Origin of the sequence: Sporocytophaga myxococcoides, from assembly GCF_000775915.1 — a bacterium.
Lineage (GTDB): Bacteria > Bacteroidota > Bacteroidia > Cytophagales > Cytophagaceae > Sporocytophaga > Sporocytophaga myxococcoides_A.
This window is the reverse complement of sequence record NZ_BBLT01000014.1, coordinates 57,672-99,915: the sequence shown is the minus strand read 5'-3', so window position 1 is coordinate 99,915 and position 42,244 is coordinate 57,672. Positions and strand designations below refer to the sequence as shown.

35 protein-coding genes (1 of these 35 running past the window's edge) are annotated in these 42,244 nt (G+C 34.8%); 20 read left to right on the top strand and 15 right to left on the bottom strand.

Annotated elements, in window-relative coordinates; all coding sequences use genetic code 11:
- Positions 1–164: 164 nt before the first annotated feature.
- The 6 genes from MYP_RS23550 to porU (MYP_RS23525) all read right to left on the bottom strand — a co-directional run bounded on the left by MYP_RS23550 (position 165) and on the right by porU (MYP_RS23525) (position 12,249).
- Complete coding sequence (locus MYP_RS23550) at positions 165–1,436, bottom strand: M16 family metallopeptidase (RefSeq protein WP_045469415.1); 1,272 nt, start codon at positions 1,434–1,436, stop codon at positions 165–167.
- A gap of 6 nt (positions 1,437–1,442) precedes the next feature.
- Entirely contained in the window at positions 1,443–2,648 is a 1,206-nt protein-coding gene (gene porV, locus MYP_RS23545; protein ID WP_156140805.1) for a type IX secretion system outer membrane channel protein PorV, read from the bottom strand.
- Between the two features lie 43 nt (positions 2,649–2,691).
- Complete coding sequence (gene porU, locus MYP_RS23540) at positions 2,692–6,582, bottom strand: type IX secretion system sortase PorU (RefSeq protein WP_052430465.1); 3,891 nt, start codon at positions 6,580–6,582, stop codon at positions 2,692–2,694.
- 243 nt (positions 6,583–6,825) lie between these two features.
- Complete coding sequence (gene pssA, locus MYP_RS23535; RefSeq protein WP_045469412.1) at positions 6,826–7,533, bottom strand: CDP-diacylglycerol--serine O-phosphatidyltransferase; 708 nt, start codon at positions 7,531–7,533, stop codon at positions 6,826–6,828.
- A complete protein-coding gene (locus tag MYP_RS23530) occupies positions 7,530–8,177 on the bottom strand; it encodes an MBL fold metallo-hydrolase (protein WP_045469409.1) in 648 nt (215 codons plus the stop codon). The genes pssA and MYP_RS23530 overlap by 4 nt, the downstream gene beginning before the upstream one ends.
- Before the next feature lie 178 nt (positions 8,178–8,355).
- Positions 8,356–12,249, bottom strand: coding sequence for a type IX secretion system sortase PorU (gene porU / locus MYP_RS23525; protein WP_052430464.1), 3,894 nt, complete (start codon positions 12,247–12,249; stop codon positions 8,356–8,358).
- A gap of 299 nt (positions 12,250–12,548) precedes the next feature.
- Here porU (MYP_RS23525) and MYP_RS23520 point away from each other — a divergent pair, with 299 nt between their 5' ends.
- The 3 genes from MYP_RS23520 to MYP_RS23510 all read left to right on the top strand — a co-directional run bounded on the left by MYP_RS23520 (position 12,549) and on the right by MYP_RS23510 (position 17,382).
- Complete coding sequence (locus MYP_RS23520) at positions 12,549–13,604, top strand: NAD(P)/FAD-dependent oxidoreductase (protein WP_045469407.1); 1,056 nt, start codon at positions 12,549–12,551, stop codon at positions 13,602–13,604.
- Between the two features lie 13 nt (positions 13,605–13,617).
- A complete protein-coding gene (locus MYP_RS23515) occupies positions 13,618–16,746 on the top strand; it encodes a PD40 domain-containing protein (protein ID WP_045469404.1) in 3,129 nt (1,042 codons plus the stop codon).
- 363 nt (positions 16,747–17,109) lie between these two features.
- On the top strand, positions 17,110–17,382 hold the full coding sequence (locus MYP_RS23510) for an HU family DNA-binding protein (RefSeq protein WP_045469401.1): 273 nt from the start codon (positions 17,110–17,112) through the stop codon (positions 17,380–17,382).
- An 87-nt stretch (positions 17,383–17,469) separates the two neighbouring features.
- Here MYP_RS23510 and metK read toward each other — a convergent pair whose 3' ends face one another.
- Positions 17,470–18,747 (bottom strand): methionine adenosyltransferase, encoded by a 1,278-nt coding sequence (metK, locus tag MYP_RS23505; protein WP_045469398.1) that lies wholly within the window; start codon positions 18,745–18,747, stop codon positions 17,470–17,472.
- Between the two features lie 85 nt (positions 18,748–18,832).
- On the bottom strand, positions 18,833–19,561 hold the full coding sequence (locus MYP_RS23500; protein ID WP_045469394.1) for an SAM-dependent methyltransferase: 729 nt from the start codon (positions 19,559–19,561) through the stop codon (positions 18,833–18,835).
- 38 nt (positions 19,562–19,599) lie between these two features.
- Here MYP_RS23500 and MYP_RS23495 point away from each other — a divergent pair, with 38 nt between their 5' ends.
- Positions 19,600–19,827 carry a DUF2905 family protein gene (locus MYP_RS23495; RefSeq protein ID WP_045469391.1) on the top strand — a complete coding sequence of 76 codons (228 nt, stop codon included), beginning with the start codon at positions 19,600–19,602 and terminating at the stop codon, positions 19,825–19,827.
- Here MYP_RS23495 and MYP_RS23490 read toward each other — a convergent pair.
- Together MYP_RS23490 and MYP_RS23485 are read right to left on the bottom strand one after the other, a co-directional pair.
- Positions 19,819–20,583, bottom strand: a complete 765-nt coding sequence (locus tag MYP_RS23490; RefSeq protein WP_045469388.1) for an alpha/beta fold hydrolase — start codon at positions 20,581–20,583, stop codon at positions 19,819–19,821. The genes MYP_RS23495 and MYP_RS23490 overlap by 9 nt on opposite strands.
- Before the next feature lie 3 nt (positions 20,584–20,586).
- A complete protein-coding gene (locus MYP_RS23485) occupies positions 20,587–21,300 on the bottom strand; it encodes a pyridoxine 5'-phosphate synthase (protein ID WP_045469386.1) in 714 nt (237 codons plus the stop codon).
- A gap of 77 nt (positions 21,301–21,377) precedes the next feature.
- Here MYP_RS23485 and MYP_RS23480 point away from each other — a divergent pair, with 77 nt between their 5' ends.
- The 13 genes from MYP_RS23480 to MYP_RS23420 all read left to right on the top strand — a co-directional run bounded on the left by MYP_RS23480 (position 21,378) and on the right by MYP_RS23420 (position 32,672).
- Positions 21,378–21,830 (top strand): GatB/YqeY domain-containing protein, encoded by a 453-nt coding sequence (locus MYP_RS23480; RefSeq protein WP_045469383.1) that lies wholly within the window; start codon positions 21,378–21,380, stop codon positions 21,828–21,830.
- Positions 21,831–21,839: 9 nt separating this feature from the next.
- Positions 21,840–22,370 carry a CvpA family protein gene (locus MYP_RS23475; protein ID WP_045469379.1) on the top strand — a complete coding sequence of 177 codons (531 nt, stop codon included), beginning with the start codon at positions 21,840–21,842 and terminating at the stop codon, positions 22,368–22,370.
- A complete protein-coding gene (locus MYP_RS23470) occupies positions 22,367–22,939 on the top strand; it encodes an anthranilate synthase component II (protein WP_045469376.1) in 573 nt (190 codons plus the stop codon). Before MYP_RS23475 ends, MYP_RS23470 begins: the two co-directional genes overlap by 4 nt.
- Positions 22,940–22,991: 52 nt before the next feature.
- Positions 22,992–23,750: an alpha/beta fold hydrolase gene (locus tag MYP_RS23465; RefSeq protein WP_045469373.1), complete on the top strand. Its 759-nt coding sequence runs from the start codon at positions 22,992–22,994 to the stop codon at positions 23,748–23,750.
- A complete protein-coding gene (locus MYP_RS23460) occupies positions 23,747–24,412 on the top strand; it encodes a CBS domain-containing protein (RefSeq protein ID WP_045469369.1) in 666 nt (221 codons plus the stop codon). The genes MYP_RS23465 and MYP_RS23460 overlap by 4 nt, the downstream gene beginning before the upstream one ends.
- A gap of 1 nt (position 24,413) precedes the next feature.
- Positions 24,414–25,289, top strand: a complete 876-nt coding sequence (locus MYP_RS23455; protein ID WP_045469366.1) for an NAD kinase — start codon at positions 24,414–24,416, stop codon at positions 25,287–25,289.
- A 110-nt stretch (positions 25,290–25,399) separates the two neighbouring features.
- The gene (locus tag MYP_RS23450; protein WP_045469363.1) at positions 25,400–26,344 is read left to right on the top strand and encodes a DUF6089 family protein; all 945 of its coding nucleotides are present in this window, start codon (positions 25,400–25,402) and stop codon (positions 26,342–26,344) included.
- Positions 26,345–26,356: 12 nt separating this feature from the next.
- Positions 26,357–27,070 carry a DUF6089 family protein gene (locus tag MYP_RS23445; RefSeq protein ID WP_052430463.1) on the top strand — a complete coding sequence of 238 codons (714 nt, stop codon included), beginning with the start codon at positions 26,357–26,359 and terminating at the stop codon, positions 27,068–27,070.
- A gap of 64 nt (positions 27,071–27,134) precedes the next feature.
- Positions 27,135–27,884 (top strand): isoprenyl transferase, encoded by a 750-nt coding sequence (locus MYP_RS23440; protein WP_045469361.1) that lies wholly within the window; start codon positions 27,135–27,137, stop codon positions 27,882–27,884.
- Positions 27,884–30,412: an outer membrane protein assembly factor BamA gene (gene bamA, locus MYP_RS23435; RefSeq protein ID WP_045469358.1), complete on the top strand. Its 2,529-nt coding sequence runs from the start codon at positions 27,884–27,886 to the stop codon at positions 30,410–30,412. Before MYP_RS23440 ends, bamA begins: the two co-directional genes overlap by 1 nt.
- Before the next feature lie 4 nt (positions 30,413–30,416).
- A complete protein-coding gene (locus MYP_RS23430; protein WP_045469354.1) occupies positions 30,417–30,950 on the top strand; it encodes an OmpH family outer membrane protein in 534 nt (177 codons plus the stop codon).
- A 32-nt stretch (positions 30,951–30,982) separates the two neighbouring features.
- Entirely contained in the window at positions 30,983–31,654 is a 672-nt protein-coding gene (locus MYP_RS23425) for an OmpH family outer membrane protein (protein WP_045469351.1), read from the top strand.
- A gap of 103 nt (positions 31,655–31,757) precedes the next feature.
- Positions 31,758–32,672 carry a S66 peptidase family protein gene (locus MYP_RS23420; protein ID WP_045469348.1) on the top strand — a complete coding sequence of 305 codons (915 nt, stop codon included), beginning with the start codon at positions 31,758–31,760 and terminating at the stop codon, positions 32,670–32,672.
- Here the strand turns inward: MYP_RS23420 and MYP_RS23415 are convergent.
- The 3 genes from MYP_RS23415 to MYP_RS23405 are packed head-to-tail and all read right to left on the bottom strand — an operon-like array spanning position 32,660 to position 36,248.
- Positions 32,660–33,646: a M28 family peptidase gene (locus tag MYP_RS23415; protein ID WP_045469345.1), complete on the bottom strand. Its 987-nt coding sequence runs from the start codon at positions 33,644–33,646 to the stop codon at positions 32,660–32,662. The two genes, MYP_RS23420 and MYP_RS23415, sit on opposite strands and share 13 nt — an antisense overlap.
- Positions 33,636–35,123 (bottom strand): cysteine--tRNA ligase, encoded by a 1,488-nt coding sequence (cysS, locus tag MYP_RS23410; RefSeq protein ID WP_045469342.1) that lies wholly within the window; start codon positions 35,121–35,123, stop codon positions 33,636–33,638. Before cysS ends, MYP_RS23415 begins: the two co-directional genes overlap by 11 nt.
- Before the next feature lie 42 nt (positions 35,124–35,165).
- Positions 35,166–36,248, bottom strand: coding sequence for an endonuclease/exonuclease/phosphatase family protein (locus MYP_RS23405; protein WP_052430462.1), 1,083 nt, complete (start codon positions 36,246–36,248; stop codon positions 35,166–35,168).
- 146 nt (positions 36,249–36,394) lie between these two features.
- Between MYP_RS23405 and rimP the strand changes: the two genes are divergently transcribed.
- The 3 genes from rimP to infB are packed head-to-tail and all read left to right on the top strand — an operon-like array spanning position 36,395 to position 41,201.
- Positions 36,395–36,868 (top strand): ribosome maturation factor RimP, encoded by a 474-nt coding sequence (gene rimP, locus MYP_RS23400; RefSeq protein ID WP_045469338.1) that lies wholly within the window; start codon positions 36,395–36,397, stop codon positions 36,866–36,868.
- 4 nt (positions 36,869–36,872) lie between these two features.
- Positions 36,873–38,126 carry a transcription termination factor NusA gene (gene nusA / locus MYP_RS23395; protein WP_045469335.1) on the top strand — a complete coding sequence of 418 codons (1,254 nt, stop codon included), beginning with the start codon at positions 36,873–36,875 and terminating at the stop codon, positions 38,124–38,126.
- A 39-nt stretch (positions 38,127–38,165) separates the two neighbouring features.
- Positions 38,166–41,201, top strand: a complete 3,036-nt coding sequence (gene infB, locus MYP_RS23390) for a translation initiation factor IF-2 (protein WP_045469332.1) — start codon at positions 38,166–38,168, stop codon at positions 41,199–41,201.
- Positions 41,202–41,287: 86 nt separating this feature from the next.
- On the opposite strand, the gene hpf is transcribed toward infB, so the two are convergent.
- Positions 41,288–41,587 carry a ribosome hibernation-promoting factor, HPF/YfiA family gene (hpf, locus tag MYP_RS23385; protein WP_045469329.1) on the bottom strand — a complete coding sequence of 100 codons (300 nt, stop codon included), beginning with the start codon at positions 41,585–41,587 and terminating at the stop codon, positions 41,288–41,290.
- 24 nt (positions 41,588–41,611) lie between these two features.
- Positions 41,612–42,244: the 3' portion of a tyrosine-type recombinase/integrase gene (locus MYP_RS23380; RefSeq protein WP_045469326.1), read on the bottom strand. 246 nt of this gene lie beyond the right edge of the window; 633 of the gene's 879 nt are visible here — the last part of the coding sequence; its start codon lies beyond the right edge, outside the window; it ends in the stop codon at positions 41,612–41,614.

Below are 42,244 nucleotides of genomic sequence, written 5' to 3'. Positions count from 1 at the left end.
ATTTGTTTTGATTATATTAAATTAGATTAAATTAAATTAAATACGGTTATTCCTATCCGCAGTATGGTAAATATTATGTTTTGAAATCCAGGCTGGATAAATTTTTTCTAAAGAACCTTAGTAAAGAGATAATTTTTGTTTGAAGTTTTTTGTCTTTCGTAAGACTATTTATTTCCAACTACTACTTCATAGAAATTTTCAATTTGGAAGTATTTCAAGGCTGTAGCTTGTATTTCTTCAGCAGTAATATTTGTGAGGGTGTTAAAGTATGTCTCATAAAAATTCACAGGTAAATTATTAAATAATAAAGTTTTAAATTTGTCTACCTGTGAGTAAGTAGTATTTATTGAATTAATAAAGCTTCCTTTTAGATAATTTTTAACAAGGTTCAATTCCTCTAAATTAACTTTATCTAATTTGAGTAAATTAATCTCTTTGTAAATTTCTTCCAGAGTTGCTTTAGTATTTTCTTTATTTACATCAGTACCGATAACCAAATATCCATTATTTTTCATTACTGCAAAGTTGGCGTGTATCCCGTAAGTATAACCTTTGTCTTCTCGTATATTTTTCATAAGACGAGAGCCGAAGTATCCTCCTAATATTTCAATTAGAACAGATGTTTTAAAATAATCCTCATGTTTGATTGTAAAAAGTTGGCAACCTAACCTTATTGAAGATTGAATTGAACTTTCTTTCACAATGATTTCGGTATTTGGATTTCCCCAGCTGGCGATAGAATCGAATATTTGATTTTTAATATTTAATTGATGTTTTCCAAAATGCTCGTTAATTAGGTTGAAGTAATTTGTATTACCTCCTCCTGTGATAAGGATTGTAGCATTTCCTAATGAATAATATTTATTATGGAATTGAATTAGGTCGTCTCTGGATATAGCATTGATGCCAGCTTCGCTCATGCAACTTCCATATGGATGTTGCCCGAATAATAGTTTCCGGAATCTTGCTGAAGCTAAGAATGCTGTCTTTTCCTGATTTACACGGAGCGATTGGGTGCTAATAAGTTTTAAAGTCTCCAGTTCTTGTTCAGGGAATGTAGGCTCAATAATTATTTGAGATATAATAGGTAATAATTTATCGAGATGGCGGGCCAAACAATATACCGTAAGAGCAGATCTGTCAAATCCACTGTTTAATTCCATGAATGCTCCATAGAATGCAATTTTTTCTTGGATCTCTTTTGCGGAAAAATCTTTAGTTCCTTCCGACAGCATTTTTGCTGTAAAGTGGGCCACACTTTCTTTCGCTTCGTAAAGGCTTCCTGCTTTAAATATTATTTCTAGTCTAAGAACGTCCTGAGCTCCTGAAATTAATTGATAAAATGGAATACTATTATTAAGGGTGTTTTGCTTAGGTAATAAAATTTTATGAAATGCTAATTGGTTTAAATCAGGTTCCTGAGTTCTTATCAACATCTTTCATTATTCTGTTATAGTATCTATATCTTTTTGGCTCTTTCTTTCGAAATTGAAATGAAGTGTAAACCTTAACGTTTCAGCAAGGGGATTGTTAGACCTTACAGGTACAAGATATGCGAAGTCTAAGCCAAAAACTTGGTATCTTATCCCAAATCCTAATGTAAAATACTTTCTGTTTCCTTTATGAGGGTTTTCATAAAAATATCCGCCTCTAACTGCAAATAAGTCATTATACCAGTATTCTACTCCTCCAGATAAAATGATTTCCTGCATTTCTTCTTTAAATCCTCCGGGCGCATCAGAAAATGAACCAAGTACTCCACTTAATAGATTTCTTTCAGGGTCTTTTCCTTTTACGATATTATTTAAACTATCCCTTTGAGGTGGGGTTGGAACTAACAACTTATTGGCATCTAAAGCGAAGACCAGCTTATTATATGGGTCCAATTCAGTTGTTACTGCAGTACCAACTCTCAAACTTGTCGGGATGAAATCTTTTTGGCTACTATTGGTATATGATATTTTTGCTCCAAGGTTTGATAACATTGCACCTAGAGCAATGTTTGTATTTGTTCCTGCTATTATATAATCATTGTTAAAATAGACCCCAATGTCTCCTGCAGCTGTATTTCCTGGTTTAGCTGCGGTCGTTGTACCCGAATTGTTGATTGATATGCTACCTGAAAGGTTAGAATGAATGTATTTAAGACCTACTGCGACTCCTAATGTCTTACTTAATTTTCTTGAATAACATCCTGTGAATGAAAACTCTTTTGGCCGAAAATCCCCCATGTTATTACCGTTTATATCTGTAAAGGTAATATTCCCCAGATTGAAGTAATTCATTGAAATTCCGATAGCTTCTTCTTTTCTTAGCTTTTTATAGCCAGACAAGTAAGAAAGTGACATGTCATTTACAAGTTTTCTTAGCCATGGAGTATAACTAATGGCAAATCCCATATCTTTTTCGGCAAAGGCTAGTTTAGCTGGGTTCCAAAAGATTGAATTGGCATCTGGTGATATTGCAGCTCCAACATCTCCCATGGCTCCGGATCTGGCATCTGGTGATATGGTTAAGAAAGGCGTTGCTGTTGTAATAGGGTTTCGCTCAACATCTTGCCCTCCTAAGGTCAATCCAGAACCTTGGCCCAAGGTAATTTGGTTGGTAAGTACTACAATGCTTAAACTAAAAAATAATCTTTTTATCATTGCTGTGAATTTGAATTTCAAAATTAAAATTTTAAATCAATTATTAGTTAAGAACTACTAGCTTTTGGTATTTAAATTTGTGGTTACCATCTCGGAGAGATTTAACATTTAATTTATATACATATACTCCTTTTCCAAGTTTATCCCCGAATTCATCACGGCCATCCCAATGGATTCCTGATACATGACTAGGACTCGTGAGTAATCTATTGGAAATGGTTTTGACAAGTTTTCCTGAAACTGTATAAATTTGTATCATAACGTCAATATCTTCACCAGCTCTGTTGTGGTCGAAATGAAATTCTGTATTGGTAGAGAATGGATTTGGATAATTCAGAATGTGGTCGAGGGTTATTGATTCATTGTTTACTACTACAAATTCAAGGTAAGCTTCAGCGGAGTTATTATAAGTATCCCAAGCTCTAATTTTTATAGAGTGATTGCCAGGCTTCAAATCTTTTAGAGGGTAATTTACAGTACCATTTTTATAGTCATCTAAATTGGAGCTGTAAAATTCATTTAAGTATATTATCTCATTAGAATTGTCTATGGTCATTGAAATTTCATGACCAATACCTGCTGAGGCAAGATTAATTCCATTTTCATCAAATAGTTTAATAATTAATTTTGGATTAGAACCTGTCGTTCCCCCGAAAATAAAAGATTCATCATTTAAAAAAGATTTAATGACGGGAGGAGTATTATCTTCTGCTGCATTTTTATTAGTTCCCCCGATTACAAGGTCAAAAGATGCTCCTTTGGCATCTTGGAGAGCAGGAAAATTGCTGGCATAAAAGCTAGCTTTACCATTGCTATATTGATAAGAAATATCTTTTGGGATAACAAATTCTAATGAAAATTTACCATTTTTTATTGATGCAGGACCATCATAAATAAGACTGTTTTGTAACCTAATGCTTGTAACTGGGTTTTCTAAAGTCGTAATTGTATTCTTTTTATCGTAAAGTGTTAGATTTAAAACACCATTATAATCTCCTATGAGACTCCCACTTGATCTCACTTCCCCTTCTAGCTTAACTTTATCAAGTGCTTTAATTGTATCGCTTACAACACCTGTAACATCCTCGCCATTTACTTTTGTAAGAACAATTTCTTCTATTGGGTAATTTAGTGTCAATGCTGGATCGCCCAATAATGCATAATTCCTATTGTTAATACCAGAATTACTCTTGTTTTTAGTTGGCTGCATAATTTCTCCAAGACGCTGGTATCTGTTCCCCTTCTTTTGAAATAAAGCATTATAAAAGGCAACATTAATAGCCTCATTGGTATTTGAATAAACTGGTCTTGTAGATGCAAGAGAACCTATTGCCCCTCCATTTGCACTTAATACTGCTGTTTCTATTCCTGAAACAACAGCAGGATAATCATATCGTCCAAATTGACACGTTGCAGCTACTATAAATGGAAGTTGGTCAATGTTTTTCCACTTGGAAATAATAGTAGTATTTAGAATATTTTCCTGAGCCAACTGCAATTCTCCCCCGTGTCCAGTATAGTTCAATATAAATATTCCTTTATCAATGTCATTTTGAATTACTTCTGCTGCGGCAGGGCAGGTAGTACCTGAAGGAGTATATACCATTGGATAGGCTGCAAGGTATACTTTATTAATATTATAATAAGGGTAATCTTGTTCAAGTTTCGTAGATAATTTTTCAGCCGAAATTAAATGAAGGTTACTGTTAGGTTGATTGTCAGCAACTAGAGTAATTCTGTTCCTCCATTTTCCTAATGACCGATTGCTCTTATAGGTTTTAATTTTGTCAACTATTGTATATGCTTCAGCAGCTGTTTTCACCGGAAGCCGCCCTATACCTATGTCTAGGGTTGCATCTCCACTAAGTTTTTCAACCCACTCCCCTTCATAAGAGTCCATAAAACCATAATAATCATCGGACGAGTATGAAAAAATTGGATGTAAGGATTCCCTTGATTCATAAGTGGGAACAAAATTGGTGTTATTGGTTAACCTGTCTTTATAATCCACAGAGCAATCTCCAAATAAAGTAACATAGTGTAAGCTGTCACCAGGGGTACTTCTGTCATAAACCATTTTTATAAAATCTCTGATTGCTGTAATATCCTGAGCTCCTGACGAAAACTCATTATAAATCTTTTTTACAGTTACAACATAACAATCCTGATTATCATAAGATTTATGGAATTGAGCCAGTTGATTCGCAGCATCTTCAAATTCATCAGTGGTAATAATTAGATTATCTGGAATATTTGGACCAATAATTCCGTGGAGATTTTGATTTGTAACTTTACCTACATAACCGGGCCCACTAAGATTATTTAAATTAAAAACAACAAATTCCTTTAGTGTGCTGGTATTAGTCGAAAAAAACAATGTGTCCGAAGCATAAGTATAATTTTGTTTTTTTACATACAAAGGATCGGTAATATCCCATAAAATTTCTGTCCCTCGTGTACCTGAAATTTTAAATTCGGAAATGTTATAATTAAGGCTTCGTATGGATCTGAAGGTTGTCTGATTATTATATAGTCTTAAATGCTTTTGGACAAAGATTTCAAAATAGTCATGGTAGCCTCTAGCTTCACTTCGGCCAGATTTATTATAAACATACTTTATTGAAATGTTAGAGCTATTATTAATTGCAGAGCTATTGATTTTGAACAATTCAGTTTTCTCCTCACCTACATATGGGTACTCAGAACTAGGATTTTCAAATCTAAATGGATCATTAAATACATGAGAGCCAATAGCCACATTATTTAGAGATATATTGAATGAACTTGCTGCTGAAGACCTTCCTATACATGAAGATCTGAACAATATATCACTATTAGGAATAATTCCAGTTGCATCGTATGGGTATGTATATTGAAGGTTGTAATTAAAGATATCGCCAATCCAAAGCCTGCCACTTGGTTTTATGGGTTCCACCATTACCTGTGCTTCATCTTTTTCGAAAAAGTATCTATCATCAAATTGAGTAAAGGTTTGTTCTGCACCTGTTTCTGATGCCTGTTCAGGAATCCGAAGGCCATTATCCGAACCTATAGTAAGAAAGTAATAAGCAAAGTCGGAATAAATATTAAAAGCGTGTTTGAAGCTTTGATTTATAGAATCATATGTCCAGCTATGTGGACCTAACCCATAAAAGAGAATGAAATCACCCTGGTCAAATTTACCATCATCTTCACCTGAAACATAAATAGCATTTTCAACCAGGTCATCGTATCTTGGAGCATTGTTTTTTTGAGGCAGCATTCCTCCTCCATTACCAAATATTTTGATTTGCTTAGGATTTATGGAAGATGGGTTTAGCCCTAGATTTGAGAGGAAATTGTAATCTATTTTAAAAATTCCGGAATTTGAAATACTTAATTTATACCAGTCTCCTGATGATAGGACAGAATTGGTACTTGAAGCAGTTCTCGTAATGGATGCTCCTGATCTCTTTGAAATTTTGGTTGAAGCAGGAGCAATTTCAGATGTCCGAGCTGTTTTATAGGTATATGAAAATTTATGAATTTTTTGAAATGAACCACCAGAAGCTTTAATTGGAACGATAAAAATTTCGCTTAGCGGTTTCCCTTTATGGTATCGTATAAAAATTTTTGTTTCAAACGCTGTAGCAGGAGCATTTTTTATAAGATCGGCATCTGTACTGCTCATAATTTCTGTTGAATCCGGCTGAATTGAAATTTCCTCTACCCTTTCATTATATAGGCGTAATACAAATGAGGGTAAATAATCCTGAGGTTCTACATGAAAAGCTTCTTCAAAATTAGGAACTAATCTTGTTTTGGCTTGGTTATCCAAAACAGAAACCGGAGGTGTCCACTTTAACTTAATGGAGTTTTTAGTTTCAGAATTTTGAGCTTTGGCACTGATTGTGTATATCAGTAATAGAAATAATAGCTTTGTTTCTAATTTCATAGATAAAAAAACAACCGTTTATATCTTGCCTGGTTTGCAGGCGAGATATAAACGGCATTTTGAATTATTTATTATGCTTGTATAATTTTAAAACTATATCCTTCCATAATCAGGTTGGTTATTAGCTTTTTAAGGTTTATATTTTCTTTTATAAGCGTCTTGTCAAATTCAAGAGCATAAACATTAGAATTCAGTCATTCATACCAGCATTCATCGACCCTGGCGATAAACTTCAATTTTATGTTATTTGGTTTTCTTAAATACTGAATTATTGATTATGGACAAAATTACATATAAAATTACTATTAATGGTATGGCTGCTACTTTTATTGAAAGTAAAAGTATGGAGCTGATTATTAGGAAAATATAAGTAATTTGATTGTCTTTCCAATTAAATGTTTTAAACTTTAAAGCAAATAGTGGAATTTCTGAAACCAGAAGGATGGACATTATCACACTCAGCAAAATTAGGAAAAGGGGATTGAAGATGATAAAATTCAGATTTAAATCTGAATTAAATTCTGTAATTAAAGGGAGTGATCCAATGAGAAGGGCATTTGCAGGTGTCGGCACTCCAATAAAGGAACCGGTTTGACGTGGATCATTATTAAATTTAGCTAAGCGAAGTGCAGAAAAAACTGGAACAATTAATGGAATGTATTTTATGCCCAAAGGAAGATTGTCATTAGTCGATAATAAATTAAATAGTATTACACCAGGCAATAATCCAAAAGTGATTACATCTGCAAGGGAATCGAGATCTTTTCCAATTGGGGAAGAGGCTTTAACTAAACGGGCAATAAACCCATCAAAAAAATCAAAAATTGCTCCTGCTATGATTAAAAGCGCAGCATTTACAAGATTGCCTTTAAATGCTTCGGTAATCCCAATACATCCCGATAACAGGTTTAAACAGGTAACAAAATTAGGGATGTGTTTTTTTATGATCATTTTATTGTTGCGCAGTATGGATTGTAACGTTTTTCTTCTCCAATGGTGGTGGAAGGGCCGTGTCCAGGAAATATTACTGTATTATCCGGAAGGACAAATAGTTTTGTTTGAATACTGTGGATCAATGTTTCAAAGTTTCCACCGGGAAGATCTGTTCTTCCTATGCTTCTATTAAATAGAACATCTCCAGCAATACAGAAAGCTTGTTCTTTACTGTATAATGCTATATGACCAGGAGCATGACCTGGTACAAATAGAACCTCGAGTTTTGAATTTCCAAATTTTACTTTATCTCCTTCATTCAAATAGTACTCTGGCTCTGTGCCATGATACCCTGCAAATCCATAATTGAATGCATAACTTTTTACTGCTCTTAATAGATTCAATTCTATCGGATGAATGCCTAACTCTACTTTGTAATGATCTTTTACAAAGCTATTGCCTAAAACATGATCTACGTGGCAATGAGTGTTGATCAAAGATTTTACCTTTAAATCTTTTGATTCAATAAAAGCAGTAAGGTCTTTCTGCTCATCTTTTTCATAACAGCCTGGATCTATAATTATAGCTTCTCGGGTTTCGTCGAAAAGAATATAAGTGTTTTCCTGAAAGGGATTAAATACAAATGAATGAACCTGAATCATTATAAAGTTTTACTTGCAAATTTGATTTGTAAATTACCAATATTCATTGGATTTGTATTCAAAATTTCAATCTTTTTTGGAAGAACATAAATCCACCCATTTTACAAAATGTGTTATGTGTATTCAAATAAAATATTGATAAATCTTTTAAAAATCAATTTATATATGATATCTAACCTTAATTGAGAATAAAGAGCTTTTGAAACTTTGATTTATGATTTCCGTCAGAAAGTGATTTAACCGAAACTTTATATACATATACTCCTTTACCAATTTTATCACCAAAGTCGTCAAGGCCATCCCAAAATATATTTGAAATATGGGCAGGTGAAATATAAAATCTTTCAGAAATGGTTTTAATTAATTTACCAGAGACAGTATAAATCTGAATTTTTACATCAATATCATCTCCAGCTCTGTTGTGATCAAAATGAAATTCAGTATGAGTAGTAAAGGGGTTTGGATAATTCAAAACATTGGAGATATCAACATCTTCTTTGTTTACAACAACAAATTCCAAATAGGTATCGGAAGAGTTATTATAAGTATCCCAGGCTTTTATTTTTAATGAATGATTTCCCGGTGTAAGATTTTTTAAATTAAAAGTAACAGTTCCATTCTTGTAATTATCCAGTTTAGTGGTATAAAATTCATTTAATATGATGCGCTCGTTTGAATTATCGAGGATTAATGAAATCTCATGACCAATGCCTGAAGAAGCCAGATTTATTCCACTTTCGTCAAATAAATTAACAATGAGTTTTGGATTTGAATTAGTAATTCCCCCAAAGACAAATGACTCATCGTTCAGATAAGCTTTGATGATTGGTGGAGTGATGTCATCGGTTGCATTATTATCAGATCCTCCGATAATGATATTGGTTGAAGAACCAGCACCGTCTCGTACACTAGGGAAATTGCTGGCATAAAGACTGATTTTACCATTGTCGTATTGATATGAAATATCTTTTGGAATAATAAACTCAACTGCAAATCTCCCATTCCTTATAGATGCATTCCCGTCATAAATGAGTTTGTTTTGAACGCTGTATGTTGTGATCGGCCTATTAATAGTATTGATAGAGGTTTCTTTGTCAAAGAGAGTTAGCCGCAGGATCCCATTATAATCTGAAATAATATTTCCACCCGATCTTATTTCCCCTTCAATCTTCGCCTTTTGCAAAGCTTTAAGTGTATCAGATGTTCCACCGGTGTATTGTCCGTTTATTTGTGTTACAAGAATTTCCTCTCGTGGATAGTTTAAAGTAAGACAAGGATCTCCGATTAAAGTATAGCTCCTGTTATAAATGCCACGTGTACTATTGTTTTTTGTAAAAAGAATAATTTCTCCAAGAGTTAAAAATTGAGTCCCCATTTTTAGAAAAGCTGTTTTATAAAAAGCTTCATTGAGAGCTTGATTGTAAAGGTTATATACTGGCCTGGTAGGTGCTAAAGACCCTATAGAACCACCCTCTCGGTTTCTCAAAGCAACCTCCACTCCCGATTGGATTTCAGGGAAATCATACCTCCCGAATTGACAAGTAGCAGCTACTAGGAAGGGTAATTGAAATTGATTTTTAAGATTAGCAAGGGAAGTGGTATTAAGAATATTTTCCTGAGAGAGTTGTACCTCATTGCCATGTCCTATATAGTTTAATATTAAGGTACCTTTTTCAAATTCATTTTGTATCGCTTCATTAGCCAAAGGGCAGATGGCGCCTGATGGTGTATATATTAAAGGATATGAAGGAAGGTAAATTTTATTGAGATTATAGTCTTTGCCTCTCTGGGTAATGATGTCAGCAAGTGTTTCTGCTGCCGATAGAAAGGAATTGGTATCAGAGTCTTTGGGAGCTAAATTACCTGCAATCAAAGTAATGTTATTCCGCCACTTCCCCAGCGATTGATTTGATTTGTATTTTTTAATTTTTTCGACAACTTCATATGCTTCAGATTCTGTTCTTACAGGGAGTCTGCCTATTCCTATTTCCATTTTGTCATTGACATTAAGATTTTCTTCCCAGTTTCCTTCATTATCATCCAGTAAACCATAAAAATCATCGGATGAATAAGATAATAAGGAATGCAGTGATTCACGGGATTGGTATACAGGGATAAGGTTTGTATTGTTAGGAATTCTGTTTTTATAATCCACTGAGCAGTCTCCGAAGAGGGTCACAAATTGCAAGCTGTCTCCAGGTCTGCTTCTGTCATATACCATTTTAATAAAATCTCTGATCGCAGAAATATCCTGAGCTCCGGATGAAAATTCATTATATATTTTTTTTACTGTAACCACATAGGAATCCAGATTGTCAAAGTTCTTATGAAATTGTGCCAATTCATTTGCAGGCTTTAAAAATTCATCTGTAGTGATTATTAAATTGTCCGGTATACCTGATTGTGTGATGCCGTGTAGGTTCTGATTCTCAACTCTACTCTCGAAGGCTGGAGCGCTTACATTATCAGGTTTGAATATAATATATTCTTTTAATATGGATGAATTGGCTGAGAACGATGATTGTCCTGATTTAAAATCATAGTTTTGATTTTTAACAAATAGAGGATCTGTAATCTCCCAGATAAGTTCTGAATTGTTAGTACCTGCAATACTATATTCTGATATTGAATTGTTCAGGCTTTGTAATGATCTGAAGGATGTTTGATTTCCATAAAGCTGAAGCTTTTTTTTGATAAAGACTTCGAAAAAATCCAGGTAACCTCTTGCTTCTGATTTGCCATTTTTGTTGAAAGAATATTTAATAGAAAAGTTATTCCCAGCTATTGCTGAACTATTGATTTGCCATGTATCAATTTTGTATTCTCCTATATATGTATCGTCTGATGCAGGTATTTCAAAGTATCTGGGAATTTTAAACTCATGTGAGCCAATTAAAATATTGTTTATTGATACATTAAATGACGAGGCTGTCGTAGACCGACCGACACAAGCCGATCTTATAATTATATTGCTGTTTTGAATAATACCCGTAGCATCATAGTTATAAGTATTTTGCAAATTATAATTAAATATATCTCCTATCCATAATCTTCCACTAGGGACCCATGGTGTAGTCATTACCTGTGCTTCATCTTTTTCAAAGAAATACCTCTCATCAAATTGGTCGATAGTTGCAGTAGCATTACTGAGTGAACTTTGATCACTTATCCGGAGACCATTGTCAGGCCCGATGGTGAGGAAATAATAGGAGAGATCAGAATACAGGTTGTAAGAATGATTAAATGATCTTTCTATTTCATTGTATTTCCATACATGTGGACCTACTCCGTAAAATAATATATAATCTTGGGGATCAAATTTCCCATCATCTTCCCCAAATACAAAAATAGAATTCTCAACAAGATCATCATATCTGGGTATGGAATTGCTTTGAGGAAGCATACCTCCTCCATTACCATATATCTTCAGTTCTCTTGGATTAATGCCGGATGGATTGATACCTATTTTTAAAAGGAGGTTGTAATCAATTTTAAAAACTCCAGAATAGGGAATACTAAATTTAAACCATTCTCCATTAGCAAGCACGGAGGTAGATGTGCTAGTAGAAGAGAGATAGGAGTTGTTGGCTTTCCTGATAATCTTTCTTGAATCGGTCCCAACAGATTTATTTCTACGGGTCTTATAGCTATATGAAAATGCTCTTAGCTTTAAGTATGAATCTGCAGTAGTCAGGATAGGAACAACGAAAATATCACTTACTGGTTTGCCTTTGAAATAACTTATGGAAATAAAAGGAGCAAATCCTTCTTTAGCCGCTTCTCTTATGAGCTTCGCTGTCTCAGCATCTACTATTTCTGTAGAGTCAGCAAAAATTTCTATTTCTTCTACTACTTCATCATAGATTCGGATGTGATAGGAGGGAAGAAAACCATGAATTTCGAGATGATTTGCGGAAAGAAAGTCAGGAACTTTTATATCATGATCTTTAGTCTGCAATGTAATGGGGTTTCCCCATTGTATACTTATTCCTGAATTTGAGTTAACATTTTGAGCAAAAACCTTGAAAGAATCTACTAGTAAAAGGATTAAAAGTAGTTGAATGAATTTCATTATTTTAAAAATTGAGTGAACAATAAAAACATCTGGAAAAGTCAGACGATCTTGTAAACGGACTTATCTGAAACTTATTATTTTTTTAAAAAATAGATGTTAAATCTAAAGGAAGCTATAGAAGAGAGTTTGTAAGTACTATGAGTGAGAGAATACTAAATGTAGCATAAAACCGTTAGAATCTGGGTTTCAGATTTATTCACAGATTTGATTTTGGATAAAAAATGTCTGATATTTTTCACCGATAAAATTGAGATTGCAAATGTCAATTTTCCTGATAAATGTATTTAAATTACCGAATGATTTATGATTATATTATAGTAGGACAAGGCATTGCTGGCTCCGTTTTGGGATATACATTAATAAAAAAAGGTCTTAAAACTCTCATTATCGACGGAGGGGAAAATAACTCATCAAAAGTAGCGGCAGGAATTTTTAATCCGATTACGGGTAAGAGGATGGTTAAGACCTGGAAAGCAGAGCAATTGTTCCCGTTTTTGAATGAATTTTACCCTGAAATGGAGAAAGATCTCGAAGCAAAGTTTTTTTATCCATTGCCTATTTTCAGGCCATTTGGCTCTATTGAAGAACAAAATCATTGGGTAAGTAATTCTGATGAAGCATATAATAAATTTTCAAGGGTGGTTACCTCATCAGATGATTTTCCTATTAATAAAAACAAACATTTTGGCGGTCTAAGTCTTTTTAAAGGAGGTTATGTAGATACAGTAACATTGCTTTCAGCAGCACTCAGATATTTTGATAAAAGGGAAAGCATTATCAGTGAAAAGTTCAGTTGCTCTGACCTGGTATTTGAAAATGAAGGTATAAGGTGGGGAAATTACAAGGCAAGAAAAGTTATTTTCGCTGAAGGTTATCTGAATCAATTTAACCCCTATTTTAATTGGATCCCATATATCCCTGTGAAAGGGGAGGTTTTAACTTTAAAAACTCACTTCCCTTTGAAACAGATTATAAGCAAAGGAGTATTTGTAGTTCCGTTGTATAATGGAAATTTAAAGGCTGGGTCTACATATGATTGGAAAGACTTGACAGATGAGGTTACCCAAAAGGCCAGAGAGGAAATTGAAAATAAATTGAAAGATCTTGTAAGTTTTGATTTTGAATATGTAAGACAGGAAGCAGGAATTCGGCCATCTACGAGTGACCGAAGACCAATATTAGGATTACATCCCCAATACCCACAACTGGCAATATTTAACGGTTTAGGTACAAAGGGAATAAGTTTGGCACCATATTTTGCAGAGCAATTATTTTCTTTTTTAGAAGAAAATAAATCTCTGGATAATGAAGTTAATATATCTAGGTTTGAATCATTCTTTCACCGCCATTGATGGCTAATATATTATGCGTTTTATTTATATCTGGTTCCTCTCATTGTTTTTTGTATCAAATGCTTATTCTCAGGCTTACATAGATCAGTTTGGCAAAAACAGAATCCAATATAAAAGTTTTAAATGGAGGGTTTTTACAACTCATAACTTTGAAATCTTCTATAACGAGGGAGATATGGAGCTTGCTCAGAGTGCTGGAAGGTATGCTGAGGAAGAATTGGAAAGAGTTATTGAGCTTATTGGTTTTACTCCATATGACAGAATTAGGATGATTGTTTATGCTTCTCCTCAGAAGAGTGAGCAAAGTAATATTGGATTGGGAGAGGATCTTGTGGTTGTTGGTGGTAATACAAGCTTTGTGAAATCTAGAATTGAAGTATCTTACAAAGGAAGCCAGGTAGATTTTAAAAAGGAAATTACATATGGCATTACAAAAATACTTCTGAATGTAATGATGTATGGAGGAAGCCTTAAAGATGTAGTACAGAGTTCATATTTGCTAAGCTTGCCGGAGTGGTATATTAGAGGACTTGCAGCTTACGTTGCTTATGGTAATTCTCCATATATGAATTCTCATGTGAGAGGTGCACTTGAGAAAAAAAAATATAAAGTGCCAGCGGCCCTGACTGGAAGAGAAGCTGAACTTGCCGGTCACGGTATCTGGAATTATATTGTTGAAAAATACGGTCTTTATACTGTACCTAATCTTCTAAACCTTACTCGTATTGTAAGAAACGAAGAGGCCGCCATTGAGAGTACGCTTGGAATTCCTTATTCAATTTTTTTAGCCGAATTCAGAAATTTTTACTTGGGTATAAATAACAATCTGAAAAAAGAGTACAAAGAACCTCAGGATGATAAATATTTAAGATTAAATTCCTCTAAAAAGAATGCTTTAAGTGCAGTAAAGGTTAATTCTAAGGGGAATAGAATGGCGTTTGTGAAGTTTCAGGATGGAAAATATAAGTTATTTGCGGTTGAGATAACAGACAAAGGGAAACAGGAATCAAGTACTATAAGAAAGGGGGGGACCAGAAGTGCGCAACGCGATTTTGATGTACATAATCCCACATTTACCTGGAAGTCAGATGATGAACTTGCTTTTATCTATACCAAAAGCGACAAAACGTATTTGGAAATTCACAACCTGAAAACCAGAGATAAGGTAAAAAAGAAGATTACTTATTTCAAACATGTTTTTGATTTTGCTTTTTCAGAGGATGGAACAGCGATAATATTCAGTGCAGATAAAGATGGGCAAACAGATTTGTTTTTAATGGATAATGCCCGTGGAGGAATGAAGCAAATAACTAATGACATCTTTGATGACCTGTCTCCTTCATTCTATGGGACAACTAAAGAAATAATATTTGCCTCGAACAGAAGTTCCGATACACTGATACTGCCTAAAAAGGAAATTTATAAGCCCTTAGAGCAATATTCGTTATTTAAGTACAATGGGAGTAATAAATTAGTAAGACTTACTAATGATATCAATGTAATGCAGCCAGTATTTGTAAAATCTTCAAATTCAGTTTTGTTTATCTCAGACAATGATAAGATTGATAATTTATACGGCCTGAACTTAACCGATAAAAAGTTATCCAGAAAATCAGCTTTTTTATATAATATTAAATCATTCCATATATCAAGTGCTAACAATAATCTGGTTACTATAAACAGGGTTGGAGGAAAAGAAAGAGCTTACTTTTTTCCTCATTATAACCTTGATTCAGTTTTTACAAGACTAGAGCCTTCTACAAGAATTGATGAGAAAACTGACGATAACATTACAAGATCTGAGAAGCAGGAGTTTGAATACAATTCGAAAGAAAAAGTTAAAGAAATAAATTTAGATGATTTCAGATTTGAGTCCGAACTGAAAGATACTATTAATAAAGGAAGGGTTGCGGAAATTCCATTAAGGCCAGAACTTGCCGATACTAATAAAAATCAATTGCAGAAAAGAACATCTTTTCTTGGGCCATATCCATATAGAAACTTTTTTGGCATTGATAATGTCATTTCAACAATACTAATTGATCCATTAAGAGGACTGGGCATATTACTTGAAGGCCAAATGTCAGATGTTCTTGGCAATCATAGAATAAACGTTGGAGCTTTTGGGGTTGCTGATTTAAAAACTAATAATATATTCGGAGAATATATTTATCTGAAGAAGAGAATTGACCTCAAAGTCAGGTATGATAGAAAAAATTTGTTTGCCTCAAATGAGTCGACGTCTTCTCAGATTTATACTTTGAATAAATTAACATTTACTGAATCATATCCTTTCTCTGTCTATTCCAGATTAAGTGTAAGTCCGTTTGCGGCTTTTACGAGAAGAGCTGTTACTGAAACGACTTCTAAGGATATTACCCAAGGATATCAGGGACTTAATCTCAGCTTTGTTTTTGATAACACCATAAAGCTAGGTTTGAATATGATTGAGGGAACAAGGTTTATTCTTAGTGCAGAGCAGTATGTAGCTAATGGGACTTCTTCGAACAATTTTGGTAAAATTAACCTTGATCTGAGAAGGTATCAGAGAATTTATAAAGAAATTGTTCTGGCAGCGCGTGTTGCTGGTGGATCATTCACTGGTAATGCAAAGAAAAACTTTTTACTTGGTGGAATGGACAACTGGTTGTTTAATTCAACTGACAATTCATCACCTAACAGTCCTTTAGCTATATCTCAGTTTAAAAATAACTCTGATTTACTTTTCATTGAATATGCAATGCCAATGAGAGGTTTTATTTATAATTCACAGTTTGGTTCACGTTATGTGCTGATGAATGCTGAGTTAAGAATACCATTCAGAGCTATATACAGACAGCCAATATCTTCTTCATTTTTAAGAAATTTTCAGTTAGTAGCATTTACAGATGCTGGATCAGCCTGGACAGGTGATACACCTTTTAGTAAAAATAATAGCATTAACACTACAATTGCCGGAGGAAACGGAAACCCTTTTACGGCTCAGGTTAGAAACTATGTGAATCCATTCCTGGTGGGCTATGGACTTGGAGCCAGAACTTTATTATTGGGATACTATGTAAAAGTAGATGTAGCTTGGGGAATTAAAAATAATGTAGTTCAGTCTCCACTATTGTATTTTACTTTTGGATATGATTTTTAATATCCGGATATATGATTTTATAGCATTTATACTGTTCATTTAATAATACTACTTTTTCGCCATAAAGCACTACTAATGAGTGCTTTATGGCGATTTTTGTTTGTTCGGAGTAATTCTACTTAAGGCTTTTTAAATTCTCCCTGGATTCCTTTGTGGATAAGGAATTCAAGTTTTCCACAACCTGTAACCCTGTTTCGACGTATGTTTTCATTTTTATATTACCTGTATACCCTATGAATACTGCACATTAAATGAAAAAAGTTATCAACATTTTGATATATTTTTGTGTAAAACTATTGTACAATACTGGAATTCATATAATTTTGAGATAAGATTTTAAACACAAGTTAAATTTTTAAAAAAATGAACAAAGCAGAATTAATCGACGCAATCGCAGCTGAGTCAAAACTTACTAAAGCTGATTCAAAAAGAGCACTAGATGCATTCCTAAATGCAGCTTCTAAAACTCTAAAAAAAGGAGATAAAGTTATCATCATTGGATTTGGTACTTTCTCTGTAGCTAAAAGAGCAGCAAGAACTGGTAGAAACCCACAAACTGGTAAAACTATTCAGATCAAAGCTAAGAAAGTTGTAAAATTCAAAGCAGGTGCTGATCTAGCTAAAAAAGTAAAATAAATAATTAAAAAAGCTTAAGGTAAAAAATACAGGCTTTATTAATTTGAATTTAAATAAGAAGGGCTCCAATTAGGAGCCCTTCTTATTTTACTTGATTTTGAATTCTTTCTTTACAGCTTCTACATGATCAAGTTTTTCCCACGTAAAGAATTCAACTTTTTTATTAACGATTTTCTTTATCTCTGTTTTCTTCTTGCCATCATCTTTCACCTCCACATAAGAAAGCTCGACTTCTTTTGTAAATGGCTCTCTTCCCATATGTCCGTATGCTGCAGTTTCAGAGAAGATAGGGTTTTTAAGGCCTAATCTTTCAACGATTGCTTTTGGTCTCATATCAAAAACATTTAATACTTTAGAAGCAATCTGTGCATCGGTCATGTTTACTTTTGCAGTTCCGTATGTATTTACAGTTAAAGAAACCGGTTTTGAAACTCCTATTGCATAAGCCACCTGAACAAGAATTTCCTCAGCAACTCCTGCAGCAACAAGATTTTTAGCAATGTGCCTTGCTGCATACGCAGCACTTCTATCAACTTTAGAAGGATCTTTTCCTGAGAATGCTCCACCACCATGTGCACCCTTACCTCCGTAAGTATCAACAATAATTTTTCTTCCTGTCAATCCTGAATCTCCGTGAGGGCCGCCAATTACGAATTTACCGGTTGGGTTTATGTGGAAGATTGTTTTACTGTCTATAAGTTTTTTCGGAATTACAGAAGGTATTACTTCATTAATCATGTCATTTTTGATCAATTTTAACATATCAGCATCTTTACCGAAATCATCGTGCTGAGTAGAAATGACTATGGTATGAACTCTTTTGGGCTTCCCATTATCACCATACTCAATGGTTACCTGAGATTTTGCATCAGGACGCAGGTAAGTCATTTTCTTACCTTTTTTTCTGATCTCCGCAAGTTTTTTTACCAGTCTGTGGGAAAAAGCCAAAGCCATAGGCATATATTCCGGTGTTTCTGTCGTAGCATAGCCAAACATCATTCCCTGATCACCCGCTCCCTGATCTTTGTCAAGACCTTCGCCTTCATTAACACCTTGCGCTATATCTGGAGATTGCTGGTGAAGCGCTGTAAGTATACCGCAAGAGTCTGCTTCAAACATGTACTCTGCTTTGGTATACCCAATTTTCTTAATAGTATCTCTTATAATATTCTGAGTGTCAATAGTAGCCTTTGTAGTAACTTCACCGGCAACTACAACTAATCCTGTAGTAACCATCGTTTCACAAGCAACTCTTGAATGTGGGTCCTGCGCGAGGATTGCGTCAAGGATTGCGTCTGAAATCTGATCAGCAACCTTATCAGGGTGACCTTCCGACACAGATTCTGAGGTAAATAGGTATGACATTATTTTTTAGGTTTAAAGGTATCTTTTTAAGAATAACTAATAATCAAAGTTAAATTAAAATCCATTAACACAAAAAACTTAAAGTTCAGTTTCTTCCGAAAAACAGAAATACGGCAGGTCTTTTATTAAGATCTGGCAAGTTTCCTTTCCACTCTCCAAGATTTTTTGTCTTGATGTATTGCTGAGGCCCAGTAATGTCACATGCTATACAAAGTTGTGTTTCCGGATTTCCATGGGCAATTACATCTTCTAAAAATTTATTATTTCGGTAAGGTGTTTCTATGACTATTTGTGTTGCTCTTTTCTCCCAGGCTTCGCGTTCAAGAGCTTTAAAAGACCTAATTTTTTGCTCTTTATCAATTGGAAGATACCCTTTAAAACAAAAGTACTGGCCATTAAATCCTGATGCCATCAATGCCATAAATATTGAAGATGGACCAGGAAGTGGAACTATGTTCCATTTTTTTTTATGCGCAATTGAGACTGCCAAGGCACCTGGATCAGCTATTCCCGGGCAACCAGCTTCAGATAATACGCCGATATTTTTCCCTGAAGGTATGGTATCAAATAATTTCACCGCCTCTTCTTTAGTGGTATCTTTATCAAGTTGATAAAAAATAAGATCTTCTATTTTTCGCCCTGTTTTGAGTTCACTTATATATCTTCTTGCTGTTTTGATGTTTTCCGCAAAATAATAATCAGTTTCTTTAATAACCTCCAATATTGCCGGAGCCATCATCTGAAGAGCAGTACCTTCTGCCAGTATCGAGGGAATCAGATATAATTTTGAAATTTCAGATTTGGGAATCGACATTGTATTTATATTTGTTAATCAATTAAACTGGTGAAATAATGAGTGACTTTCAAGGATTAGGGAAAGGGTTGATTATTGGTGGTTTTATATTTATCGTAATTGGATTGATTTTATTGTTTTCTGATAAAATACCACTACTTGGCAAACTCCCGGGAGATATTGCTATTAAAGGAAAAAACTGGTCATTCTATTTTCCTCTGGCAACAAGCATTTTACTTAGTATCCTTATTTCGTTAGTCCTGTTTGTTATTCGAAAACTATTCTGAATCAAACTCAAGAATGAGGTTGATAAATTCTATAGGTTTTTCAGCATGAATCCAATGACTTGCCCCCTCAATTGTTTTTATAGTAGAATTGGGGAAAATTCTTTTAATAATTGGCTCATCGGTTTCTTTTATATAATCACTCTTGCCTCCTCTGACAAAGAGAGTCGGCGTGTTAATCACTTCTGAATCATTAATTCCTGCACCTACAAATTCAATCTGTTTAGTGATTACGCTTAGATTTATTTTCCATTTGAAATGTCCATCTTCATCCCTGCCAAGATTTTTTAAAAGAAATTGTCTTGTAGACAAATCTTTTATGTGTGCTGCTAACTGATTATCAGCATCTGTCCTACTTTCAATTGTTTCAAGATTGACGCTGTTCAATCCAGCTAATATGGTCTGGTGATGAGGTGCATAATATCTCGGTGCAATATCAGAAACAACTAGTTTTCTTACCAATTCAGGATATTTCTGAGCTATTTTCATACTAGCCTTTCCTCCCATGGAATGGCCTACTATAAATGCATCCTGAAGAGCATGATCTTCTATAAATTCTTTGATGTCATCGGCAATTACATCATAATTCATTATGTCACTCCAGGGAGAGTTTCCGTGATTTCGTTCATCTATAACATATACATGATATTTTTTTGCCAATTCTTTAGCTACGGAAAATAAATTGTCAGAAGATCCAAAGAGCCCATGCAATAGAATCAAAGGCTTTCCGGTACCTAAATCTTTATAATATAATTTCATTCTTTAGTTTAATTCTTTAAGGTACATTTGAATTGTATTCTCCAGGCCAAAATAAAGGGCATCGCAAATGAGTGCGTGCCCTATTGAAACTTCATCAAGGTTAGGGATATTATCTTTTAAATATTTTAAATTTTTAAGGTCAAGATCATGTCCGGCATTGAGCCCTAGCCCAAGAGAAGCAGCTTTTTTAGCTGCGATAATATATTCAGAAATAGCCTGATCCTTATTCATTAAAAAGTTTTTAGCATAAGGTTCGGTGTAAAGTTCCACTCTGTCTGCCCCAGCTTCTGCAGCCCCTTCAACCATTTGTTCTACCGGATCTACAAAGAGACTTACTCTTATGCCCTCTTCTTTAAAATCACGGATTACATCTCTTAAAAAGTCTTTATATTTTAACGTATTCCAGCCTGCATTGCTTGTTATAGCCCCCGGAGGATCAGGTACAAGCGTTACCTGATGGGGCTTTATTTCTTTTACAAGATCAATGAATTTTCCTTCAGGATTGCCTTCAATATTAAATTCTGTTTTAATCACTGCCTTTAAAGCATAAACATCTGCATATTTGATATGTCTTTCGTCTGGTCGTGGGTGAACTGTTATTCCTTGAGCCCCAAATCTTTCACAATCCAAAGCCACTTGAATCAAATCGGGGTTATTACCTCCTCTGGAATTTCTCAATGTGGCTATTTTATTTACATTAACACTTAATCGGGTCATTGTTTTTTCTTTTTCTGAAAAATAATTTGACTATTTTTGATGACAAATAAATCCAATATTCTATTAAATTTCAAAACATGAGTTTAAAAGAAAAAATCGATGCTGATATAAAATCAGCAATGCTAGCAAAAAACAAAGATGAATTGCGTGCATTAAGAAGTATAAAATCTCTTATTTTACTTGCAGAAACTGATAAAGGGGCTCAGGGAGAGGTTTCTGCGGATGCTGAAATTAAGCTTTTGACAAAGGCAGCCAAACAAAGAAAAGAATCAGCAGAAGTTTATGCTGGACAAGGAAGGGCAGATTTAGAGAAAATTGAGCTTGATGAATTAGCTGTAATTGAAAAATATTTGCCTAAACAGCTTTCTGAAGATGAAATAGCAGCAAAACTTAAAGAAATAATTGCAGAAGTTGGCGCTAAAGGCCCTGGAGATATGGGAAAAGTTATGGGTGCTGCAACTAAGGCTTTTGCAGGAACAGCAGATAATAAGGTTGTTTCAGCATTAGTCAAATCATTGTTGAGTCAATAGGGAATAAAAGTGGAAATCTTTGATATAGTAGTTATTCTGATTCTTGCACTTGGAGGATATGCAGGATATAAAAAAGGACTGTTATTGGAAGTAGTTACTTTCCTCGCATTTATAATTGCGGTGTTATCTGCATTTAAACTTCTCAAAGAAGGAATGAATTGGTTGCAGCCGTATATGAAAGATTTCCCTCAAATGCTTCCTTATGTTACATTCACGTTAATCTTTTTGTTGGTTTTTATCGGAATATACTTTTTGGGAAAATTCTTAAAATCAATATTAGATTATACTCTGCTTGGGGTATTTGATAGTGCAGCAGGGGCATTTGTTGGTGTATTAAAAACCGCTTTCATAATTAGTCTGTTCATTTGGTTGACAAGCGCAGCCAAGCTAGAGTTTATTTCTAAATATGGACAAAAATCATTTGCTTATCCTGTGCTAGCTTCTTTTGCCCCGAATACCATCCATTTTGTAAGCTATATTATACCTTTTCAGGATATTTTTCCAGCTTTGAAAAAGATACTTGAAAACCAAAAGGCTTGATAGTACTAATTGATAATTTAGATTCGTATACATATAATCTTCTTCATCTTTTTCAAAAGCAGGGTGTAGCTTGTAGATGCTTGCGGATAGATGAAATTGAAAATCTTGAAATCCTGAATTCTTTTTCGGGAATTGTCTTGTCTCCCGGTCCTGGAAATCCCAAAGATCAACAACTGCTTCTTTCTGTCATTGAAAAATACTGGATGCACAAGCCAATATTAGGAATATGCCTTGGGCATCAGGCAATCGGATATTTTTTTGGTGCACAAATAATGAAAATGGATAAGCCTATGCATGGTAAGATTTCATTAATAAAAGTGAAGCATAAGGATAAAATGTTTGAAAATATTGATGATGAGTTTAATGTAGTTCGATATCATTCTTTAATTCTGGGGAAATTGCCACCTATGCTTAAAGTTTTGGCGGAATCAAAAAATGAAGAAATTATGGCAATTGGTCATAAAAATTACCCGATTTATGGGTTACAGTTTCATCCGGAGGCAGTTTTATCTGAAAATGGTGAAAAAATTATTCAAAACTGGCTTAGTTTATCCTTTTCGATAAAGTAATATTTCAAACTTTGTTTTAATTTGCACGTTAATAAAATTACATCTTCACATCATGACTTTTACAGTTAAGCAAGAAAAAGAATTCAAATATATTGATGAAGGTAAAGGCGAAGTTCTTTTACTGCTACATGGGCTTTTTGGAGCGCTAAGCAATTGGGAGGGAGTAGTTAAAGAGTTTACATCTAACTACAGAGTCATAATTCCTTTAATGCCTATTTATGAAATGCCTGTTAGGTCAGCAAGTGTAGAAGGTTTGGTTACTTTTATAGAAAAGTTTGTCAACTTCAAACAGTTAAGCGATCTAACCTTGTTGGGAAACTCACTAGGTGGGCACGTAGGTCTTGATTATACATTAAAAAATTCATCCAAAGTCAAAAGGTTGGTTTTGACTGGAAGCTCTGGGTTATTTGAAAATGGAATGGGTGGGTCATATCCCAAAAGAGGTAGTTATGAGTATGTTAAAGAAAGGGTGGAATATACCTTTTATAATCCCTCAACTGCTACTGAAGAGCTTATTAAAGAAGTGTTTGACATAACAAAGAGTATTCCAAAATGCATGAATATTGTGGCTTTGGCAAAATCTGCCCAAAGGCACAACATGGCGAAAGACGTTCCGAATATTAAAATTCCAACACTGTTAATTTGGGGGCTAAATGATACAATAACACCACCATTCGTTGCTCATGAGTTTAACAGGTTAATAAAGAACTCAGAATTACGGTTTATCGACAAATGCGGACATGCTCCAATGATGGAAAATCCTGAAAAGTTTAATGCTTTTGTTCACAAATTCCTGGAGTCTACCGTATGATTGCCGAAGAACTTATAAACCAGATGATTCCGCCATTGAAAGTCTCTGATTCAGCAGAGAAAGCAAAGAAATGGATGGAAGAATTCAGGTTAACCCAATTGCCTGTTGTAGAGAATAATAATTTTTTAGGATTTCTTGAAGAGCAAGCATTGTATGAAAAGGACGACTTTTCCGGACCGATTTCAAATATCAGGTTAGTTAATAAAGAATTAGTAGTAAAACCCTCTTCTCATTTTTATGATGTTATAAAGTTGGCATCTAAAAACAAATTGCAGATTGTGCCAGTAGTCAGTGATGATTCAAAATTTGTAGGAGTTATTTCTGTAAATGAGACTTCATTTGCTATGGCTCAAATGTTTGCAACTCAGGGTCCAGGGGGGATTATTGTACTTTCTATGCAGGATAAAGATTATTCTTTGTCCCAGATCAGTAGATTAGTAGAAGCAAATGATGCGAAGATATTAAGTTCATTTGTTTCAAATGATGAACTGGATCCGAATAAAATAAAACTAACGCTCAAATTAAATAGAACAGACCTTACAAGAATTATTGCGACTTTTGAAAGGTATGATTATAAAATAATTGCTAATTTTCAGGAAAATGAACTGACAAGTCACGATAAGGAAAGACTTGATTTACTGTTTAAGTATCTGAATATTTAGAATGAAAATAGCAATTCACGGAAGAACTTTTAATAATGACGCTATTCCTTTTATCCAGGAAATGTTTGATAATCTTAAATCAAAGGGGGCTGAAATCCTGGTTTTTAAAAACTTTTCAGTGTTTCTTGATAAAGTAGGGATTAAATATAATAGTGCCAGTATTTATAGTTACCATGAAGAGTTAGAAAATACCGATTTTTTATTTAGTATTGGTGGAGATGGTACCTTTTTGGAATCCGTTTCATTTGCAGGACCTCAACAAATTCCTCTTCTTGGAGTTAATACTGGTCGTTTGGGATTTTTAGCAACAACTCCTCGCGAAAAGATTTTACAGGCAATAGACTCAATTTACAAGCATACCTATAAATTCGAAGAAAGAACCTTGATTCATCTGGATTCTGATATCGATCTATTTAACGGGGTTAATTTTGCTTTGAATGAGTTTGCTATATTGAAGAGAGATATTTCATCCATGATAGTAGTTCATACTTATATTAATGGAGAATATTTAAATTCTTATTGGGCAGATGGACTAATTATTTCTACCCCAACGGGTTCTACCGGTTATTCTCTTAGTTGTGGAGGACCTTTAGTAATGCCAAGTACAAACAATTTTATCATTTCTCCAGTTAGTCCACATAATCTTAACGTAAGACCAATGATTGTTCCGGATAGCAGTATACTTTCGTTTGAAATAGAAGCAAGGAACAAGAATTTTCTTATTTCGCTTGATTCCAGATCCAAATCGGTACCTGTTAAAACCAAATTAACCGTTAGAAGAGAAAAGTTTAAAGCTAAAATTGTTGAACTTGAAGGTTATAACTATTTTCAGACACTTAGAAATAAGCTAAACTGGGGCTTGGATTTAAGGAATTAATTTTTTTCTTTTATTGAGAAAAATTTGACTTTAATTGCTACCTTAGCGTAATAATCAAATTAGTTTTGTTTCTTGCAAGAATTTTAATGAGTTTTAAACTCTTATAGGATATGAGAAAGTTGTTACAATTAGGACTTTTATTATTTTTAATTTCCTTTTTCGGGGAATCGTCATTTGCTCAAGAGTTCAATAAGAAAAACCGTTATTATAGCGTTGGTGTAACACTTAACGCAATGAACTATGTTGGAGAGTTGGACCCGGGTCCTAGTTTTGTCAGGCCAGGTATAAAGCTAACAAGACCTAATCTTGGAATTGAAGGACTTGCAAGGTTATATCCAAGAGTTTCGTTGAGAGGAGCAATTTCTTATGGAAGGATAAAAGGAAGCGATAGTAAAAGCGCTAACTACACTGATAAGAACCTTTTCAGAAGAGCAAGAAATCTTTCAATGCGCAATGATATTCTAGAAGTCAAAGTAGATGCCGTTATTGACCTGATTGGACATAGAGGAAAATATGTAAGACGTGCTGATTTTACTCCTTATGGTTTTATTGGGCTTGCTTATTTTCATCATAATCCTAAAGCTCAGAGTCCTGATGAGTTTGGAGGAAAATATGTTGCATTGAATAAATTACAAACTGAAGGGAAGTCATATTCATTAAATCAAATCGCAATACCATTTGGTTTAGGTGTACGATATAAATTGTCCAAACAGCTCGATCTAGCCTTCGAAATAGGTTGGAGGTATACATTTACGGATTATCTTGATGATGTGAGTAGTTATTATGTTGACAAAGGAGATCCTGAGACGAGTCTAGCTGCAGCTATGGCAAACAGAACACTTGAGGGGGGAGTTGCAAGAGATCCTCAGTTATTTGCAAAACTTGGGGCCGAAGAAAGATTGCAATATGATACAAATGGTAAATTGATTGGAATCAGGGGAGTATCAAATCCTGGAGATCAAAGAGGGGACAAAAATAAAGACTGGTACATCGTGACAGGATTTCATCTGACCTACATTATTCCTCCAAGAGTTGTTTGTCCTAAATTTAGATAAAAACATAAAACATTGAATAATAAAAAACTTCGAATAGCAGGAAGGCTCCTTTCTGCTATTTTTATCTTTATAGGAGTTTCAATTGCTACTGTTAATGCCCAGGTGCATGAGATTGGATTAGGTGCAGGAGGTTTTAACTATACAGGAGAACTTGCAAGGAAATTCAACCCTTTATTTTATCGTCCTGGAGGTGAGATTTTTTACAGGCTCAATTTTAGCCCTGTAGTTGCATTAAGAGGGGCGTTTAGCTTTGGAGGGATATATGGATCTGAATTAAAATCGAAAGACCCCGTGGCTAAATACAGAGCAAGTGAATTTAAAAATAGCATTACAGAAGCTTCGGTCACTCTTGAGTATAATTTTTTTAATTTCAGGGCTCCAAAGGATTCTAGAAAAGCTCAAAATTCATCAAGAATTACCCCATATTTTACAGGTGGGATTGCATTCTTTAATACCCAAGAAGACCTAGGGATGGGGAATAAATTTTTAAATATTGCAATTCCTGTTGGACTAGGCTTTAAATTTCAATTGACAGAGCATTGGAACCTGGGAGGAGAGTTTGTTGCAAGAAAAACATTTACTGATTACCTTGATGGGATAAGGGAGGGAAATGTCAATTATCGCAGAACTGGTGATATTTTAAGAACCGATTGGTATTATTATACTGGATTAACTGTAAGCTATACATTTTATAGTGTGAAATGTCCTGCTATTTATCATAAATAAGTATTTCATTTTTCAAAAGTCGAATCATTTTGTACCTTTGCCTTTCTCATTGGGCCAAAGGTAGATGAACTTAATTGAACAAATTGATAAGACTAAAATTCCAGCTCATATTGCTATTATTATGGATGGGAATGGCCGTTGGGCCAAGAAAAAAGGAGCAATAAGCAGAATTTTCGGCCATAAGAGTGCTATCACTTCTGTAAGAGAAGCAACTGAAGCCTGCGCAAAAATTGGAGTTAAGTATCTCACGCTTTATGCATTTTCCACGGAAAACTGGAACAGACCTAAGGAGGAAGTGGATGCCCTTATGCAACTTTTGGTTTCTACTGTCAAGGGAGAAGTAAAGCAATTAAATCAAAATAACGTTCGCCTGTCTACTATTGGGAATTTTAAAGATCTGCCTTCTTCTTGTCAAAAAGAACTTTCAGATGCAATTAATGCTACTAAAAGCAATACAGGGCTTACTCTTACGTTAGCTCTGAGTTATAGTGGCCGATGGGATATCTTGGAAGCAACAAGAAGGCTTTTGGAAAAGGTAGAAAAAAACGAATTAAAGTCGAAAGACCTCACATTGGACATGATTTCTGATTATGTTTCGACAGCAGGAATTCCAGATCCAGAGTTAGTAATCAGAACCAGCGGAGAGTTTAGAGTGAGTAATTTTCTATTATGGCAAATTGCGTATTCGGAATTTTATATAACAGATATTTTATGGCCTGACTTCAGAGAGGGCGATTTATATAATGCAGTGCTTTCTTTTCAAAAGAGAGAAAGAAGATTTGGAATGATCAGCGAACAACTGAAACAAGTTTAATGAAAAGATTTTTTTTAATTGCACTAATAAGTATCCTATTACCTATTTCGGTTCTGTTAGCTCAACCAATAAAGAGGGAGTACATAAATCCAAGCTATTCTAACCCCGAGCAGTATATAATCGGAGGTATAACCGTTAGCGGGATTCAGTTTTTGGATCCACAGGCAGTTATTGCTATTACTGGTTTGAAAGTAGGAGATCCAATTACAATTCCTGGGGAAGATATTACCAATGCCATAAAAAAACTTTGGGATCAAGGTTTGATTGGTGATGTAGAGGTGTCAGTTCAAAATTTGGAAGGAAGAAAAATATTTCTTGATTTCAACCTAAAAGAGAGAGCTAGGCTTTCTCGTTTTGTATTTAAAGGAGTTAAGAAGAACGACGAAAAGGATCTTAGTGATAAAATTGGCATTGCAAAAGGCAAAATTGTAAATGATGCAATGATAAAAAATGCCCAGAAGAAAGTTAAAGATTTTTATCTGGACAAGGGATTCCTTAATGCGGAGGTCACAATTACACAGGTTAAAGATACAGTAGTTGCTAATAGTATCATTCTAAAAATTAATGTAGATAAAAAACGCAAAGTTAGAATTCGCAATATTATAATTGAAGGGAATGAGTCTTTTAAGGATAAGAAGTTAAAGAGGAAAATGAAGAAGACCAAGGAAAAGCGCTGGTACAAACTTTTCACAACTTCCAAACTTCTTAAAAAGGAATATGAGCAGGATAAAGCAAATGTTATAGATTATTATAATTCTCAAGGATATAGAGATGCTGAAATAACATTTGATACTATATATAAACTTAATCATAAATCTGTCAACATAAAGATGGATATTGATGAAGGAAAAAAATACTATTTCGGAAATATCACTTGGACAGGAAATTTTATTTATGATGACAAAACCCTTAGTAGAATTTTAGCCATTAATAAAGGTGATGTATACAATCTTGCTAATCTTCAGAAGAGGTTAAATTATAATCCTAGTGGGGCGGATATCAGTTCCTTATATCTTGATGATGGATATTTATTCTTCAGTGTAGACCCAGTTGAGGTACTTATTAATGGCGACTCTATCGACATAGAGATGCGTATTTATGAAGGGCCACAGGCGACTATAAAAAATGTAACTGTGTCGGGAAATACAAAAACGCATGATCATGTTGTTTTGCGCGAGATAAGAACATATCCTGGCCAAAAATTCAGTAGGGCTGATCTTATCAGGTCTCAAAGAGAAATTGGCCAATTAGGATATTTTAATGCTGAGACCATAGGTGTAAACCCAATTCCAAATCCACAGGAAGGTACTGTTGATATTCATTACACTGTAGAAGAGAAACCTAGTGATCAGATTGAGCTTTCCGGAGGTTGGGGTGGTTATTTTGGTTTTGTAGGTACTCTGGGGCTTGTATTTAACAATTTCTCTGCAAGAAATTTATCAAAACCCAAAACCTGGAGTCCTCTGCCTGCAGGAGATGGACAAAGACTAGCCTTACGTCTGCAAGCAAATGGTAGAGCATATCAGACTTACTCACTGTCATTCACTGAACCATGGCTGGGAGGAAGAAGACCACAATCATTTTCTATAAGTTTATCGAGATCTGCTCAAAACTTATATAACAATACTACCGGAAAATATAACGCTGGTCACCTTTATGTTACGGCTGCTACAGTGAGTTTAGGTCGTGAATTGAAATGGCCTGATGATTACTTTTCATTAAGTAATTCTCTTTCCTTTGTTAGGTATGATTTAGATAATTATTCTTCGCTTTATGGAATTGGAATAACTGGTTTTAAAACTGGCTATGCCAATAACTTCTCGTTTATTACTTCCATTTCAAGGAATAGTGTAAATGATTTTCAGTTCCCTACAGGAGGATCAAATCTAAACTTGACCATAACTGCAACTCCTCCATATTCATTATTTAATGGCATAAATTACGAGAATCCAAATTTATCTAAACAGGATAGGTTCAGATATATCGAGTTTCATAAATGGATGTTAGATCAGTCTTGGTTTGTGCCGTTGATCCCCCCTAGAAAACCGGGAGGACGTAGCCTTGTATTAAATCTCAGGGCTCACTTAGGATTTATAGGATCTTATAAAAAATCTACAGGAATTGGACCTTTTGAGCGGTTTATTATGGGTGGATCTGGTATTACTGGATATAATTTCTTGTTAGGGTCAGACATTATAGGATTAAGAGGCTATCAGGACAATATTATTAAGCCTGTTCCGGAGGGTGGAACGATATTTGACAAGTTAGTTGCAGAAATAAGATATCCTGTCAATCTCAGTCCAGCTCTGTCCGTGTTTGTATTAGGCTTCTTTGAAGGCGGAAATAACTGGAACAATTTCCAGGACTTTAATCCGTTTAAAGTGTATAGATCTGCTGGTGTTGGTACAAGAATTTTTATGCCAGCATTTGGTATGATTGGTCTTGATTGGGGATATGGATTTGATGCATTTCCAGGATATAATAAAGGAAGTAAAGTGACTTTTACAATCGGACAACAAATCCGTTAAAAACATGAGAACTTTAGGAGTACTATTTTTACTTTGCCTGATTTCATTCAGCATTAATGCTCAGAAGTTTGGCTATATTGATAGTGACTATATTCTGAAAAAACTACCAGAATATTCCAAAGCTGAAAAGGAACTAAACATGCTTTCTTCAAAGTGGCAAGCAGATATCGAGAAGATGAAAAAGGAGTATGAAAAAATGCAGACAGATTTTAAAGCCGAAGAAATTTTGCTCACTGAGGAAATGAAAAAGGAACGTCTGGATACTTTAGCTGGAAGAGAAAAGGCTATCAAAGAATATCAAAAAAAGATTTTTGGTTTTGAAGGAATGATATTCCTGAAAAGGCAGGAATTAATGAAACCCGTACAAGACAAAGTATTTGAGGCCGTTGAAAAGGTAGCTAAATCAAAAAGCCTTCAGATAATATTTGATAAATCCGGTGATCTGGTAATGGTATACACCAATCCTATTCATGACTATACTGATTATGTACTTGAAGAATTAGGTTTAGGTGATCCTAATGACACGGCGGAAAAATAACCTTAAATTAAATTTTCTATTATATTTACGACATGAAAACAAAACTATTCGTTACTGCATTTTTGCTTCTATTTGCTGGAAATTTTTTAGCCAGCGCACAGTCAAATTTAAAATTGGGTTATACTAACCTTGATTATATATTAGGATTATTGCCTGAAGCAAAGAAGATTGAATCAGAGTTGAAAGATTATGAAAAACAACTTCAGGCTCAATTGCAAAGCAAATATACTGAATACGAAAAAAAACTTCAGGATTATCAGAAAGGTGTTCAAGCAAATTTATTTACTGACCTTATAAAGGAAGACAAAGAAAAGGAGTTGATGAATATGCAGAATTCCATCAAGCAGTTTGAAGAAAATGCACAAAATAGTCTTCAAAAGAAGCAGGTATCCCTGCTAGAACCTGTGCTTGAAAAAATTCAAAAGGCAATTGATCAGGTAGCTGAGGAAAACAATTATTCATATATTTTCAGCACTCATGCTGATTATGGAGGTTCTGCTATTATTCTTTATGCAAAAAGCAAAGAAGATAATATCTCCGACCTGGTGCTTAAGAAACTAGGGGTAACACCTCCAGCTGCAGGTGCAACAGATAATACTGGCATTGGAACAGGGACTGGGACAGGAGCAGGCAGCGGCACTACACAGCCTAAACCTACTGAGTCTAAACCTGCAGGGTCTGGTGCTCCAGTAAAAAAGAAGTAACTATTTTAAATCAATAATATAAAAGCCTCCATGTGAGGCTTTTTTTATTTAAGCTCTCATTTTTGGTTTAAAACAATTAAAGATTTATTCCTATTATAATTTTATGAAAAAACCTGACTTTCTTAAAGTTGGTGACATTGTTGGGATAGTAGCCACTGCCAAGAATTTTCTTCCTGAGGAACTCAATGCTGGTATTGAAATAATCAAAAGTTGGGGATTTGAAGTCAGGGTTGGTAAAAATTGTAATAACCATTACAATCAATTCGCAGGAACAGACGAAGAAAGGTTTTCAGATTTACAAGACTTTTTAGATGATCAGGAAGTAAAAGCAATTATTTGTGCAAGAGGAGGATATGGTACTTCAAGGATTATTGACAATATAAGTTTTAGCGTATTTGAAACCCACCCCAAGTGGATAGCGGGATTTAGTGACGTCACTGTTTTATTATCCCATCTGAATTCTTTGGGTTTTCAGTCTATTCATTCAAGTATGCCAGTGGTTTTTGGAAAAAATCTAAACCGTCCCTCTATTAATAGTCTAAGGGATACTTTATTAGGAAAGCTTGGTCCTTTTCACTGTCCATATCATGAGTTAAACCGGATGGGTTATGCAGAAGGGGAAATTGTCGGCGGTAATTTATCTATACTTGTTTCCCTTATAGGAACCAAATCTGATATTTCTACACAGGACAAGATTTTGTTTATTGAAGATGTAGGAGAAAACCTTTACAGAATTGATAGAATGATGGTACAGCTCAAAAGAGCCGGAAAATTAGATAAGTTAAAAGGTCTCATAGTAGGGCATTTTAACGATATGTCAGATAACATAGTACCTTTCGGTAAATCAGCTTTTGAAATAATCGAGGACGCAGTTAAGGAATATGAATACCCTGTCGGTTTTAATTTTCCGGCAGGGCATGAAGCAGATAACAGAGCTTTTATCCTTGGAGCGAAATACAATCTTATAGTAGAATCAAAGGAGACTGTATTGACTTACAATGTTAATTATTCTTCATAAACTGTCTGAAGAACTGTCTGGCCTACGGCTTTTAAAGTATTTCTATCAATAACACTCATATTATCATTATGGGTATGCCAGTATGATCCAAAATAATTTCCATCCGAATTGTCAAATTCTATAATATCTATCATTGGTATTTTGGCTATTTGATTGACATAAAGATGATCATCGGTTATCTGAGCAGTCTCCTGGTAAATAAAGTGTTTTCCAAATCCAAGTCTGTTTGCAATGTCCCATACTTTTTTTACTACGGAAGGTGCATAGACCATTGAAGTGCCTTCCATTCCAAATTTAGCATCTTTGCCTCCAACCATATCAAGTAATATACCGAAGTATGCTGTATAGTTACCTTTGTTCTTTGACCAATACTGAGAGCCCAGGCACCATGAATCATGTTGCTGAGGCCCCTGATGGAACTCAGGCTGCCCATAATCCTCACCATCAAACAAAATGATATCAACTCCCACGTTTGGCTTTTTATTTTCATTCAGCAATCTGGCAATTTCTATAAGAATTCCAACGCCACTAGCACCGTCATTTGCTCCAAGTATTGGACTCTTTTGGTTTATAGAATCCTGATCTGCAAATGGTCTCGAATCCCAATGGGAAGCCAATAAAATTCTTTTGGTTGCTTTTAGATTAAATGAGGCTTTGATATTTTTAAGATTTAACATTTTCCCGTCAAAAGCCTTGGCCTGGAATTCCTGCACTATTACGGTGTCTGCAAAAGATTGTAATTTTGAAATAAGGAAAGTAGCACATTTGTGGTGAGCAGCAGTATTCGGTACTCTCGGACCAAAATCCACTTGTTGTTCTATATACTTGTATGCTGAATCACTGTTAAATAAAGGAGCCGGAATTAATGGCCTGGATGCCTGGGGCTGCTTATCTTGTTTTGGTTTTTCCTCTCCGCAGGAAAGAAGAAAGAAAGAGAATGCAGCAATTATAGTTATAGAAAAATTATTCTTCATACGCCCAATCAATAGAGTTTTTAGAATCTCTTATTACAAGACCCGCTTCTTTAAAATACTTTCTGATTTTATCAACTTTCTCATAATCTTTGACAGTTTTAGCGTCTTTGTAAAATTCAAGTAAACCTTCAATCAAAGATTCATTTTCACTAATTCCTTCTTCAACAAGACCAAGAATATTTTCGGTTATATTGATGAAGGTTTCCTTTACTTTATTTAAAGTTTCTGAAGTAATCTGATTGATGTTTAGTGCACCTGTTTGAAAACCATTAACTTTTTTCAATAGATTAAATAAGCCAGCAATGGTTATAGCCGTATTAAAATCATCATTCAGCCCTTCGAAGCAAGCATCTGATAGTTTTCTGAACTCTTGGTCCAAAGCTTCATTGCATGGGTCTGAAACTACTGGAGATTGATTTAAGTTTTTGATCAACTTTAAGCCATTTAAAAGTTTTTTATAGCCTTTTTGAGCCGCTATCAACGCTTCATTTGAAAAGTCTAGTGTGGATCTGTAATGTGCTTGCAGAATAAAAAACCTTATGGTCATAGGCGTATAAGCCTGCTTAAGCAAAGAATGTTTTCCGGAAAAAAGCTCATCCATGGTGATGAAGTTTCCGAGAGATTTGCCCATTTTTTGTCCATTAATGGTGATCATATTGTTATGCATCCAGTATTTTGCAGGTTCAGCATGATTCCCAGCTGTTGCTTGTGCTATTTCACATTCATGGTGAGGAAACATTAGGTCCATTCCACCTCCATGAATATCAAAATGCTTTCCAAGGTACTTAGTGCTCATTGCGGAACATTCAATATGCCATCCAGGGAATCCTTCTCCCCATGGAGACTGCCACTTCATAATGTGTTCCGGAGATGCTTTTTTCCAGAGAGCAAAATCAAGAGCGTTAGCCTTTCCAGAGCCATCAAGCTCTCTTGTTCCAGATATTAAATCATCTATAATTCTTCCTGAAAGCTTTCCATAATGGTTTGATTTGGAATATTTAACTACATCAAAATAGACCGAACCATCTACAACATAAGCAAAACCACTTTCTATGATTTTTTCAGTAAGATCAATCTGCTCAATGATATGTCCGCTTGCATGTGGCTCAATAGAAGGTGACAATACATTCATCTTGTTCATAATTCTGTGGTAAGCATCAGTATAATACTGAACAACCTCCATAGGTTCCAATTGCTCAAGTTTTGCCTTTTTTGCAATTTTATCTTCCCCTTCATCCGCATCATTTTCTAGGTGTCCTACATCAGTAATATTTCTTACATATCTGACTTTAAATCCGAGAAATTGAAGGTATCTGAAAACTATATCGAATGTTATTGCTGCTCTTGCATGACCTAGGTGAGGATCCCCATAAACTGTAGGGCCACATACATACATTCCCACATAAGGTGCAAGTATGGGTTCAAATATTTCCTTCTCTCTGGAAAGTGTATTGTAGATTTTTAACTCCTTATTCATCCTGCGAATTTAAATAAAACAAGGGTAATGACTCGATAAAAATTAATTTTCTATAAAAACGTTTGCAGAAATGGGGTAATGGTCAGAACCCCAGACAGAATCATGAGTATCAAATTCAACAAAATTGATTTGGCTCGAAGCAAATATATTGTCAATTCTTAAAAAAGAATATTTGCCTGAATAAGTAAATCCGAATCCATTTCCCTTTTCCTCAAATCCATTTTTCAGATGTTTGTTAAACTGTTCATAAACATAACTATAAGGCACATCATTAAAGTCCCCACACACCATTGTAGGATAAGGGCTATTTTTTACATGGTGAAGTATTTGTTTTAATTGTTCAGCTCTTTCGAGAGCTCCGTTTTTATATTTTCTAATTGAAGTAAATAACAGCTCTTTTTCAATTTGAGTGCCTGAAAAAATTTTTTGGTCTATATTCATTGATTGGAGGTGGATATTGTAAACCCGTAAAACTTTAGTTTTGCTTATTTTAATATCTGCAAATATGGCTTGATTGAAAGTACTGCTTTTAAATTTAACCTCTCCGGATTTTAGAATTTTATATTTGGAAAGTATTGCCAATCCTATTTTTTGAGGTGGAATATCATAATAAGGAATAATGCATGAGTTAGGGTAGCTTTTTTTAAAGATTTGAACTGTGTTCAGATCTTTTATACGATTGTTTGTGTAAAACTCCTGAATACAGACAATCTGAGCTCCACTATTTTTTATCCAGTTTATCGAATTCTGGGATTGCTTGATTTTGGGATGACTGTTATTATGATAAGCACTAAAGACCCGGACATTATAGCTTATTATGTTTATCTGCTCCTTATCTTTTTTATGTAAGCTTAATTGAAAGGTTCTACCTATATATTTGAAGCCAGCGAAAAGAAGTATGGATAAAAACAGGATTGATTTGGTATATTTTTTTTTAAAGAGATAAAAAATGATTAATAAGATATTAAATAGGATAAAAAAAGGGATTAATAAGGGGATGAAAATTAAAATATGAACCTTTTGTGGAGGAAATTCATTTGAAAGGTATACAAAAAGAATTCCCCCGAAGATTAGAACTGAAAAGAATAAATTTGCTGAAAACCAACTGCTTTTAACAGATTTCATTGAAAGTATTAATTCTGTAAATTAATTTTAATTTTAGGTAATATTTTTTGAAAAAAAAGAATTTTGGTTAATTTTGCATTGTTCAAATTTAGGATAAGTATGATTAAGAGGGGACATGGTCCCCTCTTTTATTTATAAATTTATTAATGAAGATAGAGGAGAAGATACTTCAGATTGCCGAAAAAAACCTTTCGAGTGATGATTTGTTCATAGTTGATTTAGTGATTACAGGTAATTCTGGTAGGCAAAAGATTAGCATAACTCTGGATGGTGATAAGGGAGTGGATATCGATACCTGTGCATATCTAAGTAGAAAGGTTGGAAACGAGATAGAAGAAACTAACTTAATTGATTCGGCCTATGTATTGGAAGTCTCTTCGCCTGGGGTAGATCAACCATTGAAATTAAAGAGGCAGTATTATAGGAATATTGGACGAAGAGTAAGTGTTACATTATTAGACGAAAGTCAAATAAATGGTCTGCTGAAAGAAGTTAATGAAAGGGAAATAGTCCTGGATGCAGAAAAGAAAGATAAAGCGTCAAAAAAAATTGTAATAGAAAGCTGTCAAATCGCTTTCAGTGATATTAAGAAAACAAATGTTCTAGTTTCATTTAAATAAAGAAATGGAGAGTTCAATATTAATCGAGTCATTTGCGGAATTTGCAAAATTTAAAAACATTGATCGTCCGACAATGATAAGGATTCTGGAAGATGTTTTCAGAACAATGATCAGGAAGAAATTTGTCACCGACGAAAACTTTGATGTAATTATCAATGTTGACAAAGGTGACCTGGAAATTTGGCGAATTCGTGAAATCGTTGATGATGAATTTGCTGAAGATAGTTTTGATTTTGATGAGAATAAACATATATCGCTCACTGATGCAAGAAAGATAGAGGCAGATTTTGAAGTGGGAGAGGAAGTTGCTGAAGAAGTGAAACTTATAGATTTTGGTAGGAGATTGGTAATGACTGCCCGCCAAACGCTTATTCAGAAGATTAAAGACCTTGAGAAGGATATTCTTTTTCAAAAGTATAAAGAAATAGTTGGCGAAATTATCGCTGGCGAAGTGTATCAGATTCTGAATAAAGAAGTTCTCTTATTAGATGGTGAAGGTAATGAACTTGTTTTACCAAGAAGTGAACAAATTCCTAAAGACAGATTCAGAAAAGGAGATAGTGCAAGAGCTATTGTCCATCGTGTAGAAATGCATAATGGCAATCCTAAAATTATACTATCCAGAACGTCCCCTGCTTTCCTTGAAAGGTTATTTGAAAGTGAAGTTCCTGAGGTTTATGATGGTTTGATTTCCATAAAGAAGGTAGTAAGAGAGCCAGGAGAAAGAGCGAAAGTGGCAGTAGAGTCTTATGATGATAGAATAGATCCTGTAGGAGCATGTGTTGGAATGAAGGGATCCAGAATCCACAGTATTGTTAGAGAGCTGGAAAATGAAAACATTGATGTTATTAATTTTACGGACAATCTGGAGCTTTATATTGCTAGAGCTTTAAGTCCTGCTAAGATTGGGAATATCAAAATTGATGGTGATGAAGGGCGAGTTTCTGTATTCTTAAAGCCGGATCAAGTATCGCTAGCAATAGGAAAAGGCGGCCAAAATATTAAACTGGCAAGTAAGCTTGTAGGTATGGAAATAGACGTGTTTCGCGAACTTTCAGAGCAGGAAGAGGAAGATGTTGATCTTTCAGAATTTAGCGATGAAATTGAATCATGGATTATTGAGGAGTTGAAAAGAGTTGGACTGGATACAGCAAAAAGTGTGTTGGCTCTTACAAAAGATGACCTTGTAAGAAGAACAGAACTAGAAGAGGAAACGATAGAAGATGTTCTTAGTATCCTGAAGCAAGAGTTCGAATAAAAATTACTTTTACAATTATTATTATTACAATATTAGGTAATGACTGAAGAAAAAATGATGAGGCTAAGCCAGGTGGCAAGAAAACTGAATGTAGGTTTATCTACAATTACAGAACACCTTGCTGCTAAAGGCTTTGAAATTGAAAATAATCCTAATTCAAAAATTACGCTTCAACAATTTAACTTGCTGATGAAAGAATTCGAATCTTCAGCATTAGATAAAAAAGAAGCGTCTGGTCTCACCATTGGTAAAAAACATTCTGACAATATTATCATTGAGTCGGAAAATACAGCTGAGAAAAGAGCTAAAGAAGAAGATGAAGAGTTCTTTATTAAAAATACAAGTTCAGAAAAAAGCAAACCGGCTGAAGAGCAGGTTGTCAAAACTGAACCTGTTAAAGAACAACAAGTAGAAGCACCTTCAGAATCAGACTTGTCAAAGGTAAAGCTTCAAGGAATAAAAGTTTTGGGGAAGATAGATCTTAATGAAAAGAAAAAGCCGAAACCTAAAATTGAAGAGCCGTCAGAAATAATTGAACCTAAGAAAGTTGTTGAACAACCTAAGGAAGTTAAAAAAATAGAGGAGCCGGTAACTGTAAAAGAAGAGCCTGCTCCCGTAAAACCGGTTCAGGAAGTTGCTGAAGTTAAGGAGCCCGTAAACCCAAAAGAGGAAGAAGAAGTTCCTCCTATAGCTCCTGAACCTAAGGAAACCAAGATTCCAGAAGTGCAGAAGGAAGAAAAAACAGTGGAGGAAACGGCAAAACCGGTTCAAGTGACTGAAGAATTAATCACAAAACCTCAGCAAATGGCACCGGTTGTTAAACCACAGGAGGAAGAGGAATTAATAAAGGCTAAGGCAGATACTTTAAAAGGTCTTACTGTAATGGGTAAGATAGAATTGCCGGATAAGCCTAAGAAAAAGGATAATAAACCTGTTGCCTCTTCTGATGACAAAGACAAAAAGAAACTTAAGAGAAAGCGTAAAAGGCTCAGAATCCCAGGGAAGGAAGGACAACCTACTGTTCAGGCAGGAGGATCTCCTCAGACTCAATCCGGAACTGGAACAACAGTAAGAGACAATAGACCTGGAAATGCAAATAGACCCGGGAATGCTAACAGGGATAATAATAACAGAAACAAAAACTTTAAGAAGCCAGTTGTAAAAGAGGAGGTTTCTGATAAACAGATTCAGGATCAAATCAAAGCTACACTTGCAAAATTAAGCGGAAACAAAGGGCCTGTTAATAGAGCAAAATACAGAAAGGATAAAAGATCTGCATTTGCTGAGGCGGAAGAGGAAAGGATGCTTCATGAGCATGAGCAATCTAAAGTACTTAGAGTTACAGAATATATTTCTGCAAACGACTTGGCTGTCATGATGGAAGTTTCTGTTAATCAGGTGATTTCTACATGCCTTAGTTTAGGGATGTTTGTCTCTATAAACCAAAGGTTAGATGCGGAAGCAATTACTGTGATTGCTGATGAATTCGGATACTCTACAGAGTTTATCTCAAGTGATGATGAAGAAATCATTACTGAAGCTGAAGATCATCCGGAAGACATGATTGAAAGAGCTCCTATAGTAACAATTATGGGACACGTCGATCACGGAAAGACCTCACTTCTTGATTATATAAGAAAAACCAAAGTAGTACAAGGTGAAGCCGGAGGTATTACTCAGCACATTGGGGCATATAACGTGACTACAGACTCGGGTAAGAAAATTACCTTCCTGGATACTCCAGGCCACGAAGCGTTTACCGCGATGCGTGCCAGAGGAGCTAAAATCACGGACATTGTAATTATAGTTGTAGCTGCAGACGATAGTGTGATGCCTCAAACCAAAGAAGCAATTAACCACGCTATGGTTGCTGGTGTACCAATAGTTATCGCCATTAACAAGGTTGATAAACCTACAGCTAACCCAGATAAAATAAAAGAAGAACTTGCTAAGGAAAATATCCTTGTAGAAGATTGGGGTGGAAAATATCAGTGTGAATTAATATCTGCGAAGAGTGGACAAGGAATATCTGAGTTGTTGGATAAAGTTTTATTGGAGGCGGAAATTCTGGATTTAAAAGCAAATCCTAATAGGAATGCTTCGGGTACTATTGTAGAAGCTTCTTTGGATAAAGGTCGTGGTTATCTGGCTACAGTTCTTGTTCAGAGTGGTTCCCTTAGCGTTGGAGATGTTGTAGTAGCGGGGGCTCACTATGGAAAAGTGAAGGCAATGACTGACCATAGAGGTGTTAAAGTGAAAAAGGCTGGTCCATCTACTCCTGTTCAGTTACTTGGTTTAAATGGAGCTCCTCAGGCTGGTGATAAATTCCACGTTATGGGGTCTGAAAGGGAGGCAAGAGAGATCGCAACTAAGAGAGAACAATTGCTTCGTGAGCAAAGCATACGTACGAGAAAACATATTACACTTGATGAAATTGGAAGAAGACTTGCAATTGGAAACTTCAAAGAACTTAATATAATCGTAAAAGGTGATGTGGATGGTTCAGTAGAGGCTCTTTCAGACTCATTGCTTAAACTTTCTACTCCAGAAATTCAGGTTAGAATTATCCATAAAGCAGTTGGTGCAATTTCGGAATCTGATGTGTTGCTTGCATCGGCTTCAGACGCAATCATTGTTGGTTTCCAGGTAAGACCAACTACTACTTCGAGAAAGCTTGCTGATCAGGAAGAAATTGAGATCAGACTTTACTCCATCATCTATGATGCAATCAATGAGGTGAAAGATGCTATGGAAGGTATGCTTGAACCGAAACTTGAAGAGGTTGTCGTAGCCAATGTTGAAGTTAGGGAGACATTTAAAATTTCAAAAGTTGGTACTATCGCAGGATGCTATGTGACTGATGGTACGATCAGAAGACAAAATAAAGTAAGAGTAGTAAGGGATGGTATCGTGGTTCATACAGGAAAGCTTGATTCATTGAAAAGATATAAAGATGATGTTAGTGAAGTGAAATTTGGATACGAGTGTGGATTAAGCTTCCAAGGCTTTAATGATTTACAAGTAGGAGATATCGTAGAGGCATTCGAAGAGAAAGAAACAAAACGTACTTTATAATTTTTGAAAAAGTTATATGTAAAAAATAAAATAAAAAGCCCCTAATTGGGGCTTTTTATTTGTTTACAATTTGATGTTAATTATAATTAGATTGAATTCATTTTTTCTTTTGTCTTTTGAAGTTGGCGCTTCAGGTTTTCATAAACTAGGTCAATAGCCTCTTCAAATGAAGCAGCCTGCTCTTTTGCCATTATAGATGTTCCTGGGAGAAAAAGTTTAACGTGCACAGACTTATTGCCCTTGACATCGTCAGTTTCGATGCGAAGGTAAACATCTCCTTCAGTGATTCTATCATAAAAAGTTTCAAGTTTGTCCAGTTTTTTCTGAATAAAATCTAGCAACTTTTTGTCTGCGTCGAAATGGATAGATTGCATTTGAAGTTTCATAGTTATATAATTTAAAGTTATCAATCATGCTTTTGGATGAGCCTGCTCAAAAATAGCTTTGAGCTTATCCAGAGAATTATGAGTATAAACCTGAGTTGCGGCAAGACTGCTATGCCCCAACAAATCCTTAATAGCATTCAAATCGGCTCCTTTATTGAGAAGGTGAGTAGCAAATGTATGTCTCAAAACATGAGGGCTTCTTTTTTCCAAAGTAGGTATCATGTCAAGATAGTTTTTTACCGTGCGGTAAATAAACATCGGATAGCTTTGGTCTCCCTTGTCTGTTATAATTAAATATTCATTTGGCCTTTCAATCACCTTTTCTCTCTCCTTCTTATATATACTAATAAGATTCATAAGGTTTTCGTTCAGAGGGATGATACGCTCCTTGTTCCCTTTCCCTTTGATTTTGATAATACGCTCAAACTTGTTGATGTGTTCTTCTTTTATAGAAATAAGTTCAGATAAACGAATGCCAGTTCCATAAAGAAGTTCAAGAACAAGTTTATCTCGTAGTCCATAAAAGTCTTCAGAGAAAATAAATTGATCAAGAAGTTTCAATATGTCATTTTCCTCAATAAAATGAGGCAATTGTTTATTTATTTTTGGAGCTTTAAGACGGAGAGTAGGGTCTTTCTGAATTGCATTTTGCTTAAG

Excerpts from the sequence above, each read along its gene's own strand:
- MYP_RS23550 (WP_045469415.1), bottom strand. The coding sequence starts at position 1,436 with ATGTTGATAAGAACTCAGGAACCTGATTTAAACCAATTAGCATTTCAT.
- porV (WP_156140805.1), bottom strand. The coding sequence starts at position 2,648 with ATGATAAAAAGATTATTTTTTAGTTTAAGCATTGTAGTACTTACCAAC.
- porU (WP_052430465.1), bottom strand. The coding sequence starts at position 6,582 with ATGAAATTAGAAACAAAGCTATTATTTCTATTACTGATATACACAATC.
- pssA (WP_045469412.1), bottom strand. The coding sequence starts at position 7,533 with ATGATCATAAAAAAACACATCCCTAATTTTGTTACCTGTTTAAACCTG.
- MYP_RS23530 (WP_045469409.1), bottom strand. The coding sequence starts at position 8,177 with ATGATTCAGGTTCATTCATTTGTATTTAATCCCTTTCAGGAAAACACT.
- porU (WP_052430464.1), bottom strand. The coding sequence starts at position 12,249 with ATGAAATTCATTCAACTACTTTTAATCCTTTTACTAGTAGATTCTTTC.
- MYP_RS23520 (WP_045469407.1), top strand. The coding sequence starts at position 12,549 with ATGATTTATGATTATATTATAGTAGGACAAGGCATTGCTGGCTCCGTT.
- MYP_RS23515 (WP_045469404.1), top strand. The coding sequence starts at position 13,618 with ATGCGTTTTATTTATATCTGGTTCCTCTCATTGTTTTTTGTATCAAAT.
- MYP_RS23510 (WP_045469401.1), top strand. The coding sequence starts at position 17,110 with ATGAACAAAGCAGAATTAATCGACGCAATCGCAGCTGAGTCAAAACTT.
- metK (WP_045469398.1), bottom strand. The coding sequence starts at position 18,747 with ATGTCATACCTATTTACCTCAGAATCTGTGTCGGAAGGTCACCCTGAT.
- MYP_RS23500 (WP_045469394.1), bottom strand. The coding sequence starts at position 19,561 with ATGTCGATTCCCAAATCTGAAATTTCAAAATTATATCTGATTCCCTCG.
- MYP_RS23495 (WP_045469391.1), top strand. The coding sequence starts at position 19,600 with ATGAGTGACTTTCAAGGATTAGGGAAAGGGTTGATTATTGGTGGTTTT.
- MYP_RS23490 (WP_045469388.1), bottom strand. The coding sequence starts at position 20,583 with ATGAAATTATATTATAAAGATTTAGGTACCGGAAAGCCTTTGATTCTA.
- MYP_RS23485 (WP_045469386.1), bottom strand. The coding sequence starts at position 21,300 with ATGACCCGATTAAGTGTTAATGTAAATAAAATAGCCACATTGAGAAAT.
- MYP_RS23480 (WP_045469383.1), top strand. The coding sequence starts at position 21,378 with ATGAGTTTAAAAGAAAAAATCGATGCTGATATAAAATCAGCAATGCTA.
- MYP_RS23465 (WP_045469373.1), top strand. The coding sequence starts at position 22,992 with ATGACTTTTACAGTTAAGCAAGAAAAAGAATTCAAATATATTGATGAA.
- MYP_RS23460 (WP_045469369.1), top strand. The coding sequence starts at position 23,747 with ATGATTGCCGAAGAACTTATAAACCAGATGATTCCGCCATTGAAAGTC.
- MYP_RS23455 (WP_045469366.1), top strand. The coding sequence starts at position 24,414 with ATGAAAATAGCAATTCACGGAAGAACTTTTAATAATGACGCTATTCCT.
- MYP_RS23450 (WP_045469363.1), top strand. The coding sequence starts at position 25,400 with ATGAGAAAGTTGTTACAATTAGGACTTTTATTATTTTTAATTTCCTTT.
- MYP_RS23440 (WP_045469361.1), top strand. The coding sequence starts at position 27,135 with ATGAACTTAATTGAACAAATTGATAAGACTAAAATTCCAGCTCATATT.
- bamA (WP_045469358.1), top strand. The coding sequence starts at position 27,884 with ATGAAAAGATTTTTTTTAATTGCACTAATAAGTATCCTATTACCTATT.
- MYP_RS23430 (WP_045469354.1), top strand. The coding sequence starts at position 30,417 with ATGAGAACTTTAGGAGTACTATTTTTACTTTGCCTGATTTCATTCAGC.
- MYP_RS23425 (WP_045469351.1), top strand. The coding sequence starts at position 30,983 with ATGAAAACAAAACTATTCGTTACTGCATTTTTGCTTCTATTTGCTGGA.
- MYP_RS23420 (WP_045469348.1), top strand. The coding sequence starts at position 31,758 with ATGAAAAAACCTGACTTTCTTAAAGTTGGTGACATTGTTGGGATAGTA.
- MYP_RS23415 (WP_045469345.1), bottom strand. The coding sequence starts at position 33,646 with ATGAAGAATAATTTTTCTATAACTATAATTGCTGCATTCTCTTTCTTT.
- cysS (WP_045469342.1), bottom strand. The coding sequence starts at position 35,123 with ATGAATAAGGAGTTAAAAATCTACAATACACTTTCCAGAGAGAAGGAA.
- MYP_RS23405 (WP_052430462.1), bottom strand. The coding sequence starts at position 36,248 with ATGAAATCTGTTAAAAGCAGTTGGTTTTCAGCAAATTTATTCTTTTCA.
- rimP (WP_045469338.1), top strand. The coding sequence starts at position 36,395 with ATGAAGATAGAGGAGAAGATACTTCAGATTGCCGAAAAAAACCTTTCG.
- nusA (WP_045469335.1), top strand. The coding sequence starts at position 36,873 with ATGGAGAGTTCAATATTAATCGAGTCATTTGCGGAATTTGCAAAATTT.
- infB (WP_045469332.1), top strand. The coding sequence starts at position 38,166 with ATGACTGAAGAAAAAATGATGAGGCTAAGCCAGGTGGCAAGAAAACTG.
- hpf (WP_045469329.1), bottom strand. The coding sequence starts at position 41,587 with ATGAAACTTCAAATGCAATCTATCCATTTCGACGCAGACAAAAAGTTG.